This window comes from Enterococcus salsurae, from assembly GCF_054784955.1.
In genome coordinates, this window is the sequence record NZ_BAAHWY010000002.1 from 1 (window position 1) to 56,890 (window position 56,890).

The 56,890-nt window shown below is 41.7% G+C and carries 64 protein-coding genes (1 of these 64 cut by a window edge); 12 read left to right on the forward strand and 52 right to left on the reverse strand.

The features are described 5' to 3' along the window. Positions 1-133: 133 nt before the first annotated feature. Positions 134-439 carry a hypothetical protein gene (locus ACYVRS_RS04250; protein WP_461202657.1) on the reverse strand — a complete coding sequence of 102 codons (306 nt, stop codon included), beginning with the start codon at positions 437-439 and terminating at the stop codon, positions 134-136. A gap of 117 nt (positions 440-556) precedes the next feature. Between ACYVRS_RS04250 and ACYVRS_RS04255 the strand changes: the two genes are divergently transcribed. Beyond that, positions 557-742: a DUF6440 family protein gene (locus ACYVRS_RS04255; RefSeq protein WP_086298148.1), complete on the forward strand. Its 186-nt coding sequence runs from the start codon at positions 557-559 to the stop codon at positions 740-742. A gap of 60 nt (positions 743-802) precedes the next feature. Here the strand turns inward: ACYVRS_RS04255 and ACYVRS_RS04260 are convergent, their stop codons facing one another. The 13 genes from ACYVRS_RS04260 to ACYVRS_RS04320 all read right to left on the reverse strand — a co-directional run bounded on the left by ACYVRS_RS04260 (position 803) and on the right by ACYVRS_RS04320 (position 7,415). After that, entirely contained in the window at positions 803-1,075 is a 273-nt protein-coding gene (locus ACYVRS_RS04260) for a hypothetical protein (protein WP_461202659.1), read from the reverse strand. A gap of 24 nt (positions 1,076-1,099) precedes the next feature. After that, positions 1,100-2,056, reverse strand: coding sequence for a tyrosine-type recombinase/integrase (locus tag ACYVRS_RS04265; protein ID WP_461203122.1), 957 nt, complete (start codon positions 2,054-2,056; stop codon positions 1,100-1,102). 53 nt (positions 2,057-2,109) lie between these two features. Next, complete coding sequence (locus ACYVRS_RS04270; protein WP_461202661.1) at positions 2,110-2,385, reverse strand: hypothetical protein; 276 nt, start codon at positions 2,383-2,385, stop codon at positions 2,110-2,112. Positions 2,386-2,398: 13 nt separating this feature from the next. After that, positions 2,399-2,806, reverse strand: coding sequence for a RusA family crossover junction endodeoxyribonuclease (locus tag ACYVRS_RS04275; RefSeq protein WP_461202663.1), 408 nt, complete (start codon positions 2,804-2,806; stop codon positions 2,399-2,401). Between the two features lie 14 nt (positions 2,807-2,820). Then, positions 2,821-3,726, reverse strand: a complete 906-nt coding sequence (locus ACYVRS_RS04280) for a Lin1244/Lin1753 domain-containing protein (RefSeq protein ID WP_461202665.1) — start codon at positions 3,724-3,726, stop codon at positions 2,821-2,823. 35 nt (positions 3,727-3,761) lie between these two features. Beyond that, entirely contained in the window at positions 3,762-4,664 is a 903-nt protein-coding gene (locus tag ACYVRS_RS04285) for a recombinase RecT (protein ID WP_461202667.1), read from the reverse strand. 1 nt (position 4,665) lies between these two features. Continuing rightward, complete coding sequence (locus ACYVRS_RS04290) at positions 4,666-5,607, reverse strand: YqaJ viral recombinase family nuclease (protein WP_461202669.1); 942 nt, start codon at positions 5,605-5,607, stop codon at positions 4,666-4,668. A gap of 151 nt (positions 5,608-5,758) precedes the next feature. Continuing rightward, positions 5,759-5,917, reverse strand: a complete 159-nt coding sequence (locus ACYVRS_RS04295; protein ID WP_194186080.1) for a hypothetical protein — start codon at positions 5,915-5,917, stop codon at positions 5,759-5,761. After that, positions 5,907-6,089 carry a hypothetical protein gene (locus ACYVRS_RS04300; RefSeq protein WP_311953445.1) on the reverse strand — a complete coding sequence of 61 codons (183 nt, stop codon included), beginning with the start codon at positions 6,087-6,089 and terminating at the stop codon, positions 5,907-5,909. Before ACYVRS_RS04300 ends, ACYVRS_RS04295 begins: the two co-directional genes overlap by 11 nt. A gap of 2 nt (positions 6,090-6,091) precedes the next feature. Then, a complete protein-coding gene (locus tag ACYVRS_RS04305) occupies positions 6,092-6,340 on the reverse strand; it encodes a hypothetical protein (RefSeq protein ID WP_010748225.1) in 249 nt (82 codons plus the stop codon). Between the two features lie 2 nt (positions 6,341-6,342). Beyond that, positions 6,343-6,870, reverse strand: coding sequence for a helix-turn-helix domain-containing protein (locus tag ACYVRS_RS04310; RefSeq protein WP_461202672.1), 528 nt, complete (start codon positions 6,868-6,870; stop codon positions 6,343-6,345). A 63-nt stretch (positions 6,871-6,933) separates the two neighbouring features. Beyond that, positions 6,934-7,188, reverse strand: coding sequence for a hypothetical protein (locus ACYVRS_RS04315; protein ID WP_461202674.1), 255 nt, complete (start codon positions 7,186-7,188; stop codon positions 6,934-6,936). After that, on the reverse strand, positions 7,185-7,415 hold the full coding sequence (locus tag ACYVRS_RS04320) for a helix-turn-helix transcriptional regulator (protein ID WP_461202676.1): 231 nt from the start codon (positions 7,413-7,415) through the stop codon (positions 7,185-7,187). Before ACYVRS_RS04320 ends, ACYVRS_RS04315 begins: the two co-directional genes overlap by 4 nt. Positions 7,416-7,556: 141 nt before the next feature. Between ACYVRS_RS04320 and ACYVRS_RS04325 the strand changes: the two genes are divergently transcribed. From ACYVRS_RS04325 to ACYVRS_RS04345, 5 genes are all read left to right on the forward strand, one after another. After that, complete coding sequence (locus ACYVRS_RS04325) at positions 7,557-7,925, forward strand: helix-turn-helix domain-containing protein (RefSeq protein WP_231436059.1); 369 nt, start codon at positions 7,557-7,559, stop codon at positions 7,923-7,925. 8 nt (positions 7,926-7,933) lie between these two features. Beyond that, entirely contained in the window at positions 7,934-8,407 is a 474-nt protein-coding gene (locus tag ACYVRS_RS04330) for an ImmA/IrrE family metallo-endopeptidase (protein WP_461202679.1), read from the forward strand. Positions 8,408-8,418: 11 nt separating this feature from the next. Further along, complete coding sequence (locus tag ACYVRS_RS04335) at positions 8,419-9,486, forward strand: type I restriction endonuclease (protein ID WP_461202681.1); 1,068 nt, start codon at positions 8,419-8,421, stop codon at positions 9,484-9,486. 144 nt (positions 9,487-9,630) lie between these two features. Next, positions 9,631-9,837: a hypothetical protein gene (locus tag ACYVRS_RS04340; protein WP_461202683.1), complete on the forward strand. Its 207-nt coding sequence runs from the start codon at positions 9,631-9,633 to the stop codon at positions 9,835-9,837. Between the two features lie 96 nt (positions 9,838-9,933). Further along, positions 9,934-11,085 carry a site-specific integrase gene (locus ACYVRS_RS04345; protein ID WP_461202685.1) on the forward strand — a complete coding sequence of 384 codons (1,152 nt, stop codon included), beginning with the start codon at positions 9,934-9,936 and terminating at the stop codon, positions 11,083-11,085. 108 nt (positions 11,086-11,193) lie between these two features. On the opposite strand, the gene lepA is transcribed toward ACYVRS_RS04345, so the two are convergent. Continuing rightward, positions 11,194-13,029, reverse strand: coding sequence for a translation elongation factor 4 (gene lepA / locus ACYVRS_RS04350; RefSeq protein WP_054116213.1), 1,836 nt, complete (start codon positions 13,027-13,029; stop codon positions 11,194-11,196). Between the two features lie 146 nt (positions 13,030-13,175). Between lepA and ACYVRS_RS04355 the strand changes: the two genes are divergently transcribed. The 4 genes from ACYVRS_RS04355 (at position 13,176) to ACYVRS_RS04370 (ending at position 16,030) form a co-directional block, all read left to right on the forward strand. Continuing rightward, on the forward strand, positions 13,176-14,390 hold the full coding sequence (locus ACYVRS_RS04355; protein WP_313540424.1) for a GNAT family N-acetyltransferase: 1,215 nt from the start codon (positions 13,176-13,178) through the stop codon (positions 14,388-14,390). 49 nt (positions 14,391-14,439) lie between these two features. Continuing rightward, positions 14,440-14,925, forward strand: a complete 486-nt coding sequence (locus ACYVRS_RS04360) for a nucleoside 2-deoxyribosyltransferase (RefSeq protein ID WP_313540421.1) — start codon at positions 14,440-14,442, stop codon at positions 14,923-14,925. Beyond that, positions 14,926-15,597 (forward strand): DUF2238 domain-containing protein, encoded by a 672-nt coding sequence (locus ACYVRS_RS04365; RefSeq protein WP_461197547.1) that lies wholly within the window; start codon positions 14,926-14,928, stop codon positions 15,595-15,597. It abuts the gene before it with no gap. 247 nt (positions 15,598-15,844) lie between these two features. After that, positions 15,845-16,030: a hypothetical protein gene (locus ACYVRS_RS04370; RefSeq protein WP_312497343.1), complete on the forward strand. Its 186-nt coding sequence runs from the start codon at positions 15,845-15,847 to the stop codon at positions 16,028-16,030. 58 nt (positions 16,031-16,088) lie between these two features. Here the strand turns inward: ACYVRS_RS04370 and lepB are convergent, their stop codons facing one another. The 4 genes from lepB to clpB all read right to left on the reverse strand — a co-directional run bounded on the left by lepB (position 16,089) and on the right by clpB (position 22,038). Continuing rightward, positions 16,089-16,658, reverse strand: coding sequence for a signal peptidase I (gene lepB / locus ACYVRS_RS04375; protein WP_461202687.1), 570 nt, complete (start codon positions 16,656-16,658; stop codon positions 16,089-16,091). A gap of 157 nt (positions 16,659-16,815) precedes the next feature. Next, complete coding sequence (locus ACYVRS_RS04380; RefSeq protein ID WP_461197549.1) at positions 16,816-17,781, reverse strand: ABC transporter ATP-binding protein; 966 nt, start codon at positions 17,779-17,781, stop codon at positions 16,816-16,818. Further along, entirely contained in the window at positions 17,781-19,319 is a 1,539-nt protein-coding gene (locus ACYVRS_RS04385; protein ID WP_313540415.1) for an ABC transporter permease/substrate-binding protein, read from the reverse strand. The genes ACYVRS_RS04380 and ACYVRS_RS04385 overlap by 1 nt, the downstream gene beginning before the upstream one ends. Positions 19,320-19,434: 115 nt before the next feature. Next, the gene (clpB, locus tag ACYVRS_RS04390; RefSeq protein ID WP_312497346.1) at positions 19,435-22,038 is read right to left on the reverse strand and encodes an ATP-dependent chaperone ClpB; all 2,604 of its coding nucleotides are present in this window, start codon (positions 22,036-22,038) and stop codon (positions 19,435-19,437) included. A gap of 292 nt (positions 22,039-22,330) precedes the next feature. Here clpB and ACYVRS_RS04395 point away from each other — a divergent pair, with 292 nt between their 5' ends. After that, positions 22,331-23,857, forward strand: coding sequence for an ABC-F family ATP-binding cassette domain-containing protein (locus ACYVRS_RS04395; RefSeq protein ID WP_461202689.1), 1,527 nt, complete (start codon positions 22,331-22,333; stop codon positions 23,855-23,857). An 85-nt stretch (positions 23,858-23,942) separates the two neighbouring features. Here ACYVRS_RS04395 and ACYVRS_RS04400 read toward each other — a convergent pair whose 3' ends face one another. From ACYVRS_RS04400 to ACYVRS_RS04455, 12 genes are all read right to left on the reverse strand, one after another. Then, positions 23,943-24,977: a lysylphosphatidylglycerol synthase transmembrane domain-containing protein gene (locus tag ACYVRS_RS04400; protein WP_312540871.1), complete on the reverse strand. Its 1,035-nt coding sequence runs from the start codon at positions 24,975-24,977 to the stop codon at positions 23,943-23,945. A gap of 27 nt (positions 24,978-25,004) precedes the next feature. Further along, a complete protein-coding gene (locus ACYVRS_RS04405; protein WP_054116223.1) occupies positions 25,005-25,277 on the reverse strand; it encodes a DUF1294 domain-containing protein in 273 nt (90 codons plus the stop codon). A 33-nt stretch (positions 25,278-25,310) separates the two neighbouring features. Then, a complete protein-coding gene (locus ACYVRS_RS04410; RefSeq protein WP_461197552.1) occupies positions 25,311-26,219 on the reverse strand; it encodes a diacylglycerol/lipid kinase family protein in 909 nt (302 codons plus the stop codon). A gap of 92 nt (positions 26,220-26,311) precedes the next feature. Beyond that, on the reverse strand, positions 26,312-27,550 hold the full coding sequence (gene pepT, locus ACYVRS_RS04415; protein ID WP_312497350.1) for a peptidase T: 1,239 nt from the start codon (positions 27,548-27,550) through the stop codon (positions 26,312-26,314). Positions 27,551-27,568: 18 nt separating this feature from the next. Then, positions 27,569-28,687 carry a Nif3-like dinuclear metal center hexameric protein gene (locus ACYVRS_RS04420; RefSeq protein WP_461197553.1) on the reverse strand — a complete coding sequence of 373 codons (1,119 nt, stop codon included), beginning with the start codon at positions 28,685-28,687 and terminating at the stop codon, positions 27,569-27,571. Next, positions 28,684-29,379, reverse strand: coding sequence for a tRNA (adenine(22)-N(1))-methyltransferase (locus tag ACYVRS_RS04425; RefSeq protein WP_313537894.1), 696 nt, complete (start codon positions 29,377-29,379; stop codon positions 28,684-28,686). The genes ACYVRS_RS04420 and ACYVRS_RS04425 overlap by 4 nt, the downstream gene beginning before the upstream one ends. A 108-nt stretch (positions 29,380-29,487) precedes the next feature. Continuing rightward, positions 29,488-29,946, reverse strand: coding sequence for a hypothetical protein (locus ACYVRS_RS04430; RefSeq protein WP_312497353.1), 459 nt, complete (start codon positions 29,944-29,946; stop codon positions 29,488-29,490). A gap of 32 nt (positions 29,947-29,978) precedes the next feature. Beyond that, the gene (dnaI, locus tag ACYVRS_RS04435) at positions 29,979-30,905 is read right to left on the reverse strand and encodes a primosomal protein DnaI (protein ID WP_312540864.1); all 927 of its coding nucleotides are present in this window, start codon (positions 30,903-30,905) and stop codon (positions 29,979-29,981) included. Continuing rightward, positions 30,905-32,278, reverse strand: a complete 1,374-nt coding sequence (locus ACYVRS_RS04440; RefSeq protein WP_313537897.1) for a replication initiation and membrane attachment family protein — start codon at positions 32,276-32,278, stop codon at positions 30,905-30,907. The genes dnaI and ACYVRS_RS04440 overlap by 1 nt, the downstream gene beginning before the upstream one ends. 17 nt (positions 32,279-32,295) lie before the next feature. Then, positions 32,296-32,766 (reverse strand): transcriptional regulator NrdR, encoded by a 471-nt coding sequence (gene nrdR / locus ACYVRS_RS04445; RefSeq protein WP_054116231.1) that lies wholly within the window; start codon positions 32,764-32,766, stop codon positions 32,296-32,298. Between the two features lie 204 nt (positions 32,767-32,970). After that, positions 32,971-33,612, reverse strand: a complete 642-nt coding sequence (locus ACYVRS_RS04450) for a FusB/FusC family EF-G-binding protein (protein WP_461202692.1) — start codon at positions 33,610-33,612, stop codon at positions 32,971-32,973. 210 nt (positions 33,613-33,822) lie between these two features. Continuing rightward, on the reverse strand, positions 33,823-34,152 hold the full coding sequence (locus ACYVRS_RS04455; RefSeq protein ID WP_054116233.1) for a CsbD family protein: 330 nt from the start codon (positions 34,150-34,152) through the stop codon (positions 33,823-33,825). Positions 34,153-34,314: 162 nt separating this feature from the next. On the opposite strand from ACYVRS_RS04455, the gene ACYVRS_RS04460 reads away from it, so the two are divergent. Continuing rightward, complete coding sequence (locus ACYVRS_RS04460) at positions 34,315-35,094, forward strand: ABC transporter ATP-binding protein (RefSeq protein WP_461202694.1); 780 nt, start codon at positions 34,315-34,317, stop codon at positions 35,092-35,094. A gap of 59 nt (positions 35,095-35,153) precedes the next feature. On the opposite strand, the gene coaE is transcribed toward ACYVRS_RS04460, so the two are convergent. The 21 genes from coaE to ACYVRS_RS04565 form a co-directional block, all read right to left on the reverse strand. Then, entirely contained in the window at positions 35,154-35,756 is a 603-nt protein-coding gene (gene coaE / locus ACYVRS_RS04465) for a dephospho-CoA kinase (protein ID WP_312497357.1), read from the reverse strand. Next, positions 35,756-36,595 (reverse strand): DNA-formamidopyrimidine glycosylase, encoded by an 840-nt coding sequence (gene mutM / locus ACYVRS_RS04470; RefSeq protein ID WP_312497358.1) that lies wholly within the window; start codon positions 36,593-36,595, stop codon positions 35,756-35,758. Before mutM ends, coaE begins: the two co-directional genes overlap by 1 nt. A gap of 14 nt (positions 36,596-36,609) precedes the next feature. Then, positions 36,610-39,255: a DNA polymerase I gene (polA, locus tag ACYVRS_RS04475; protein ID WP_312497359.1), complete on the reverse strand. Its 2,646-nt coding sequence runs from the start codon at positions 39,253-39,255 to the stop codon at positions 36,610-36,612. A 129-nt stretch (positions 39,256-39,384) separates the two neighbouring features. After that, positions 39,385-40,077 (reverse strand): Bax inhibitor-1/YccA family protein, encoded by a 693-nt coding sequence (locus ACYVRS_RS04480; RefSeq protein ID WP_054116238.1) that lies wholly within the window; start codon positions 40,075-40,077, stop codon positions 39,385-39,387. After that, on the reverse strand, positions 40,061-40,540 hold the full coding sequence (locus tag ACYVRS_RS04485) for a MaoC family dehydratase (RefSeq protein ID WP_312497360.1): 480 nt from the start codon (positions 40,538-40,540) through the stop codon (positions 40,061-40,063). The genes ACYVRS_RS04480 and ACYVRS_RS04485 overlap by 17 nt, the downstream gene beginning before the upstream one ends. 144 nt (positions 40,541-40,684) lie before the next feature. Then, positions 40,685-42,019, reverse strand: coding sequence for a UDP-N-acetylmuramate--L-alanine ligase (gene murC, locus ACYVRS_RS04490; protein ID WP_313537903.1), 1,335 nt, complete (start codon positions 42,017-42,019; stop codon positions 40,685-40,687). Positions 42,020-42,131: 112 nt separating this feature from the next. After that, positions 42,132-42,596, reverse strand: coding sequence for a SprT family protein (locus ACYVRS_RS04495; protein WP_461197556.1), 465 nt, complete (start codon positions 42,594-42,596; stop codon positions 42,132-42,134). Further along, on the reverse strand, positions 42,593-44,776 hold the full coding sequence (locus ACYVRS_RS04500; protein ID WP_313537907.1) for a Tex family protein: 2,184 nt from the start codon (positions 44,774-44,776) through the stop codon (positions 42,593-42,595). The genes ACYVRS_RS04495 and ACYVRS_RS04500 overlap by 4 nt, the downstream gene beginning before the upstream one ends. 141 nt (positions 44,777-44,917) lie before the next feature. Continuing rightward, on the reverse strand, positions 44,918-45,652 hold the full coding sequence (locus ACYVRS_RS04505) for a metallophosphoesterase family protein (RefSeq protein ID WP_461197557.1): 735 nt from the start codon (positions 45,650-45,652) through the stop codon (positions 44,918-44,920). Positions 45,653-45,766: 114 nt separating this feature from the next. After that, positions 45,767-46,138 (reverse strand): VOC family protein, encoded by a 372-nt coding sequence (locus tag ACYVRS_RS04510; protein WP_313537911.1) that lies wholly within the window; start codon positions 46,136-46,138, stop codon positions 45,767-45,769. 13 nt (positions 46,139-46,151) lie between these two features. Beyond that, on the reverse strand, positions 46,152-46,559 hold the full coding sequence (locus ACYVRS_RS04515; protein WP_461197558.1) for a DUF1149 family protein: 408 nt from the start codon (positions 46,557-46,559) through the stop codon (positions 46,152-46,154). A 106-nt stretch (positions 46,560-46,665) separates the two neighbouring features. After that, a complete protein-coding gene (locus ACYVRS_RS04520; RefSeq protein WP_461202696.1) occupies positions 46,666-47,709 on the reverse strand; it encodes a SepM family pheromone-processing serine protease in 1,044 nt (347 codons plus the stop codon). Beyond that, entirely contained in the window at positions 47,699-48,193 is a 495-nt protein-coding gene (gene coaD / locus ACYVRS_RS04525; RefSeq protein ID WP_313537914.1) for a pantetheine-phosphate adenylyltransferase, read from the reverse strand. Before coaD ends, ACYVRS_RS04520 begins: the two co-directional genes overlap by 11 nt. Before the next feature lies 1 nt (position 48,194). Further along, positions 48,195-48,749: a 16S rRNA (guanine(966)-N(2))-methyltransferase RsmD gene (gene rsmD / locus ACYVRS_RS04530; protein ID WP_313537915.1), complete on the reverse strand. Its 555-nt coding sequence runs from the start codon at positions 48,747-48,749 to the stop codon at positions 48,195-48,197. A gap of 188 nt (positions 48,750-48,937) precedes the next feature. Further along, positions 48,938-49,282, reverse strand: a complete 345-nt coding sequence (locus ACYVRS_RS04535; protein ID WP_461197560.1) for a YlbG family protein — start codon at positions 49,280-49,282, stop codon at positions 48,938-48,940. After that, positions 49,275-49,697, reverse strand: coding sequence for a YlbF/YmcA family competence regulator (locus ACYVRS_RS04540; RefSeq protein ID WP_461197561.1), 423 nt, complete (start codon positions 49,695-49,697; stop codon positions 49,275-49,277). Before ACYVRS_RS04540 ends, ACYVRS_RS04535 begins: the two co-directional genes overlap by 8 nt. Beyond that, positions 49,684-50,811 (reverse strand): CAP-associated domain-containing protein, encoded by a 1,128-nt coding sequence (locus tag ACYVRS_RS04545; RefSeq protein WP_461197562.1) that lies wholly within the window; start codon positions 50,809-50,811, stop codon positions 49,684-49,686. Before ACYVRS_RS04545 ends, ACYVRS_RS04540 begins: the two co-directional genes overlap by 14 nt. A 15-nt stretch (positions 50,812-50,826) precedes the next feature. Then, entirely contained in the window at positions 50,827-54,255 is a 3,429-nt protein-coding gene (locus ACYVRS_RS04550) for a pyruvate carboxylase (protein WP_313537921.1), read from the reverse strand. Positions 54,256-54,276: 21 nt separating this feature from the next. Next, complete coding sequence (locus tag ACYVRS_RS04555) at positions 54,277-55,440, reverse strand: FtsW/RodA/SpoVE family cell cycle protein (RefSeq protein ID WP_313537923.1); 1,164 nt, start codon at positions 55,438-55,440, stop codon at positions 54,277-54,279. A 2-nt stretch (positions 55,441-55,442) separates the two neighbouring features. Continuing rightward, positions 55,443-55,742, reverse strand: coding sequence for an Fpa/YlaN family protein (locus ACYVRS_RS04560; protein WP_313537937.1), 300 nt, complete (start codon positions 55,740-55,742; stop codon positions 55,443-55,445). A 364-nt stretch (positions 55,743-56,106) separates the two neighbouring features. Beyond that, positions 56,107-56,890, reverse strand: the 3' portion of a protein-coding gene (locus ACYVRS_RS04565; RefSeq protein WP_313537925.1) for a diacylglycerol kinase. Its footprint extends 251 nt past the window's final position; only the last 784 of its 1,035 coding nucleotides appear in the window; its start codon lies beyond the right edge, outside the window; its stop codon occupies positions 56,107-56,109.

The window sequence follows — 56,890 nt, forward strand, 5'->3', positions numbered from 1 at the left end:
TTTATGCTTTATGGAATCATCAGATTGGCAGTTAAACACGGAATTTCAGATTCCAAAAAAAATAATTTATGATTCTGTTGCTACTCTTTTAGGGTAGTTTTTTTATTTCCACAATTTTGGTGGATAGTGGAACTTAATTGGTTTTACTTTTAGTAATTTGACATGGTTCAATTTCTCTTAAAAGTCGACTAACATCTGTGTCAGGCTCAAATATATATTTCTTTTCGCGCCCGCCCGGGTTTATATTAATCAGCCATGAAGGAATGGTTTGTAATGCCATAAAACCTGTACAGACGCAATTTTCATTAAACTTAGCAAAACACTTAGTTTCTTCTGCTACCTCGTCTGCATTTTCACTTGTGACATACACCGCTCGTACACGTTTGTTCTTAATATTTCTATGCTGTCCTACTACTTCAAATGTTTTCCAATCAACCATAATAGACCTCCTAGTTTTTTATCTCTGTCGTTACTAGATTTTCATATCTACAAACGTTTATAGTATTTATTTATTTTGTTTGTTTATTATGGTATTTTATTTAAAAGGAGTGATTCTATGACGAACAATATTGAATTTGAAGTTGAAAAAGTTTATAAAGGCAGAACCAACGAAATCTTTGTTATTACTGATCCCGAGACACAGGTACAATATATTCAAACAATTGTTATCGGTTCTGACGGAAAAGGCGTCGCAATTACACCAAGATTAGAGCCAGATGGAAGTATTCATTATAAGGATTAATCAGATCAACTTTTGTTGATCTTTTTTCTTTCCTAGTTGGTTATTTCTTCCAATTACTGACTAACTGCCACTAATGTATTTCCTAAGACTATGCAGCCCTTTACCACGTCTTTTAGTTTTCCGATCAATCCATGTACCAGTGGTTCCCCAATAATCAATCATGCCTTTTGGCGTATTAATCGCAAATTGATGGTTATTTGGATAATGCGTGAACTCGAAGCCTAAAGCCGCAACGTTTTTTATTGCTGAATTTCCCATTCGCTCAACGTGTTGGGATCTTCGTTCCTTCAGATACGGTTTCACATCTTTCCAGTATTCAGCCATTTCTCCCATGAAATACTCTCCTTCTTCCGATTATTAACTTACAAATTTCTGATGCGATAGCTTCAGTTCATCCTCATTAATCATTGAGTATTTTAGAGTTGTATCAACACTCTCATGGCCCAAGAAGTTCATGACCAGTTCAATCGGCATTCCATGCCTTCTAGCCAAGGTTGCAGCCGTTCTTCTAAACCTGTGGGGATGGACGTTTGTTACACCTGCACGATCACCTAAACGCTTGACTAGCTTCTGCACGCCAGCAGTTGTCATCTTCAGACCATTCGTTTGTCCAAAGAACAATGGACCCGTAATATGCGGCACATCTCTCAGATAATGAGTCAAAGCCATTTTGGCTTTTGCGTTCAGATATAGCGTCCTCTGCTTGTTGCCCTTTCCGATCACAGTGATCGAATCGTTCTCTTGGTTATAGTCTTTGAAATCAAGTGAGGTTAATTCTGATACCCTACAGCCTGTACTGAGCAGCAACTCTATGATCAACGTTTCTTTGGTATTTGCAGCTGCTGATCGTAGCTTCTCAATGTCCAACTCACTGAACTCTTGCTTCCTACGTTTTGGTACTTTGATGTTCTCTACCCTTGCTCCTGGATCCTTTGCAATATATTCCTCATTGCATAACCACTTGAAAAATCTGACTATGCACCCTCGTTCTCTTGCAAGTGTCCCTTTGCTCACGTTATCGATCATTTCCCTGTTAGCGATAAACAAGCGGATGTCGTTCGTTGTCACATCTTTAAACGGCTTTCTTACCGTCCTCATAAAGAGATTGATCGTCTGCATATAAAGATTCAAAGTTCCAACTGAAAGCCCCTGGATCTTCTTAGAAACGAAAAATTGCTTATAAGCGGCAACATCAGATGTTTCGTCATAGATCACGACCTCGTTTTTCTGCTCGGTGATCATAAATTTCGCACATTCTACAATGAGGATACTTTTTAGCACACTCAACTGTTTGCCGGTAAAATCCGAGTCCATTGCCAGCATGATTCGGTTGATCAATTTTTCTTGCAAATGATCTCACCTCGTTTCTAGCATACTTCGTGAAACTTGTTCAGCTTAACAATACATACGTCGTTCGAATTTCTTTGCGTGATGTCGTCTTGCTCATTCAAGCAGCTTATTATTTTAACTAATGCTGAATTCTTATAAATTCGGTTTACTTGCGCTCTGATCTGGCCAGTAAAAGGTTTCTCAGGCGTACAGATATAAGTTTCTCCGACCTTTACAATCCCTTTTTCTTGAACCCTTGCTGATTCATACTCAGTAAATTCTTTAAACGGCTCTTTAATGTTTTTGTTTCGCATAAGTGGTGCCCTCCTAAAGTGGATTAATTTCGAGTTCTGTTCTTGGATTTAAGCTATAAACTTTGCGGCAGATACTGACAGCGATTTGACCATCGTCTTTATACAAAATGCCGTTGACTGCGTCTGTCACTGCTTTGAAATAGTTATCGATATCTGGCTTCTTATCGCAATACATAGTCTCTTCTTCTAGCGAAGTCCTGTTTTTCTTCACTTTCAAGATATAGGCTGGTGGATATACGAAAAAACAAATATCGATCATCACAGGTCCTTTCTCGATCAGAAGCGGCTTTGTAGCGATAGTGTGATACTTAACCGCATTTTTATATGCTTTCATCGGTGCTTCTTCGTAGGGAGTCTTACGACGCTTGGTAAACCTTGGCCTAGACTGTGGCTTTGGCGTAATTGGTATGACGATCTTCAAGCCATCTGCTCCTCTCAATGCTTCGTTTTGTTTAAATATGCTGCAAGTTTTGCATCAAGCTCTGCTTGACGCTCCGGTGATAACTGGGCTTCTTCCTGTTTATTCACAGCCCAATCAGGTAGTTTTTCTTCACGTATTGGCTTTTGATTATAGCCCTGTTTCTTAGCGCCTCTGGTTCGTTGATAATCTCTAGCTTGATCAATTGTTTTAACGTTAGCGTCTGCCCATTCCTGCAAAGATGCCGTTAAAAAGCTAATAGCTCGATTCTTAGGGACGTCTTTGCTACCAGCAAGTTTAATAGCAGCCTCTACAAGTTCATCGCCATAGATATCCACCAAATTAAGCAAATCATCGACCTGTACAACATTTGGAAAGAGCCATAATTTTTGGAAAGTTTCGAGAGACGCACCTTCGCTCGCGGTAGCATCTTCTTTTATTTCCTTTTCTTTACTTTCCTTTACTTTACTTTGTTGATTATTCCCCTGATTAACCGAGTTATTCCGCCCATTAATCGAGATATTCGACCGATTAACTTCATTTGTCAGCAAATACTTAAATTCTAGGTCAACTTTCTTACGTTCCTTAGTGGCTAGAATGTATCTATTCTGAATACCTTTTGAAGTTAGTACGGAGTATTTATCAAAAATATCTTTATCAAAGAATTTTACTTGTACGGCTTTTTTTACCAGTTCTTCTACTGTGCCCTCCTTCGCACCAACTTCGTCAGCCACTAAGAACGCAAGATCCTCATCCCACAAAACATAATATCCCTCATCACGATAAACATTAGCCAGCAGGGCGAGTAGTATATGAACGGCTTCTTTACCGCATGCTTTTATAATTCTTCGAACCTTTAAATCTGATAAAAAATCGACATCTAGAGGAAAATAATCAAGACCTTTCTTCGTTGGTCTTGCCACGCTTATTCCTCCTAATCAGAGGGAGAAGAACTCCCTCATTGTTTTTCTAACGGCGGATTAGATGTATCGAACAAAGTATCAATGTTTTCTGTATTATCAACTCGTTCTGCTTCTTTTCGTTCTTGCGGTAATGGTTCCATATCTGATAAATCAGTTTCCTCAATCAGATCACTGTTTTCATCAACTCGGAAAACTTTTTCATCAGAAGTGATTGCTGTTTGCATTTCGACTGAAAGTAAGCCCCATTTTGATAAAAGGTTACGCAGTACAGTCTTAATGGCCATTGAATCGTAATTATCAACCCATGCCCCACTTAATTTTTCTTTGTCGTAGCCTTTAGCGTTCTTAATGCGGTGGCTTTCAATTTCTTGTTTAGTCCAATAAACTGTCTTTTTAAAACCATTTAGTAGTTCAAAGAACCCTACATATCCAATAACTTCATCAGACACCTTAGCTTTATAATCAAAACTAAATTCTTCTGTCAAAGGGTTCCAATCAATCAGTTGACCATCATATATTGCTAAAGCATTCAATGCTTTGTATTGACCACTCCGTTGTGCTAACTGGATGTAACCTTTGTATCCAAGAATGAACTGGGCCTCATTGTGTTTGACCCATTTGTTACCGACCTTTTCTGATCGATTAAAAGGAACTACGTATGCATAACCGAGGTTCTTATCAATCGGCAGGTCCATAGTTGCTGCCTTTAGCGCTGATGCAATAATTGTCATTGGTTCCGCTTGAGAGAGATAATTATCACCACCAACAAGTGTCATGAGTGATCCCATGAATGGATCTGATTTTTCGTGAAGGATATCTGTGAACTTCTTCTTCATTTGCGGCGTGTTCATCAGTGCCTTGAATCCTAATTTCGAAGGATCGACTACCTGGGTACTTTTCTCTGCTAACTGATTCTTTAAAGTGTCATTAGTTGCCATATTATTTGATCTCCTTTTCTGTAAGCCGTCGCGACTCAGTGACATTGTAAATATCATCATCTTGGGCTACTTCAGGGTATTTCTCAGCAAGTTTTTTACTGTTCATACGTCGTGTAGATACCAATTTCCAAGATATAATATTTTTCTGTGCGATACCGATACTAGCTTTCCGCTTGCCCAACTCGCTTATAATCTCGTTATCAAGCTGTCTAATTGAAGTTTCGATATCTTTCTTTGCTTTTTTTAATTCGCGTTTTTGATCAACAAGATCATCAAACGTAGGTGGTAAGGTCGTTTCTGCTTCCTCTAACTCTGAATAACGATCTTTTAAAAATTCTTGAGTGGCTTCGCTACCATCAATCATGGGTTCGATACCTTTGATGACATTGTTTTCCCAAAAATCTACTAATAATTCGGTAATGGTATCGATCAGTTCCTGGTCACGATCAATTCGTTTCCAAATGAACTTCTGTCCACCGACTAGAACCGCAATATAGCAGTATTCCTTATTTAAAACATTCATGTAATGCTGCACCTGACAGAGGTAACTAAGGGGCACTTCATCGCCTTCCCACTCTTTACCTAAGAACGCATTTGCAGTCTTACATTCTAACAAGGCATTTTCTCCTACAACATCACGATCTATGTTTGCTCGCAGGAACGGATGTAGTGGATGCTCAAATACTTGATTTCTGCGGCGCACTTTTTTACCTGTCCGTTCTTGAAATTCTCTAGCTACAACTTCTTCTAAGACGTTCCCCCAATATGCAGGTTCGCTCTCTGTATGTTCTAAATCAATTTGGCCAGTCTTTTCTAGCCACAATTGATACGGTGACTTCCATTTGTTTAGACCAAGGATAGTAGCAACATCTGATCCACCTATGCCCCTCATACGATCTTGTAGCCATTCTTCGTGAGTCATTTCAAGAGTTGATTTACTCATCATCTGTCATCTCCTCATCTGAAACTGGTTGACCCCATCCGGATGTAGTCAAATACTCATCCAATGCTTGTTCGAAAGAATTCATTGTCATTTCCCCTTTTCTGTTTTAAAATGGAGACAAAGATATTTATCTAAATATTTGATGGACTTGCTATTGCTTTGGTCGGCTAGCAGGTCTTTTTTCTTTGTCTTTAATTACTGATAGTCCTTTCAAAATCCCTTTAGTCGCATATTCACGTTGCATATTATCGAATAACAACCAATGTTCTATTTCAGCGAGTATGATCTCCGCTTTGTCTTTATCGTTCAATGCGCTTCACTTCTTTCTTCTGGAAGTCTTTGGCAGCAACATCATAGACAACATTTGCAAAGGCCCATAAGAAAACTAATGCCAAACCTGCTGCAATGTGAATAGCTGAGAATGCTACTACAAATAGTAATAAAGTTGTTACGGTGAATGTGTCTTTGATCGATCGTTTCATGTTTATGCCTCCTTGAAATTGAATACATTACTAATTTTTTCCAAGTTTTTTCTTTTCTTGGCTTCCTTAATAACTTGATCAAACTGCTTTCCAGCACTTTCCCTTAAAAATCTTTCAGCTTCATATATGCTGACCACTTTATTTGTACTAAACTGAATACTTTGAATTGCACCGAGATTTACCAAAGCGTATATATTATCTTTGCTAGTCTTAAACTCAGCGGCTAGTTCTGGCAATGTGTAAACCAACATTTTTAATCATTCCTTTCTCTTGTTTCTGACTGCCTAGTCATTTCTCTCATATCCCAACCAAACCGATTGCACATTGAGGATAAAACTGATAATTCCAACCTGACTTCATCGCTAAGCTCAAACCAATATAGTTTCAGGTGATCGATCTCAATATCTGATAGTTCACCAGGTTCGATAGTAAGCAGGTCCCAAATTTCATATATCTTTTCAATTTCAATTCTTTCCATTTCTTCTTTGTCTTGGCCTACCATTTTTGATAATGGATGATTATCACGCCTTTTGCGATTTAGTGGTATAGGTGTATGGAACAACGTTGCAGCAACTTCAAAGTCAACATTTGGATCTTGTAAGTATTCAGCAATATCAACAACCTTTTCAATCCCCATGGATCTTCGTCCATTCAAAACATGGCTCAGTAATTGTGGAGAAATGTTTATATCCTGAGCCATCATCCGCTGATTTAGAGCTTGCTTGTCTACCTCCTTTCGATAGATAGCCGCAATGTTCTGTTCAATGGCGTTTACGCTCATATCTTCATCTCCTTTGTATTTAGTTGTTTATTTTCATAGCAGTTGAACTGCCATAAAATGTATTTAAGCAACAAGTTCCGGTATTGAGGCGAACTGCCACTTTCTATCAATATATTTATAAATGTCCTGCGCTAATTCATCAGTAGCTAAGAAGCGAATAATGATTTCTTCAACACCGCCAGGGTTTATGAACAGTTCGCCTTCAATACCGATAGAAATATTAAATTTGCGCTTAATCGCTGGAACGATCATTTCAACATATCGTTTTAGAAAGCCAGAATCGATATTTGCTTTAATCATTTGTGGTTTGTCTTTCATTTAGATACCTCTTTCTCTTTGTCGTTTTTGTACGACAAGTCAAGTAAAAAAATAGACTCTACAGTAGTATTTAGTGCTTTCGCAATCGCAAGAGCAATTTGAGCACTAGGATTGTTCTCGCCTTTCTCTATACCTGCCAGGTAGGGCCTTGAGATGTTTGCTTTATCTGCAAGTTCTGTTTGTGTAAGGCCTTTTGACATACGCATAATTCGAATCGAGTTTATCATGGTTTACAGCTCCTTTCTAGTTCGCTATATCTTACAAAAACTATTGTAGTACATGAACGACACTTTGTCAAACATGAAATACAAATTATTTATATATTTTTTGTAAGATATGAATTACAATAATTGCAGGAGGTGGAAGCCATGTCGAACAAATTAGGTGAATACTTAAGAGAGTTACGAGGATCTGAATCTTTAAGAAGTGTTTCTCAAAGAGTCGATGGTCGATTAAGTCACTCTTATATTTCCGATCTTGAAAAAGGTTTCAGTCGTCGCGGGACTCCTATCAACCCCACCCCTGAAGCGTTGAAAATTCTTTCAGAAGCATATGATGTTAATTATGATTATTTAATGCAATTAGCGGGCTATCTTGACAAACCATCTGCAAACAAAGAAAAAACGGATAAAGTGGATACCATAGCAGCGCATATTGATGATAATGTTACCGATCAGCAAATGGATGAAATTTTAAACTTCATTGAATTTGTTAAAAATCGGGACCATAAGAAGTAGGTGATCGATTGCAATTATCCGAAGAACTTATGACGATGTTTCCTGAACTTACATATAAGATAGAATCAAAAATGCCCGATTCTCAAAAAGGGTTGTTGATCAACGATGTGATCTATCTGAATCCCAACCAGGAACGATATGAAATGAATAGCACACTAGCTGAGGAACTAGGTCACTACCTCACCTCTTATGGGAATATTATCCTACAAGATACAAATGAGAAGCGGAAACAAGAACGCCGAGCCAGAGATATTGGGGCTACTCTGGTTGTGACACCCTATGACATTATTAATTGCTTTGAGGAAGGCTGCCGAACCGTTTTGGATTGTGCGGTTCATCTCGAAGTCAGCGAAGAGACTTTTAAAGACGCTGTTAAATACTATGCTCGGAGATTCACAGGCGTTAAAACAGAAAACAACTACACTCTCCTATTCCAACCGGATGGGACTGTAGCAGTTTTGAAATCTATAGATAATTTTTAGGAGGGGTTTCGTTGGAATTAGAAAAGTTTAAAGATGATTTGAAAAATTTGGGTAAAAGAGTAACAAATCTAAAGGATAATATTGCTACTGAAGAAGCCACAAAAACATCTCTAATTATGCCTTTCTTTGCGAGTTTAGGATATGACATATTTAATCCTACAGAATTTGTACCTGAGTTTACAGCTGATGTAGGTATTAAAAAAGGTGAAAAAGTTGATTACGCAGTAGTATTAGATGGAAAACCTATGATACTTGTCGAAGCAAAATCTATTAATGAAGTATTAACAAAACATGATTCTCAGCTGTTCCGCTATTTTGGTACAACAGAATCAAAATTTGGAATTCTAACAAACGGAAAAGAATATAAATTTTTTACGGATCTAGACGAACCAAATAAAATGGATCTAACCCCTTTTCTTTCCATTGACATAACGAAAATTAAAGATTCTCAAATACCTGAATTAGTGAAATTCCATAAAGATAACTTCGACATAGATAAAATTATAAATAGTGCATCAGAGCTTAAATACTTAAGCAATCTAAAGACTTATCTTGATGAAGAATGGGAAAACCCTAGTGATGACTTCGTTAAATATTTATTAGGTGAAATATACGATGGAATGAAAACAAAACAAACCGTGGATAGATTTCAACCTATTATCAAGAAAGGTTTAAATCAATATATCCAAGAGAAAGTTAACGACAAGCTTAATGCTGCGTTAAAAACTTCTACAACACCAGATGAAGTTATTATCGAAGACAATGATGAAGAAATCATAATTAAAGATGGTGGAGAAATTGTTACCACACAAGAAGAATTGGAATCATATACTATAGTTAAAATCGTTCTAAAAGATTTGATTTCTCTAGACCGTCTGTTTTATAGAGATAATAAAAGTTACTTTAACATTTTGCTAGATGACAACATTAGAAAATGGATATTACGTGTGAGGATTGGGAGTACAACTAGTAAAATTGAACTCAACAATGAAGAAAAAACAGTATTTGAAATTGACTCACCAATAGATATTTACAGCTATTCAAATGATATTATCAATGTAGCGAAAAAATTCTTGTAGGAGGATAATATGGGACTCTTTAGTAAAAAAAATAAAAACGCTCCTACTGCAATGCAAAAAGCTACGCAATCTGTAATGCTAAGCATTCAATCTGATAGTAGAGGTAAGGTTAAACTGACTCAAAGCTAGAAAAGGCTTATACAAATGAATCCTGGAGAAGTTCAATTCATTGAAGAAAAAGGCAAGATTTATACTTTGAATAAGGTTGATCTAGACATCATTCCTAATTCGAAACATTCAAGCGGATTGCTTTACCTAACTGATAAAGATAATGGTCAAAAAATCGTTATTGGGTTTCAAGTCTCAAAGGACGCAGGAATGTTCTTGAAAACATTCATACCCGCTTTTTGATTAGCCTTCGGGCTTTTCTTTTTCAATACAAAAGAACATACGTTTGTATATTTCTAGCGTGTTTATATACAAAACAGGTTTTAAGGAGGTTACACCATGAATGGACATGTACGGAAAATCGGTGGTAAATGGCACTATGTAATAGAAATGGCAAAAGTCGGCGGCAAACGTCAACGTATACAAAAAGGTGGTTGGAATACAAAATCAGAAGCCCAAGAGAATTTAAGAGAGGCTTTAAACCTATATAAAGATGGCGGAAAAGTTGATATTAAGGAAATGAGTGTTTCTGATTACTTTGACTACTGGATGGAAAACTACGTAGAAAAGAATTTAAAATACAATACTCAGAAAAATTATCAGAATGTGGTTAACAAATACATAAAACCAGAAATTGGTAAGTATTATCTCAGTTCTATTGGGCCCGCAAGATTACAAGAATTGGTAAATAAATTACCAAATGGGTTTAGTACCCCACTTGCTAAACATTCAGTTGAAATTATCTTTACTGTTTTGAAAGGTGCGTTTAAGAGAGCCGTTTATCCTTGGCAAGCAATCAACAGCAATCCCATGATCTATGTTGAAATGCCAGCTTTTGAAAACAAACCTAAGCAGAATCGTGACGACATGAAAATAATCACCATGGAACAGTATCAGGCTATTTTGGACATCACTCCCCCTTCTAATCCTTTCCATATACCATTAATGATTGGATTCCATACTGGTTTACGCCGTGGTGAAGTTTGCGGTCTCCAATGGTCTGATATTTCATTTGAAGATCAAACGATAACGGTAGAACGTATCATGTTGCAAGATAAACATGGTATTCAGTTGGGAACCCCGAAAACACAGTCGAGCTTTCGGACAATAGCAATCGACGATATCTTGTTGCAAGAACTAAAACTTGCTCGAAAGCACCAATCTGAAAATAGACTCAGACATGGAAAATATTATTATGACAGTTCATTTGTCTGCACTAAAGAAAACGGTGAGCCGGTTACACCTAATTCTATTAAATGGCATTGTTCAAGAGTTAAAAAAGAATTGGGATTTGATTTCAACTTCCATTCCCTTAGACATACACACGCCACTATGCTTTTAGAAGATGGTGTTAAGCCCAAAATCGTTCAAGAAAGACTTGGCCATTCCAGAATTTCAACTACAATGGATAAGTATGTCCATGTAACGAAAAAAATGCGAACAGAAGCTGTTGATATATTCGCCCAAAGATTAAAAAGATCAGCAAATTAGAATTTTTTTAGATGAAAAATGTCGCCCTAAAATAAATTAGGGCGACAAATGGGCGAATAAATTATGAAAATTGGTTTTTACTATCAAATATTTCCAAACAAACCCTTGCTACTTCTTCGGTTCATCCTCATCCATTTTCAGAACAGCCATGAACGCCTCTTGAGGTACTTCAACAGAACCAATTTGTTTCATCCGTTTCTTACCTTCTTTTTGTTTCTCTAACAACTTGCGTTTACGAGAAACATCGCCGCCGTAACATTTTGCCAAGACGTTTTTGCGCAAGGCTTTGATGTCAGATCGAGCCACGATTTTTTGGCCGATTGCTGCTTGGATCGGCACTTCAAATTGTTGCCGTGGAATGATTTTTTTCAGTTTTTCAACGATGGCTTTGCCGCGTTCATAGGCAAAATCGCGATGGACGATGAAGCTTAGCGCATCGACTTTCTCTGCATTTAACATAATATCCATCTTAACCAATTTGCTGACGCGATAACCATTCATTTCATAGTCAAGTGACGCATAGCCCTTGGTGCTGGATTTCAATTTATCAAAGAAATCAAACACGATTTCTGACAACGGAATATTGTAGACCACGTTCACGCGATAATCATCTAGATAATCCATCGTGACAAAGTCGCCCCGCTTGCGTTGTGACAGCTCCATGACTGCGCCAACATACTCGTTGGGCACCATGATCTGTGCTTTGACGAATGGTTCTTCGACGTTGTCCACTGTGCCTGCTTCAGGAAAATCTGCTGGATTATCCACTGTCACAACAGAACCATCGGTTTTGTTGACATGATAGATTACAGACGGTGCTGTTGTGATCAATTCGAGATTGAATTCCCGTTCCAATCGTTCTTGCACGACATCCATGTGTAAGAGACCGAGGAAGCCGCATCGGAAACCAAAGCCTAATGCTTGCGAGGTTTCTGGTTCGAATTGTAGCGCAGCATCATTCAATTGCAATTTTTCCAATGCTTCTCGTAAATCATTGTACCGAGAAGTATCGATTGGGTAAAGACCGCAATACACCATCGGATTCATTTGACGATAGCCTTCTAATGCTTCTTCTGCCGGATTGTTGGCCAAAGTGACTGTGTCCCCAACTTGCGTATCTTTGACCGTTTTGATTGCTGCAGTGATATAACCTACATCGCCAACCATCAAGGCCTCTCGTTGAATCGCTTTTGGTGAGAAGACTCCTACTTCTGTCACATCGAAGGTTTTGCCGTTGCTCATCATTTGGATCTTGTCACCAGGTTTGACCATGCCTTCCATGATACGGACGTTCAAGACCACACCGCGATAAGAGTCATAGATGGAATCAAAGATCAAGGCTTTCAGTGGCGCATCGATAGCGCCAACAGGTGCAGGAACATACTCGACGATCTGCTCCAAAATCTCCTCGATCCCGATTCCCGCTTTGGCGCTGGCCAATACGGCTTCGCTGGCATCGATGCCGATCACATCTTCGATCTCTGAACGAACACGTTCAGGATCAGCTGCTGGCAAATCGATTTTGTTAATAACTGGCAAGATCTCTAAATCATTGTCTAATGCCAAGTAGACATTCGCCAATGTTTGTGCTTCGATCCCTTGTGCCGCATCGACGACAAGCACTGCCCCTTCACATGCCGCCAAACTGCGGGATACTTCATAGGTAAAATCGACGTGTCCCGGTGTGTCGATCAAATGGAAGATATAGGTTTCGCCATCTTTGGCTGTATAGTTCAATTCAACTGCATTTAACTTGATCGTGATGCCGCGTTCTCTTTCAAGATCCATAGAATCAAGCAATTGATGTTGCATTTCACGTGAACTGACAGTATGGGTTTGTTCTAAGATACGGTCGGCTAATGTCGATTTCCCATGGTCGATATGGGCGATGATGGAGAAATTACGTATTTTCTCCTGTCGTTTTTTCATTTCTTCTATGTTCATGGATACGTTCCTCATTTCTTTTAGTCAGCTTTTCTATTATACCAACGAAATGATAATAGTGAAAGTCTTTTTCTTGACCGTTAATCAAACATATTTCCTCAGCTTTTGCTATACTAGAGCTAGTAAAAATAAATGGAGTTGACACAATGGATAATACCTTTCATGAAAAATTTCATATTCGTCCGGTCGAAGAGCAAGATGTCGATCAATTTAACGAATTACTTAGCTATGTTTTTCAAATCACAGAATCTGATATTGAAGAAAGCGGCTATGAAAACAAAAGAGAAATGATCAAATCAAAACGCCCAATCTTAGAACTGTCCAAAGTATTCGGCTGGTTCAATGAAGATCAGTTGATTTCACAGATTGCGGTGTACCCTTGTGAAGTGAATATTCATGGCACATTGATGAAAATGGGCGGCGTGACCGGTGTCGGCACCTATCCTGAATATGCCGGCCATGGCTTGATGAAGGATCTCATCAAGCTGGCATTGGAGACGATGCGTGCGGACAAGCAATGGATCTCTTATTTATACCCTTACAATGTTCCTTACTATCGTCGTAAAGGCTGGGAGATCATGTCTGATAAATTGTCCTTTAAGATTCGCGATACCCAATTGCCCAAAACCAAAGAGGTTCCTGGCATCGTAGAGCGGAAAGATGTGGATGATCCTGATGTTTATACGGTTTACAATCAGTTCTCACGGGCCAATCATGGAGCGTTGCAGCGGACTGATTTTCACTGGGAAGAATACTGGCGCTACGAAAACGAAGAACAGCGGACTGCCGCGATTTATTATAACGAAAGCGGCCATCCGACTGGTGTCCTCTTTTATTGGGTGGCAGAAGAAGTCTTTCACGTCAGAGAAATGTTTTATCTGAATCAAGAAGCCCGTAATGGTTTATGGAATTTCATCACCGCCCACTTTTCGATGGTTTATTGGGTCAAAGGTGAGATTTATACCAATCAACCGTTATCTTTTTATTTAGAAGACAGCCAGATCAAAGAAACGATCGAGCCTTATTATATGGCAAGGATCGTTGATGTAACGGAATTTTTGAAACATTTCCCTTTCAAAGCCTTTAACGGTGCCTTTCACTTTGTCGTTTCTGATCCAGTTGCAAAATGGAACAATGGGATCTTTGGGATCAATTCTCAACAAGGTGAGATTACTGTATCTAATGAAGCCCTCGGCAAAGCCGTCCAATTGGATATCCAAACATTGACTTGTTTGCTGATGAATTATCGACGTCCTGCTTATTTGGAACGTGTTGAACGTTTACGGACGGATAAAGAGACATTGACTTTACTAGAATCAATCATCCCTGATATGGAAGCCTATTTCAGCGACTATTTTTGAGGAGCATTGACAAATCACACACTAACGAAAACGATGAGGAGTTTTTTACATGAACATTTATTTTGCAGCCCCTTTGTTTGCGGCAAGTGACTTGCAGTACAACGCGGCATTGGTAAAAAAGATTCGTCAGCAATATCCAGATATCACCCTTTATTTGCCGCAAGAAAATGCGACGATCAATGACAAAAGCGCCTATGCTGATAGCACCATGATCGCACTAGCTGATACTGAAAAAGTTTTGACTAGTGATTTGATGATTGCGTGCTTAGATGGACTGACCATTGATGCTGGTGTGGCCTCCGAAATTGGTGTGGCCTATGCCAAAGGCATCCCTGTGATCGGGCTATATACGGATAGCCGTCAACAAGGCGCGGACAATCAGCAAAAACTGACGGCTTTGCAAACTGTTGCCGAAAATCAGTTCCACTATGTCAATTTGTATACAGTTGGACTGATCAAATTAAATGGCGAGATTTTTTCTTCGGAAGCGGCTTTACTCGAGGGATTAGCAGCCTTCTTACAGGAGGATAACTAAATGAGTGGACATTATCACCGCATCCAGCGGTTGTTTACGGTCTTTGGCTTCTTGGTGGTGGCTTTTTCAATTTGGGAGTTTTTCCAGGGCGTCTATCCGCAAAGTCAAGGGCTGATGTTTATCGCACAAGCGATCCTGGGTATTCTCTTGATCTTTGTTCCAGAATACAGCAAGAAATTGCTCAAGGTACAGTTGCCAAATGCCACAGTCTACTTCTATTGGTTTTTCTTACTGATTTCCGTTTTTATGGGCACGATCCTTCATTTGATCGAGATCGTGTCTTTCTGGGACAAAATACTCCATGCCGTTAGTCCAATGGTCTTGACAGCAGTGGGCTATGGACTGATTTGTATGCTCCTTAAAAACACCCCCGTCAAACAAGTATCACCATGGCTCTTCTTACTGATGGGCTTTGCCTTTGCTGGCTTGTGTGGTATTTTTTGGGAATTCTGGGAATTCATCTGTGATTCGATTGGCGGCATGAACTTGCAACGGTATGCGACATTAGAAGGTACACCTTTTATCGGTCGCGACGCACTGATGGATACAATGGGTGATTTGTTCACCAATACGATTGGGGCTGCTTTGATGGGTGTGATCGCCTATGTACAAGGTCGCGGCAACCCCGATTATTTTGAAAGTTATCGTATTCAAAAAATCAACCATAAATAGAGATACACATGCTCTATTCTCTTTGGGAGAATGAAGCATGTGTATTTTGTTATCTGGAGATTGTTAGATAAATCTTAAAGAATTGACGGCTGCATGCGTCAAATTTGTTGAATGAAATCGTTTTGACATCAATTGATCGCCTAGATTTGCGTATTTTCAGTTTTTTAAAAGTTTTTTGTTTCACGAATTGGAATCACTCTGTTATACTAATTATATGAAGTAAAAATTTGTTTGTAAGGAGAAGCCTATGGTTTTGACCGTATTTTTTATTCTGTGCTGTTTGATATTCTCTTCCATTACCTTTGCTTTTTCTCAAGATGCCAACAAATTTGTCCAGCCGATGTCGATCAAAATTATTTTTATTGCTTCAGCAATTATTGCGGTATGGACAATGTTGTTTTCTGTCGTGGCATTGGTGGCTTGGATCATTTAAAAAAGCATTCTTGCATGTTTCGAGGTGGACTCGATCCTGGTGCAAGAATGCTTTTTTATTAAAATAATGTAATTTCAGTCAAAGGCCAATAACGCACTAAGACTTTGCCTTCCATTTGATTATCGGTCACAACACCAAAGCTGCGGCTGTCACGAGAGATCAACCGATTGTCCCCCATGACAAAATAACTGCCGTCAGGAACGGTGATGGAAAAGTCTTCCGTAAACTGCGTCGCGCTTGCGGCGATTTCTTGAAACATTTCCCGATAACTATACTCTTCTTGCAACTGATCATCCGCAAACATTTCTTTGAAATCATCCAAATAAGGCTCTTCGTAAACATCGCCATTGATGGTCAATACATCATCATTCATTTCAACAGTGTCTCCTGGCAAACCGATCAGACGTTTCACAGCAATTTTATCTGTATCATCCGGTTCGACACAAATGACGATATCTTGACGATCGTAACTGGTCAATTTAGTTGCGATCAAACGCTGCTTATCTGCTAAAGTCGGATCCATTGAATGGCCACTAACTTTGACTGGTGTTAAAACAAACAAGCGTAGAAGAACAACAGCGATGATAAAGAAAATAATGAACCAATTTTCCTTTAAAATTCTTCTCATAGTGAATGTAAACTCCTCTTTCTTCAATGGCGAAGTACAGCAATGGCCAATCTTCCACCAATGATTTATTCTTTTATCTTACGGAACTTTCCCCGCTAGAGCAAGAGAAAACATCAAATTTAAACAATTTGATGTTTTCTCAGACAAATATCTTCACTTATGCTTCATTCACTTGGGTTTCTCGGCTCAAAAAGGCAAAGACATCTTGATGATTCAAAGTCCCTACGGCTTGTCCATTCTCAACGATCGTCAAGGCCGCATGTTGCGCAAACAAGGCATAGGTATCGCTTAATATCATATTGCCATTGATTTTCTCAAGACGTTCATCGATTTCTTTTCTATAATAGCCCATGGCCACCAGATCCGCTACTTTGACTAGTTTGGCTTCATCTTCGCCTGTTTCTTCAAAGAAGGTTTTGACAAACGCCGTTTTTGGTTGTGCAATGATCACTTCTGGGGTGTCACATTGAACGATCTTGCCTTTGTTCATTACAGCAATTCGTGACCCTAACTTGATGGCTTCTTTCATATTGTGGGTCACAAAGATAATCGTTGTACCTAATTCTTTGTGCAGATCCAACACCAATTCTTGCAAAGCATTGCGTGAAATGGGGTCTAAAGCGCTAAAGGGTTCATCCATAAGGATCACTTCTGGATTGGCTGCCAATGCACGCAAGATGCCGATTCTTTGCTGTTCACCGCCAGATAAGGCTTTGGGCAGGCGATGACGGTATTGTTCAGGATCTAACTGCACTTGTTTCAATAGACGGTCTACCGCTTCACTGCGGTCTTTTTTTGACCAACCCAGCATTTCTGGAATAACTTCGATATTCTGCTTGACATCCATCGTAGGAAATAAAGCAATCTGCTGCAACACATAGCCCATTTGCCAACGCATTTTTTGGATGTTGTAATCTTTGATCCGTTTTTCTTTAAAATAGATGTCACCGTCGGTTGGTTCCGATAAGGCATTGATCATTTTTAATGTGGTGGTCTTCCCACTGCCTGATGGCCCGACAAGGACAAAAATTTCGCCTTTTTGGATGGTCAGATCAAGATGATCGATCACGATTTTATCATCAAATGCTTTACTGACTTGTTTAAATTCAATGATTGGGGTCATTATTCGCCCTCCTTCAGTAACCCTTGGTCAAGTAAGAACGCTTTCGCCACTTCTGCAGGCTGTTTGCCTTCGACATTTACTTGATAGTTCATTTCACTCATTTGTTCCTCAGTGATTTGTCCTGCTAATTTTTCCAACGCAGTCACAACTTCAGGATGTTCATCCGCAAAGGCGGTTTTCATCAATGGTGCCCCTTGATAAGGTGGAAACAGTTCTTGGTCGTCTTCAAGGATCACCAATCCATATTGCTGCAATTCACTATCTGTTGAGTAGGCATCCAACAAATTGATGTCTCCGTTATTGATGGCTTGATAGCGCAGTGCAGGTTCCATACTCTGTACACTTGGGAAATCTAAGCCATATTTGTCTTGAATGCCCGCATAGCCATCCGTACGATCGATAAATTCTAATGTAAAGCCTGCTTTGACTTGACTTTCAATTTTTTTCAAATCAGAGATGGTTGTCAGATCGTTTTCTTCGGCGAATTCTTTTTTGACTGCCAAGGCATAGGTATTTTGATACGCCATTGGTTTCAATAAAGTCATATCGAATTGATCATTCAACAAAGTGACCGCTTCTTGATAAGTTTGATCTGAATCAAGACTTTGACTATCGACATCTTCTGGAACATCAACCAAACTTTCCAAGACCGTTCCGGTAAACTCAGGATAAATATCGACTTGATCATTGTCCAAAGCACTAAAGAGAAAACTCGTCTTTCCAAAATTCGGCTCTAGCTCGACCTGAAGATCTGGATCCTCTTGTTCGATCATTTCTTTGTACATATTGATCAAAATATCCGGTTCAGATCCCAATTTACCCGCGATTCGAATCGTATTAGGTGCGAATATACCACTTTGGGAAAAAGAAATACCGCCGATCACAAAAATCAACGCTGCCAAGGTTATAATCGTATAGCGCGGTTTCAGGTGTTGCAAGTAGCGAATCAATGTACTAAATATAATCGCCAGCAATGCAGAGCCGATCGCACCGATCAACGTTAATGCTGGGGCATTTCGATCGATCCCCAATAAGATAAACGAGCCCAATCCACCTGCACCGATCAAGGCTGCTAAAGTGGCGGTCCCAATGATCAGGACCAAAGCGGTACGAATACCCGAGATAATAACAGGCAATGCGATCGGTAATTCTACTTTGATCAGACGACGCATCCGGGACATCCCGAAAGCAACTGCTGCTTCTTCGATCGAAGGATCGATTTCCGATAAACCAATATACGTATTTTGGAATATTGGCAGCAAGGCATAGATAACCAATGCAATCAACGCTGGTGGCGTACCGATACCGACAAAGGGGATCAGCAATCCTAGCAACGCCAATGACGGGATCGTTTGCAGCACGCTCGTGATCTGCAGTCCGACTTCGGCGGCCCGCTTATGGTTCACAAGCCAGATGGCCAACGGCACAGCGATCACGATGGCAATCAACAATGCCATGATCGATAACGTCAAATGCTCAAAGACGGCTGTCACCAATTCTCCCTTTCGTTCATTTAAAGTATCAAAAAAAGTATTCATCATTTCATCCTCTCTTGTGCCATAGGTTAAGTATAAACGAAGGAAGGCATTCCCGCCAAAACCAAGACTCAAAAAAAGAGTTGCCTATGATAGACAACTCTCAAAGATGTTTGCTTTAATCCACGATGGGTTGATTCGCAAAAACCAACTGATCATGCAGCAATTCGATGGTCACTTCTGTTTTTGGCAATACTCTGCCAGAAACGATTTCTTTTGCAAGGGGTGTTTCAACTTCTTTGGTGATAAAACGTCGCAATGGACGTGCACCATAAGCTGGTTCATAAGAACTTTCAGCAATCCATCGTTTTGCTTCTTCGGTAATCGTCAAGCGAATATCTTGGGCTTCTAAACGATGAGACAATTGCGCAATGATCTTGTCAACGATGCCAGTCACATTGGCTAAACTTAAAGGTGTAAATAAGATCGTATCATCGATCCGATTCAAAAATTCTGGTTTGAAATGGCCACGCAGCAATCCGCCCACACCTTCAGCAATCTCTTCTGGAATCGTTCCTTCACTGGTTACCCCTTCTAGCAACAGTTGAGAACCGATATTGCTCGTCATGATCAGCACTGTATTTTTAAAGTCAACAACGCGTCCCTTAGAATCTGTCAAACGTCCATCATCTAAGACTTGTAATAAAATATTGAAGACATCGGGATGTGCTTTTTCAATTTCATCCAGCAAAACGATCGTGTATGGATTTCGTCGAACAGCTTCTGTCAATTGTCCGCCTTCTTCATAGCCAACATAACCTGGAGGTGCACCCACCAGACGTGAAACGGCATGTTTTTCCATATACTCACTCATATCGATCCGAACCATATGTTCTTCTGAATCAAATAGATTCACAGCTAATGCTTTAGCCAATTCGGTTTTACCAACACCCGTTGGACCCAAAAAGAGGAAAGACCCCAGTGGCCGATTTGGATCTTGCAGTCCCGCACGAGAACGCAATACGGCATCGCTGACGGCATCGACGGCTTCGTCTTGGCCAATGACCCGTTGATGCAACGTTTCATTCAATTTCAATAATTTTTCCCGTTCGCCTTCAACAAGTTTGGTCACTGGAATGCCTGTCAGACGACCAACCACCATAGCGATTTCATTCTCAGTCACAGATTCCTGGACCATGCGAATGCCTTCTGCTTCATTCTTGTCCTCTAAAGACAGCAATTCTTTTTCTAATTGCGGAATGGTGCCATGGCGCAAAACAGCTGCCCGTTCAAGATCATAATTGTTTTCGGCATCTTCTAATTCATGCTTGGCTTTATCGATCTCTGCCCGTTTATTGGATACGGCATTGACTTCTTCTTTTTCCGTTTCCCATTGCATTTTCATTGTATTGACTTCTTCCCGCAATTCGGCCAACTCCGCTTGCAAGATCGTCAAACGTTTTTTAGATGCATCATCAGACTCTTTCTTCAAGGCCGCTTCTTCGATCTCTAATTGCATCAATCGCCGTGTGACTTGGTCTAATTCTGTTGGCATTGAATTCATTTCAACACGAATCGTTGCACTGGCTTCATCCACCAAGTCAATTGCTTTGTCCGGTAGAAAACGATCGGTGATATAACGATCAGACAGGGTCGCAGCCGCTACTAAGGCATTGTCATGGATATTGACCCCATGATGGATCTCAAACCGTTCTTTTAATCCCCGCAAGATTGAGATTGTATCTTCAACAGTCGGTTCTTTGACCAATACTTTTTGGAAACGGCGTTCTAATGCCTTGTCTTTTTCCATGTATTGCCGATATTCATCTAACGTAGTTGCACCAATCGTATGCAATTCACCACGTGCCAACATCGGTTTCAACAAATTGCCGGCATCCATACTGCCTTCGGTCTTTCCCGCACCAACAATGTTATGGATCTCATCGATAAAGAGTATGATCCGGCCATCGGCTTTTTTGACTTCTTGCAAAACAGCTTTCAAGCGTTCTTCAAATTCGCCGCGGAATTTCGCCCCTGCAATCAATGCCCCCATATCTAATGAGAAAATTGTTTTGTCCTTCAAGTTTTCCGGTACATCTTTACGGACGATCCGTTGCGCCAATCCTTCAACGATCGCTGTTTTACCGACACCAGGTTCACCGATCAATACAGGATTGTTTTTGGTTTTCCTTGAAAGGATGCGAATCACATCTCTGATTTCTTCATCTCTGCCAATGATTGGGTCCATTTTTCCACTACGGACCTGCTGTACCAGATCGACGCCATATTTTTCCAAGGCTTTGTATTGTTCTTCTTGATTTTGTGAGGTCACATGATCCCCTCCTCTTAATTGTTCAATCGTTTGTTTGAGTGACTTTTCTGAAATACCTTGCTTTTTCAGATAGACAGTCAATGGATGGTGTTGCAATTTCATCAAAGCCAACAAAACGATTTCCGTTGACAAATATTCATCTTGAAACTGATTTTTTAGTTGATCTGCTTCAGAAAGCAAGGTAAATAGGTTCTGACTCATGGACTGACCATAGCGCACGTTACTGCCCTCTACTGCTGAGATGCCGTCCAAAAGACGATCGACTTCTGATTCAAGGGCATCTGCGTCGATCCCAGCATCTGTATAAAAATTACGGCCAAATTGATTGGCTTGCAAGAAAATTTTCCATAAATGTGCAATATCGATTTCTTGATGATGCCGCGTCATCGCCACTTGTTGTGCTTCAGCGATGGCACTTTGCAACGTAGTTGTCATTTTTTCTGGGTTCATTAAAATTCCTCCCATGCTATATTTGGATAAAGAATACGCATATAGACATCTTTGTCTACTTTATTAGTATACAACTATGGTCAGAAATGGTCAAAAAAAACCTCTTGAATTTAAGTATTTTTTTAACTATTTTTTTCATGAAAATTGACAGAAAGCGACAGTCAATGGTATGCTGAGGGCTGATTGATTTTTTAATCGTCAAGAAAAAAGCGTATTTGGCTGAACTATGGCCGATCGCAATGTTCAAGCTGTTAACAAATGATGTTTACGGCTTTTTTATATGGAGGAAATCATGTTAACTTTAACGAATATTACCCAGCAATTTGGAGATAAATTGCTTTATGAAAATGTATCTGTACAAATCAATCGTGGCGAGAAGGTCGGGCTGATTGGCCGCAACGGTGCTGGCAAGAGTACCTTGATCAAAATCATCACTGGAGAGATCTTGCCAGATGATGGCTTTGTCAATTTTCCTAAGAATCTCAAGATGGGCTATCTGGACCAATATGTCAATGTGGATGAAGCGCAAACGATTCGCGACTTCCTGCGCTCGGCATTTGCTGCTGACTTTGAAAAAGAACAACAAATTGCCGATTTATATGTAACATATAGCGAATCATATGATGATAAAGTTTTAGAAAAAGCCGGTGAATTACAAAACCAGCTAGACCAGGGTGATTTTTATCAAATGGATACCTTGATCGATGATTTGGCAGAAGGATTGGGTATTGCCATTTTAGGGATGGACACGCCGTTGGCTTCTTTAAGTGGTGGACAACGCTCAAAATTGATTTTAGCCAAAATGCTGTTGGAAAAACCTGATATGTTGATTTTGGATGAGCCTACCAATCACTTAGATGATGAACATATCAAGTGGCTGGTTGACTTCTTGCAAAATTTTAATGGGACGTATTTGGTTGTTTCCCATGATCGCCATTTCTTAAATCAGATCACGACCCACATCATCGATATCGAGTTTGGCAAATTGTCTAAATATACCGGCAATCTCGACAAAGCTTTAAAACTAAAAACGTTGCAAAATGAAAGTTATATGAAACAATATGAAGCCCAACAAGAACATATCAAAAAGACCGAAAGCTATATCCGTAAATACAAAGCTGGTTCTCGTTCAACGATGGCCAAAAGTCGTGAGAAGCAACTCGCCAAAGTCGAACGGTTGACCCCACCGCAAGACGTGCCGAAACCTCATTTAGGTTTTGATATGGCACCGATCGTCACGACATTGGCCCTTGAAACCACCAATTTAGTGATTGGCTATGACCAAAAGCCTTTATTGACACCAATCAACTTAACCATTCGCTATGGAGAAAAAATTGCCATTCGCGGCTTTAACGGCATCGGTAAATCAACCTTGATCAAAACGATTTTAGGCTTGATCCCGACGATTGAAGGCACAGTGTCTTATCCGCAACATACCAAGTTCAATTATTTCTCCCAAGATCTTGAATGGGCCTATCCATTGCAAACCCCTTTACAGTATTTGGAAGACTTGTTTCCCAAAGCGACCAATAAAGAATTGCGTCGCCAATTGTCACGGGCTGGATTGCCAAGCCAATTGGCTCAAGAAGCCTTGAAACTACTTAGTGGTGGTGAACAAACCAAGGTCAAATTAGCAGAAATGATGTTGATCAAAAGCAATTTCTTGATTTTGGATGAACCCACCAACCACATCGATCAAGATACCAAGAACAATCTTCAAGAAACGTTGGCCGCATATCCCGGCACAGTCTTAGTAGTTTCCCATGAAGCTGAGTTTTATGAAACCTTTGTCGATCGAATCGTTGATTTGAAAGATTGATCTGCCATGATCCTGCTTTTTGCCAATCGTACGTATCGAAGAGCCTAAAAATGCCATTCCTAGATGATCTGGGAATGGCATTTTTTTATTCAACTTTGATTTTTTCATTTTTCAATTCAGTCAATTCGGCTTGGATGTCTTTGCGTTTTTGCACCATGACATAACCAAAACCAATCACAAAAGGCCAGATAAATGTAGCCAATCGATACAACAGCATGGATGAAGCCGCATCGACGGTACCCACAAGTGGACCAAATAAGAACATATAAACGAATTCAAAGGAGCCGATGCCGGCCGGCGTTGGGATCACACCAGACAAGACCACGGCAAAACTAATAAATGAAAATGTTAATAAGAAATCGATATCTGGATGATTGTTGACCAAAATGACGTAAGGAATCACATACCACGGTACCATTTTCAAGAGGTTCCATAGGTAGATCCGCACAAAGGCCGTTCGATCTTGCAAGATTGAATTGACAGTTTCTCGCAAGGAATAGATTTGGTTATTACATTTATCAATAATGCCTCTAAAGGCTGGACGTTTAAATAGTTTATGGCTGATCGTCACAAATAAAACTTGCACGTTAAGACTGACAGACAATGCCAGCAAAACCGCAATGAGCAGAAACACAAGCACGATCCCAGCCAAAATGACCCAGATCAAATTCGGTGCATGATCATAAAACAGTGAGAATTGAATGATCAGACCAGCGATCGCATAGGTAAGAATGGCAAATTTGTACATGACCATATGGAGTGTCGTGACCCCTACCCCTTGTGACAAGTGCAGACCGCTTTTGCGATAAAAATTGACTTCGGAAATCAATGTACCTGCGCCAAACGTAATGATCCGATAAAAACCACTATAACAGACGGTGAAAAAGCCATCTTTCGTAGAAAAGTCAGGTTGAAAATTGCTTGCGATCTCTTTGACTGTCCGTCCTTCGATCCACAAATATAACGTGCCCAAAAGCATGACCATCAGAACGACCACCCAGCTGGTATTTCTGATTTCTGCTAAAATGTCCATCATTGAACTACGGACGAAGAAATACATGACCCCCAAAATGATGACCAGTAACAACAAGTTTAATCCAAATTTTATTTTTGCTTTCATGATAGCTCCTTGATTTTTTGCAGCAGATTAGGCAAAGAAATAGATCAACAACAACGCCACCAATGTACCCAAGATAAAGACGACCGTAAACTTCTTCTTCTTGGTTTTATGGTGAAATACCCGTTGCGCGATCAAGCCGCCAAAGCCGCCGCCAATCAATCCCATGAAGAGCAGATTCAGTTCCGGTACCCGCCAACGTTTCTTTACTGCTTGATATTTATCATAACCCATAAGGCAGAAAAGATAAAGGTTTGCCGCTAGCAAATAAAACCATAGCGGATTGTAAAGCCATGCCTCCATTTATTCCCCTCCCTATCCAGCATCATTGCTTTGTTATTTGCTATCTGTCTTATCTGCAGGGACCCGCATAGTGAGTCCGTGTTTGATAACTTTCATCTCGATCGGCAGATCATCTGTTGGGTCACCGTCTGTTCTTGTTTGCACTTTTCTTTCTTTGGCACGAATTGTTATGTCTGATGCTGTAAAATACTCAACACTCGGTACTTTTGTGATCCGTCCGCGGATAATACGCGGCAAGAAGACAATAAAGGACAATAGGTTCAACTTCGGCAATAAGATGATATGAAATAGACCATCATCTGGTCGTGCCGATTCGTCAAAGTTGGTAAAGCCGCCGGCTGAATTGGACATGATCACTGTCAACAATTGGGCTTTTCCTTGCCATTTGCGTTTTTCAGAGACCAATTCCAGTTTGTACTGTTTCTTTTTAAATAGATAATGAAAGAATCGTTTCATAAAAGCGAGTGGACCATATTGCTGTTTTTCTTCTTGAGAAGTCTCAGCTGCAGTATCTGCCAAGATACCGATGGTCATCGTTGAGATCATGACTTGATCATTGACCATGCCATAATCGATGCCTCGATCTGTGCCATTCAAGATCGTGTCAAAAGCTTCTTCTGGCTTCACTGAGATACCCAGCATTTTAGCAAAATTATTGACTGTTCCACCAGGAATAATACCGATTTTCAAATCTGGCAGTTGTTCCTTGAAGGTTTGGATGCCATGATGGATCGTCCCGTCGCCACCGATGATCACCACGGTATCTACCTGATTTTCTTTTGCTGTTTGGCGAACCTCCTCTGGATCTGTATCTGGGTTGGAAGGTTGAAGAACGACTGTCGCTTCAGGCTGCTGTTCTTTGCTATAACGCTCAAAATCTTGCGCGGTTTTTTTGGCCTCGCTTTTGCCAGCAGTATCATTATACAAAACGATGATGTTCATGTGTACCACTTCCTAAAAATGGCTAGGCCCTGCGCATCAAGCGGCAAGATTGCCCAGCCATAAAATTTGGTTTCTGTGTAAACTAAAAAAATTTATTTTTCACTTTCTGCGTTTAATTGCACGATCTTCACGATGACATCCGTTGCCTTGATCATGGATTGCAATGAAACAAACTCATAACGGCCATGCATGTTCTCTCCACCAGCAAAAATATTCGGTGTTGGGATACCCATATAGGAAATTTTAGAGCCATCGGTTCCGCCGCGGACAGGTTCAATCACAGGTTGAATGTTTAAGGTCTCCATGGCTGTTTTTGCCAATTCAATGATGCGCATATCTTTTTCAATGATCTCTTTCATGTTGTAATACTGATCATATAAATGAATGGAAATACGCTCTTCATCAAATTGCGCATTCAGTTTGCTTTGGATCGCCAGCAATTCTTCTTTCCGGGATTCAAAGCGGTCGCGGTCATGATCACGAATGATATAGGCCATTTTGGCTTCTTCAACAGAGCCGCTTAGCTGCATCAAATGGAAAAAGCCCTCTGACCCGTCGGTCTTTTCTGGCACTTCGTCTGCAGGCAGCAAGTTTTGGAAATCAATGGCAATTTGTAAGGCATTGATCATCGTGTCTTTCGCGGTACCTGGATGGACATTTTTCCCTTGGATCGTGATCTCTGCTTGGGCAGCATTGAAGGTTTCATACTGTAATTCACCCACTGGTCCCCCATCCATCGTATACGCAAAATCAACGGGAAAATCAGCGACATCAAATTTGTCCGCACCAACACCGATTTCTTCATCTGGTCCGAAAGCAACGTTGATTTGACCGTGCTTGATCTCAGGATTTTTGATCAAAATCTCCATTGCCGTCATGATCTCAGCAATCCCTGATTTGTCATCAGCGCCTAACAGTGTAGAACCATCCGTTGTGATCAAGGTTTCCCCTTTGTAATGCTTCAAATTCGGGAAATCTTTGCTATTTAAGGTATATTTACCTTCTTTATCCAAATTGATCGTGGATTCGCCGTCGTACTTTTCAATGATCTGCGGGTCTACATTGACGGCATTGAAATCAGCTGTATCCATATGCGCAATAAAACCGATCGCTGGCACTTCATGGCTGACATTACTTGGCAATGTGCCAAGTACAAAGCCGTTGGTTTCATTATAACGTACTTCTTCAAGGCCTAATTCTTCCAATTCTTTTTTTAAGACTTGAGCAAAAGCAACTTGCGTTTGCGTGGAAGGTGTTGTGTTGCTGGTGGCATCAGAACGGGTTTCAGTTTTGACATAGCGTAAAAAACGCGGCAATAAATTTTCGTACATAATCAGTGCTCCTATCTATTATTTATATTGAAATGGGTTTGTGGATGTCGTTGCTGGTATAAAGGTCACGGACCAGTTTTCTTCAGCTTTCCACTGATTGAATTTCTCAATGAAGCGTGGGATACATAACGCTTCGATATGATGTCCGGGATCAATCCCAATCAACCCGTTGGCTTGCATATCATGGGCAATGTGATAGGTCACATCCCCTGTGATATAAACATCTGCTTTGGCTTTTAATGCATCCGTGTAAAAGGATTGACCACTTCCGCCGCAAATGGCGATGCGCTGGATCTGTTCTTTGGGTTGATTGGGCAGGATGATACGTAACGCATCCAACTCAAATACTTGTTTGATCCGGGCAACAAATACCTGCACCGGCATTGGCGCTGGCAATTGCCCGACACGACCAATACCATAGTAAGCTGTCAAGTTGTCCAATGTATATAGATCATAGGCTGGTTCCTCATAGGGATGCGCTTGGATCATGGCCGCCACGACTTTTTCTGTAATGGTTTCAGGGAAAATCACTTCGATTTTCGCTTCTTGTACTTGTGTTTCTTTGCCAGCTGCACCAATGGCAGGATGGGCATGATCTTGCGGTACAAATCGGCCTGTACCGATCAATGAGTAACTGGTATTTTTATAGGCACCTTGCTGTCCGGCGCCGGCTTCAGCCAGCACACGACGAATCTGGCTTGCTTGATCAACAGGTACGAAAACGGCTAATTTTTTCATCTTGATTTGATGCGTTTGGTGCAAAAATGTATCTGCTTCAATGCCCAACGCTTCGCAAAACCAATCATTTAACCCATCATCGATGATATCCATGTTGGTATGGGCAGCATACACGGCAATATCATGTTTGATCAGATCCATCAACATTTTTTCCTGGGGATCGTCTGCCGACAGTCTGGCAACAGGTCGAAAAATTGGCGGATGTTTGACCACGATCAAATCGATGGCTTTTTCGATCGCTTCAGTGACCACTTCGGGCCGAACATCTAACGCCATCATCACCCGTTCAATCGGTTTGTTGAGCGTACCAACATGTAAGCCCACAGGATCGCCTGTTTCAGCCAACCATTGAGGACAATAGGCTTCAAATCGATCAATAAACGTTTGGCCCTTGATCATGCCAACACCTCCTCGATCCACCTGATTTGTTCTTTCAACGCAGTGATTTTTTCGACTTGTGGTTTGTTTGCCTTTTGCAAAGAATCGATCACGCGATATTTCTGTTGCAATTCATGGTGCCATTTCTTTTGGAAGACGGCATTCTTTTCCTGGATCAAGCGTGGGCCAAAAAATAGTTCCTGCTTCGAATAGTTGCGTTGTCCCGGTTCAGCGACGATGATCTCATATTGTTTGTCGTTCTCAGAAAGAATCGTTTCTTCGATAATTTGGTAACCATTGTCTTGCAGCCACACACGTAAAGGCCATTCACCCACATTGGGTTGCAAAATCAATCGTTTGACACTAGTTAATTGCTGCTTCGCTTGTCCTTCTTCTAGGATCGTTCGAATCAACGGACCGCCCATGCCGGCGATCACCACGGTATCGATTTGATCTTCAGGTAAGATCGCAGCTAATCCATTCGCTAACCGAACAGTGATGCTATCACCCAGCCGATTTTTTTGAACTTGTTTACTGGCTGATCGATAAGGACCTTCAACCACTTCTCCTGCAACTGCATAGGAAATTTTATTTTGCAGCATCAATGCCACAGGCAAGTAGGCATGGTCAGAGCCGATATCGGCTAATCTTGCTTGATCGGGTACGTAGGCACCTACACAGGCCAAACGGTCCGATAACGCATGTTCATTCATGAGGGCACTCCTTTGTTTGATTGTAGTATAGCACTTATGATAAGAAAACAACAAAATGTGCGTCTTGACGGTGGCGCAAATGCCAAGACGCACGTATAGCATTCGATTTTATTCGCTGACGATCGTTACCTGTTTGATCGAGTTGCCAGGAATCTGGGGTGGGATCGACATGGTCATGATCGGCAGACCTTGCAATGTCGCTTCAACGACCGTTCCCTTAGACAGATCAGTGACATCACCATCAAAGGCTGCGATCGGTACATGCAGAATCACACCATCGTTCTCAAAATTTTTGACGACATCTTCGCTGTCTTCAACTGCTTCGACATCTTTCAAGAATACTTGGATCGTATCATCACTGCCTGTTGTGGCTTCTTCTTGGATCGTTCCTCTAAAAATCATCGTTTCAGACGCCTCCTCTTGTGCAGTACTGCTCGTGGTCGATTGGGTGGTGCTTTGTGCTTCGGACAGCTCCGTACTTGTTGCTGCTGTCCCAGACCCTTGTCCGCATGCTGTTAAAATTACGGCAGCAACGAAGGCTACACCTATTGTTGTCATTTTTTTCATCGGCGTCTTCCTTTCTTCTAGTATTTTTTTGCTTATTGATTCCGGCGATTTTGGCCAGTCATCTGGATTTCTTGTGTTAAGTAGCGAATCCGTTCCATGATTCGTTTGGCTTTCAGTGGTTCAGATTCTCCCCTTTGGGTAACAGACAGATGGGATTCCAATTCTTGCATGGTAAAATTGGAAGAAAAGAAGGTCGGCAATTGTTCTTGCATGCGGTACTGCAAGATCACACCAAAAACTTCATCCCTGATCCAACTACTCATGGCATCGGCGCCAATATCATCCATCATCAAAATAGGGGCTTTTTTGACCGCATTCAATTTTTCACCAACCTTATCCTTCCCAATGGCTTGTTTCATTTCTACAGCAAAAGTTGGAAAGTGGACCAAGGTGGTTGTGTAGCCTGCTTCAGCAAGATCTCGCGCGATCGCCCCTAATAAAAAGGTTTTCCCAATCCCAAAACTGCCAACTAAGTAAAGGCCTTTATGAAAATCTCGTGGTTGCGTCGTCAAAGCATTGATAAAATCCACTGCAGCTGCGATAGCTTCCATTCTGCCAGGTGTTTGCTGATAATCGGCAAAACTGGCTTCTTGTATATCTTTAGGCATATCCATCGCCTTGATACGTCCGCGGATCTCTTCTTGTTTTTGATGGGCCAATAGTTCTTTGGTCGGTACATAAGTCACATCGATAAAATGGAAATTCAATGCCAAACGAGGTTCGTATCCTGGTGCGATCATGCCTGGATCATTGATCCGGAATTTGCGCTTTTCTTGTACGAACTCATATAATTTGGCATAGCTTTTCTGAATATCCGCTTCTGTTAATGCCTCTTGGTTTTCTTGGATGAATGCTTTGACATCTGGATCTTCTAATACTTCTGACATCATGGCCGAAAATTGACTGCGGTAATTTCGCTTATCCAACATATGATTCAGGTTTTTCCCCACATCTTCCATTATTTATCACCAGCTTTCTTATGCAGATAATTTTGTAATTTCCGATCTAACTCCGCTTGACGCTCCGGCGTCAATGTCGCTTCTTCTACTGGCGATTCCGCCCAAGCCGGCAGCTTTTCTTGGCGAATGATCCGATTGCCATTGGTTTGGGGTCTCGTACGTTTCTCTTTCGCCGTCTTGACCAAGTTGCGGACATGCTTGATTGCATCTTCTGCCGTGCCAATCTTCAATTCCGACCATTGGGCAGCAATGTTGTTGATATAACTCCCGTTTAGTGCAGCATTATTTTGAACGACCAAGGCATAATGGACCAAGACATTGATGACACTATTTGGCAAAGGGGAACGTTCCACCAAGCTTTTGATCAGCCATTGTTCTGAATCCGTCATAAAACTATTTTTTTCAACCTTGATTGCTTTCAAAAATGGAATGGGTGCAGTATGTTCGCTTTCTTGGATCAAGAGAATGTCATTGTCAGAAAAACCATTTTGTTTCAAGGTATTGAAACGCCGCAATTGGGATTCTGTTTTAGGATCTTCGCTGCGGGTCGTTTTGCTAAAGGTTTGGCGAGACTTTCTGATCACTGCCTGTTCCAACCGCTTTTGATCCACTTCTCCCGTTGTCAAGGAAACATGATCTGCCATAAGATCCAATAATTCTAACACGTCATAGCCGTATAAAGCATGGTACATCAATAATTTTTGCTTGAAGGCCGGCGTGAAGTTTTCTGATCGGATATAGCGTCTTTGCGCTTCATAAAATAAGAAATCCCAATCGATCGCAGCTTCTTCTAGTGCCAAGGGCTGCTGGTCTTCTTGAAAGGCTTGCTGCACGGATTGCAGCTTGGATTCACTTGCAGCAAAACGTTTCGGATCTAAACCGTACGCTTGGGTAAAGGAAGTCGTCGTTTCTTGAAACGATGTCAAGGATGCTCTTTGCGGTTGGAATAGCGAGACCAATTGTTCGAACTTGCGTTCACCTACACGATTCAGCAAAAGATAGCTATAAAGCTCATCTTGAAAAAAATCCAAAGGATGCACAGGTTCTTGCAGAAGATAGAGGTAACTTGTCCCTTGCTGCGGGTCCGTTTTTTCGAAGGAACGCAATAACCCAATCCCCTCCAACTTTTCCTTGGCTTGCATGAACCGTTGCATGCCGACATTCATCGCATTCAGCAAATCTAAAATCACATGTTCAGCCGTGTCGGCTGCAATTGTACCTGACTGGTGATCGGCCGCTAGAGAAAGGTACAGGGCTAAGCCATCACTTTCAATGATTGGTTGATACAAGAAAATAAGGGCATCTTTGCCTTCCGTACTTAATGGCCGGCTTTTAAAGACTTGATAGCTTTGATTCGGCAGTTGATTGCCCACGTGATTTCCCCCTTCATTTATTCTTGTGGTTCTTTGGCTTTTTCGACGATATCTTGCAACTCTTTTAAGAAGACAGACATATCTTTGAACTGGCGATAGACGCTGGCAAAACGAATATAAGCAATCTCATCTAAATCGACCAATTCTTCCATCACGAATTCTCCTATCATTGTTGTGGAAACTTCGTTTTCGCCTAACGAGCGAACTCTTGATTCAACATGGTCGACGATCGTTTCCATTTGATCCATCGTTACAGGACGTTTTTCAGCAGAGCGGATCAAGCCCCGTAAGATTTTTTCACGATTAAATTCTTCCCGAGCGCCATTCTTTTTGATGACAAGCAATGGTGCTTCTTCGATTCGTTCGAACGTGGTAAAGCGGTAGCCGCAGTTCTCACATTCGCGGCGTCGGCGGATCACACGGCCGTCATCGGCTTGTCGACTGTCAACGACCCGTGAATTGTTATGGTGACATTTTGGACATTGCATGTTTTCACCCCATTTTTTTCTCAGACGCGTGTGCGTTCTTGATTAAAGCGATTAAATTATATAGATAATTATAACATGAAATGTATTGGTACAATAGCTAAAACCGCTTATTTGGTTGATTTAATAGAAAATTTAAATAATAGAATCCTTGTTTTTTTGAAACAAAATGAAAAAACGACAGAAAATTTCCTGTCGCTTTTTTCGTTATTTTTCTTTCATCTTGACCAATGAAAGGAATGCCGTGATCAAGGCTTTATCTGTCAGTTGCTGATTGCAGCGCTGACTATCGCGACAAATATAGTTGCCGCGTTTGGTATAGGTGCCATCACCACTTGATTTCGTCAGAGATAGGAACATGGATACATTGCCTTCATGCTGACAGATAGGGCAAATGCCCTTTTTGACTTCAGTGGACATATGTCCATGGACCGCCGTATATCCATCATCGCCAGCGGCAATCATAAATTTGCTTTGACTGCCAATATCATCCCATGCCAAATAGGTCGTTTCTTTTAAATCGAATTGTTCAAAATCCGGAATTTTTAATTTTTTGACTTTGCGAAACAGTTTCTCTGTTTGTTTGACTGAGGGTGCTTTGAAGGGTTCAACAAAGTTTTTTAAATCAGACAAGTGTGCCTCCGCTTTTTTGATGCTCAAGCCGCGTTGGAACATCTCATTGACGATCAACAATGCTTGGCTATCCTCGGAATCGAATTGACTGTTGACCACATCTTTGGTCATTTCTTCGATTGTTCGAACTGTTTGCGGGTCATTGACGGTTTGGTATGTGCGTACCAATTGAAATATTTGTTCTTTGATCACATTGAATTGATTCGGTTGGATCATCTGATTGGCCTCTTTTCTTTATGATTCGGTTATACGAACACTTTTCCCCTAAGACACAATGCGAAAATTTGCATTTGATGACCACCACCTAATTGAACATTTCTGAATAAATTGCACTAGGATTATAAACGTTCTACTATCTTTTGTCAAATCAACGCAAAGAAAGCACAAAAAGAAACCCGCAACGATACGCGTCGCTGCGGGTCTGATTTATAATTTGTCTTCGATACCGGTAAAATGTTTTAATTGATCAGCATCCCGGCGTTCTGTTGAAGTGATTTTATTTTGGTCGGGATGATCTTCACTTAGCAATTCTTCTTGGCCTAAGTTTTCTGGTGTTGTACGATCATGGCGGGCATCTCGCTCGTCGTTTTGGCGATCTAATTCATCTACGCGCTTTTCTCGTTGTTCTTGACCAATTCGCCCTTCAAGTGCCTGTTCTTTACCAGATTTTTCCAATTCTTCGTTATTGGTCCATTCACCAATCTTTTCTTTAGCGGACCCAACGATCACGTCTTTTTCATCTTTGAACGTTCCCATGATTATCCCTCCTATTAGATATCTCTATCATATCAAGGAATGTGGGATAAAACAAAAGATACGAATGCGGATACATCCCTTAGTTTCCCGCAAGAGATATGCTATACTACGGATGAGAAAATAATCGTCAGAATATTCTGTTCATGATAAAGGAGCGCTATTATGCTAAAAATCGATTTTAAAGATGTCAGTTTTATCCGAAATGGACATCCTTTATTAGACAACATCTCATGGCAAGTACATGAAGGGCAACATTGGGGGATCTTAGGACTGAATGGCGCTGGCAAAAGTTTACTTTTGCAAATGATCACTGGTGCATTATGGCCATCTGCAGGGTCTCGCAATGTTCTGGGAGAAACATTAGGAAAAACGTCAGTCCCCGATTTGCAGCGTCGGATTGGTTGGGTCAGTTTTGCGATCCAAAGCAGATTTTATGCCGAGGACCCCATCGAGGAAATCGTCGTTTCAGGAAAATTTGCCAGCATTGGACTGTATCAGCCTATTGATGACACCCTTCGGAAACAAGCGACACAACAATTGGCGGCTTTAGGCATTGGCCATTTGATCACCACCCCTTTCAAGCAACTTTCGCAAGGAGAAAAACAACTGGTCATGATCGCTCGTGCCCTGATGGCAAATCCGGAAATATTGATTCTTGATGAACCATGTACGGGATTGGATCTTTTCGCGCGAGAAGAGTTTTTGCATCGCATCGCCGCATTGCAGCAGATGGCGGCTCCCCCGACCTTGATCTATGTCACACATCATACGGAGGATTTGCTGCCGTTTTTTGATCATCTGCTCTTACTGAAGGCAGGTCAGGTCCACGCCTGCGGTCCTAGAGCACAAGTCTTTACTGAACGAACATTAACAGATTTTTATCAAAAGCCGATCAGGATCTACCCCTTTGCCAATCAGCGGCAAATCGTACTGCCTAAGTGAACCAAACAAAAAAAATATCCTGATGCTCGAGCCGTTACGCGCATGCCTCAGGATGTTGTTTATGATTGTTCTGTCTCTTGAAAGTGTTGGACCCAAGCATCGATCTGCCGTGTCAGGTCTGTGATCGTCCCTTGGTTATCAAAAATAATATCCCCACGGACTTTTTTCTTTTCGATCGATAGTTGACTAGCGATCCTTGCTGCTGCTTCTGTTTCACTTAACTGATTGCGCAGCATCAGACGTTGTTTCTGAATGATTTCTGGCACATAAACGACTGCCACTTGATCCATATATTGTTCATAGCCTGCTTCATACAGCAAAGGAATATCAACGACCACCAACGGTTGATCCGCAGCAGCAGCGATCTGTCGCAGAATTTCTTGGCGGATAAAAGGGGAAAGCAGTTGATTCAACTGCTTTCTTTTCTCTTCGTCGGCAAAAATGATTTTCCCCAGTGCCTCTCGATCGAGGGCACCTTGCTCATTTAATAGGGATGGGCCAAATGTGTCGATGACTGCTTTTAAACCTGGTGTCTTCGGTCTTACGACTGCCCGGGCAACCAAATCGGCATCGACGATCGGAAACCCCAACTGACGAAAATGTGCCACCGCAGTACTTTTACCTGTAGCAATCCCACCAGTGATCCCCAAAATAAAACTCATCAGACATCCCTCGCCTGCAGCTGTTGGCAATGAGGGCAAAAATGCGTGCCGCGTTGCGCAACTTTGATTTTGACGATTGGGGTGCCGCAACGTTGGCAAGGTTTCCCTGTTTGTCCATAGACATGCAAAGATTGCTGGAATTTCCCGGCTTCCCCCAGTGCATTGAGATAGGTACGAATCGTCGTGCCTCCTGCTTTGACAGCGCGGTCCAGAACATCGATGATTGCTTCATGCAAGGTACCGATCTCATCTGTAGTCAACGTATTGGCCGGTTGTTCCGGATGGATCTTGGCTTCCCATAAGGCTTCATCAACGTAGATATTCCCCAGTCCAGTGACCAGTTTTTGATCTAACAACAATGGTTTGACCGCTTTTTTGGCTTTCTTTAAACCGATCTCAAAAGCTGGCAATAAGAAGACTTCCGGTCTAGGTTCCGGTCCTAATTGCTGAATCCCCTTGTATAGACCGCTTTGATTCTTATCAACCAATGTCATTCGACCAAATTTACGGACATCATGATACTGCAATTGACTGCCGTCGGTAAAATGAAAAAGGACATGTGTGTGTTTATCTAGGATGGGCTCTTTGTCAAAAAATTCATATTTCCCTTCCATGCGTAAATGAGAAATCAAATCATAATCGGTCAGTTTGAAAATTAGAAATTTTCCTCTGCGATCAAAGGTCAAAATCTGCTGTCCTTGTAAAAGTGCCGAAAAAATCGGTACTTCGGGACTTTCTATGATCCGTGGCCATAATACCTCAACGGAGGCAATGGTTTTGTTTTTGACTAATGCGGATAATCCTTTACGGACAGTTTCAACTTCTGGTAATTCTGGCACAACTTTCACCTCGTTTATTTTGCTTCATACCATGTTTTGCCCCAATTGCTGTCGGTCAGTAATGGCACATGTAAGGATACTGCTTGTTCCATTACTTCTTTGACAAGGGCATCCAACCGTTCAAGTTCTTCAGCTGGCACTTCAAAAACCAACTCATCGTGTACTTGCAAGAGCATAGTGGCTGCCATGTTTTCTTCTTTTAAGCGTTTGGCTAAATCGATCATTGCAATCTTCAAAATGTCTGCTGCACTGCCTTGGATCGGTGTATTGATCGCGGTGCGTTCCGCAAAGTTGCGAATATTGAAATTCCGAGAATTGATATCGGGCAAATAGCGGCGGCGATTGTAAAGCGTTTCTACATACCCTTTATCTTTGGCTTCGCGCACCACATCTTCCATATAAGTTTTGACTCCTGGATATTTATCAAAGTAGGTATCAATGTATTGCTGCGCTTCTTTTCTCGTGATCCCTAAGTTTTGTGATAAGCCATAATCAGAGATGCCATAGACAATACCAAAGTTGACTGCTTTTGCTTGACGACGCATATTGGCTGTGACTTCCTCCGGTGTCGAAATGCCAAAGACCCGCATGGCAGTACTGGAATGAATGTCTTGGCCTTCAATAAAGGCTTCTTTCAGGTGGGTATCATCAGAGATATGCGCCAAAACCCGCAGCTCAATTTGAGAGTAATCGGATGAATAAATCATCCAATCTGGTTTCCTTGGCACAAAGGCTTCACGAATTTTGCGTCCTTCTTCTAATCGAATCGGGATATTTTGCAAATTCGGATCAACAGAACTCAATCGTCCGGTTTGTGTCAATGTCTGTACATAGCGGGTATGCACTTTGCCATCGCTTTGAATGACTTTCAACAGTCCTTCTACGTATGTCGATTGGATTTTGGCAATTTGACGATACGTCAAGATATCTTCTACGATCGGTGCTTGTTCTTTTAATTGTTCTAGAACATCCACCGCGGTGGAATAACCGGTCTTGGTTTTCTTGATGATAGGCAAGCCCATTTTTTCAAACAAAATGACACCTAATTGTTTAGGTGAATTTAAGTTGAAGGTTTCCCCTGCTTCTTGATAGATCTTGGTTTCGATTTCTTGTAATCGTTGGGCAAATTCGCCTTTCATGGTATGCAAACGTGCGGCATCGACATGAATGCCTGTAATTTCCATCTCTGCCAAAATAATCGACAAAGGCAACTCCATCTCTTGGAATAAGGCAGTCTGATTCTTTTCAGCGAGTTCATGTTGCAGTTTCGGCGTCAAGTCAACAATCGCTGCGGCTTTCCTCGCTAAGTGAGCAAAGAAAGCTTCTTCATCCTCCGGCAAGCCTTTTTTGGCGCCTTTGCCATATACGGCCTCATCAGACTGGATATCTGTATAGCCGTAATGCGCCGCAACACCTGCGATATCATTATTGTTGTCGTTGGTGTCTAATAGATAGGCCGCCAACAGCACATCAAACGTAATGCCTGAAGGGGCTTTGGCGTAACGGTTCAAGGCAACATAGGTGCGCTTCGCATCATAGACATTGATCGTGCGCTGCGGATCTTGCAACCAATCGATAAAGGCTGGATATTCAAACAATTGATCTTGGTTGGTTACATATATTTTATCTTTGTTGCCCCATGCGACGCCGACTATGTCTTCTAAATGATAATTATCCCCTAACATTTCAACATACAGTGCCATGTCATTTTGGAACATGTCTGGGGTAAACGACTCCACTACATCAAACAAAATATCTGCCATCTCCACTGGTTCAGCAAGTATATTCAATTTTTCAAGAAACCCATTGAAATTCATTTCTTGATAGAAAGGAACCAATTTATCGAGGTCTTTTCCTTGATACAACAAATCATCGATCTTGATTTCTACAGGAGCATTGACATCAATCGTGGCTAATTGTTTCGATAAAAGCGCAATTTCCTGTTCATTGATCAGATTCTCTTTCATTTTGCTTTTCTTTAATTCATCGATATGTTCATAGATTCCTTCCACAGAACCATACTCTTTTAAGAGTTTGATCGCTGTTTTTTCACCGATTTTCGTGACACCAGGAATATTGTCTGATGCATCGCCGGCTAACCCTTTCATATCAATGATCTGCAACGGGGTCAATCCATCATACTTCTCAGCGACATGGGCTGGGGTGTAACTTTCGATCTCACTGACACCTTTGACCGTGATGTCAACTTTGACATGTTCTGTGGCTAATTGAGTCAAATCGCGGTCTCCAGATAACACCACCACATCAAATTGATCTTTATCCACCTGGTGGGCCAATGTCCCAATGATATCATCCGCTTCATAGTTGGCCAATTCATAGTGTTGGACACCTAGCGCTTTGATCAATTCTCGAATATAAGGCATTTGTTCTCTGAACTCACCGGGTGTCTTGGCGCGGCCTCCCTTATACGCTTCATACATGGCTGTACGAAAGGTGGTTTTTCCAGCATCAAAAGCCACCAGCACATGGGTGGGTTGTTCTTTGGCCATCACATTTTCAAACATGTTGTTGAAGGCATAGATGGCATTCGTATGCAGACCGTTATTATTTTTGAAACGTTCTAGTGAATTATGCAATGCAAAAAACGCCCGAAAAGCGACGCTATTGCCATCCACAAGTAATAATTTATTTTTCGACATGTTTATATCCCCTTCTTGAAAAAAGTTCTTCTTTATTTTAACAAAGAAATAGTCCAAAAGCGATGAATTGCTATAGTGAATCTGTCTTTTTGAGTGCAAAAAAAAAAGGCGAGTTTCCTCGCGCTTTCTTTAATTGTTTTTACCGAAGATACGCAACAATGCTAAGAACAAGTTGATAAAGTCTAAATAGAGTTGCAAAGCCATAAAGACAGCCACGCCTGTATTGGCGCCACCGTTCGTTGCCATGTAGACAGTACGAATTCGTTGGTTGTCATACGCTGTGATCCCCATAAAGACGAACACTGTGACAATCGACAAGAAGAAATCGACTGGTTGGCTGTTTAAGATAAAGACATTCAACAATGTTGAAATAATGATCCCGATCAATAAGCCATAGCCGATTCGTCCAACGACACTTAAATCACGTTTGGTCATGATCCCAAAAGCAGACATCACACCGAATGTCACAGCTGCCGAAATGAATGCACCGGCAATGGATCCAAAATCATAGACCATCAATGTAACAGATAACGTCAAGCCGTTCATCAGAGAATACACGAGGTACCCAGCAAGGGTCAGCGAAGGGTTTTTCTGTGCTTTGGCACCTAGGACCAAAACTAACACGATTTGCACGAGCCACAATCCTGTAAATCCTAAAGGAAAGTTTTGAATAAATTGCAGTGTTTGCTCTGCGAAGACTTCGCCAAAAAAGTAAGCGGATATCGCACTGATGCCCAGGCCAATGCCAAAGAACAAATAGACTTTCGAATAAAAGCGATTCAATCCTTGCGCTTGGACAGTTTCATTATTGAGTTGATTCATCTTGTATTTCCTCCTGTTCTGCTATTTCTTTTGGTGGCTGCACCATCACAACAGCATCTAAGATCCGATCGCCTTCACCATTGATTGCTTCCACTGAAATCGTCACGACATCTTTCATTTTATCGACTTTGATGACTTCAAAATCAAAGGTCAATGTTTCATAATGATAGACTGGTTCAATAAAGTTCACCGAAAAATTCACTACATGAGATCCTGGGCCTGGCAAATGTTTCGACACGGCACTGGTGATGATCCCCATCAGCATGACGGAAGGTACGATAGGACGTTGATAGTCCGTTTTTTGCGTGTAGTCATGTTGGATGTAGAGTGGATTTGCATCATTTGTCAATCCTAAATAAAGCAATAACTGATTATCTTCGATCGACTCTGTTAAAGATAACGAATCGCCTTCCTCGATATCTTCGATACTTTTGCCGATCTTTCGCGGTTTACCTATGTTCAAGTGTGTTTCCTCCAAAAAAAATAATTTTTACCTGCTTTCATTTTATCAGAAGCAGACAAAAGTGCAAGTTCGCAGGATTTAATTCACAAAATCTTCAATGATAAAAAAAACTCCTGCAATCTTAAAAGACTGCAAGAGTATTGATCATAAAACGTTTCTCGTAGTATTGCTCAGTAGTTTTTCGTACGCTGCCTCAAATTTTTGGACATCGCCTGCCCCCATAAAAATAATCACAGCATCTTTATGATCCAATAACGGTGACATGTTGTCTTCTTTCAAGACGGTGCCGCCTTTGTTGATTTTATTGCCTAAGTCTTCAATCTTGACATCTCCACGGTCTTCCCGCGCTGAACCAAAGATATCACACAAATAGACATTATCTGCCAAATCAAGTGCTTCAGCAAAGTCATCCATCAACGCGATCGTACGGGTAAAGGTATGTGGTTGAAAGACAGCAATAATTTCTTTGTCAGGGTATTTTTGACGGGCACCATCGATGGTTGCTTTGATTTCAGCAGGGTGATGGGCATAATCATCGACGATCGTCATATCAGCGACGATTTTTTCGCTAAAGCGTCGTTTCACACCTGGGAACGACAGCATTTCTTCTGCCACTTCTTGCATATCTAAGCCTTCTTTATACGCTACGGCAATGACACCCAATGCATTGTTGATATTATGCTGGCCGTAAGCAGGCAACACAAAATGGCCAATGTTTTCATCATGGATGTAGACATCAAAAGCGGATCCTTGCGTGGTTCGTTCAATATTTTTTGCTTGAACATCGTCATCATCATTGATGCCATAATAGTAGATCGGCACATCAGCTTCTAATTTGCGCAAGAACGCATCATCCCCATATGCAAAGATCCCTTTTTTGACTTGATGGGCCATCGATTGAAACGCTGAAAAGACATCTTCAATCGAATGGTAGTAATCTGGGTGATCGAAATCAATATTCGTCATAATGGCATAATCGGGTGAATAGGCCAAAAAGTGGCGACGGTATTCGCAGGCTTCAAAAGAAAAGAATTCTGCATTTGGATCCCCATGGCCCGTTCCATCCCCAATCAAAAAACTGGTTGGACGTACACCGCTTAAGACATGAGAAAGCAATCCTGTGGTACTTGTTTTCCCATGAGAACCTGTCACAGCAATACTCGTATATGGTTGGATAAATTGGCCGATAAAATCATGATAACGAGTCACTTCCAACCCTAATTGATGGGCACGAACGATTTCTGGATGTGTATCAGGGAAGGCATTCCCTTGAATGATCACCATTTCCGGTTGAATATTTTCTTTATCAAAAGGCAATAATGCAATGCCCGCTTTTTCTAAGTCACGCTGGGTAAAAAAGTATTCTTCCACATCTGAGCCTTGGACACGATAGCCTTTTTCATGCAGCACTAAAGCCAATGAACTCATTCCAGAACCTTTGATACCAACAAAATGATATATTTTGTTTTGATTTTCCATTCTATAATCCTCTTTTCTCAATTCCACGTTGCAATAAACGTGTATTTTGACAAATATCAGGTTGTCGCACGTCCTACATTATCATACAAAATGAAAAAAATAGCAATGAAATTTATTTTTGCGCTTGACTTTTCTCATCAATTCCTATATTTACCAAAGGCCCTCGACATTTTCCGCACACATACTTCTGGGTATTGATGCGTTTTTGTCGATGGAACATCGTGCCGCAATCTTGGCATTGATATTGCAGCTTAGCCTGCTTTTCAGCAGCGGGTGCATAGCGCAGACCCCCGGTTTTTGCCAGCAATGCTTTAAACGCAGGATCGCGGTGACGATGGCCTTGTCCTGTCAAATGCAGATGGTAATGGCACAGTTCATGCTTAACGATCCCCAAAAATACAGCTTCTCCATGCTGCGTCAGCATATCAGGATTAAAATCAAGATGGTGATCCTTTAAGTGATACCGACCTCCCGTGGTTTTTAACCGGAGATTGAATAGCGCTGTATGCAAAAAGGGTCGGCCGAAATAGCGGAGCGATACCTTTTCTACATAACGCTGCAGTTCTTGTTCGGTCATTTCTGAATGACAGGATCAACCATTGTGAGGCTGATACGGCCTTTTTTACTATCCACTTGTTCGATCCAGACAGTAACCACGTCTCCGACAGCAACCACGTCCTTTGGATGTTTGACAAAAGAACGGCTCATTTTCGATAAATGGACCAAGCCATCTTGTTTGACGCCAATATCAACAAAAGCCCCAAAATCGATCACATTGCGAACGGTTCCTTGCAATTCCATGCCTGGCAGCAAGTCATCCATACTCAATACATCTTTTCTTAATAAAGGTGCTGGCATTTCATCCCGCATATCTCGTCCTGGCTGCATCAACGCTTTCAAAATATCAATGATCGTTTCTTTCCCAACTTGAAGCGTGTCGGCTAATGAGGCAGGATCCAGACTAGCTAACGCCGCTTTATTTTCCTCCTGATTGCCTGATGCTAGCTCATTCAAGGAAATAGCCGCGATACGCAAAATTTCTTTCGCCGTATCATAACTTTCCGGATGGATCCCGGTTTGATCAAGAATGACTTTTCCACCAGGAATGCGCATAAACCCAATTGCTTGTTCATAGGCTTTTGGCCCTAAACGTGGCACTTTCTTCAATTGTGTGCGTTGGCTAAAGGCACCATTTTCTTCGCGATAGTTGACGATGTTCTGAGCGGTGGTTTTGTTTAACCCTGCAACATGCTGCAGCAATTGACCACTCGCTGTGTTCACATCCACCCCAACTTGGTTGACGGCTGTTTCGACCACGAAATCCAATTGCTCAGCCAGTCTTTTTTGTGAAACATCATGTTGGTATTGGCCAACACCTACGGATTGCGGATCAATTTTGACCAATTCGGCCAATGGATCTTGTAAGCGACGGCCGATACTGATGGCACTGCGCTCTTCCACTTGAAGTTCTGGAAATTCTTGCCGTGCCAAAGGACTGGCCGAGTAAACAGAAGCCCCTGCTTCATTCACGATCACGTAATACACGTCTTGATCGACTTGTTTGATTTGTTCTGCCACAAATAGTTCTGATTCGCGGCTAGCCGTTCCATTACCGATGGCTACCATATCGACATGATAGGTTTCCAATAGACGGCGAAAAGCTGGTCCAGCAGCTTGGCGCTTGTTATTTGGTGCTGGCTTATGAGGATAAATGACCTCGATCGCCAATACTTTTCCAGTCTGATCGATCACAGCCAATTTGCAGCCTGTCCGATAGGCCGGGTCAAAACCTAAAACGATCTTGCCTTTCAACGGCGATTGCAATAATAGATTGCGCAGGTTATCGCCAAAAATCGTGATGGCTTGTTCGTCCGCTTGCTCTTTTAATTCATTGCGGATTTCTCGTTCGATGGCTGGTGCGATAAAGCGTTTATAGGCGTCAGCGATTGCCTCTTTGACAACATCAGCAGCCGGCGAGGCGGTATTTTTGATTTCTTTGCGGGCTAGATACTCTAAGATTTTGGCGTCATCCGCTTGCAGTGTGACTTTCAAGATGCCCTCTTGCTCCCCGCGATTGGTTGCTAAGATTCGGTGTGAGACCATTTTGCTGATGGGATGCTGAAAGTCATAGTACAGCTCATATACACCTTTCTCATCTTTCTCCGCATCTTTGACTGTGCTTTTGTAGAGTCCTTTGTTTTGGAAATAGCTTCTGACCCATGTGCGATACGCAGCGGTATCGCCAATCATTTCTGCAATGATCTCATGCGCCCCTTGCATCACATCAGCAATCGTCGGCACCGCTTCATTCAGATAAGCCGCGGCATGATCAGCCGGAGATTGTTTTGGAAAAGTCAATAACCATTCAGCGAAGCTGCCTAAGCCATTTTCTTTAGCGATCGTCGCTTTCGTCCGTCTTTTTTGTTTATATGGACGATAGAGATCTTCAACTGTCTGCATTTTGGCAGCTGCCAAGATGGCTTGCTGCAACTCAGGCGTCAGCTTGTCTTGTTCTTCGATCAGACGCAAGACCTCTGCTTTTCGCTTCTCTAAGTTTTCAACATATGTATATCGTTCTTCGATATCTCTGATTTGGACTTCATCTAATCCGTTTGTCATTTCTTTCCGATAACGAGCAATGAAAGGAACGGTATTGCCATCTTGCAGGAGTTGCAAGACAGTCGTAATTTGTTTTTTTGTAAATGTCGTCATCTCTGCGGTCACTAATTGTAGTACATCTTGATTCATTTCAGCCATTGATTCTTCACCTTTCTTGATTCATTTCTTTATGATACCACAAAAAAAACAGCGGATGCCCCTGTGCCCTATGCGAGCGGCAAGCAGTCTGCTGTTTTTTTCTTCACATCATGTACCTCTTGTCTACATAGCACAAGTCTTTTAAAAGTCTGGTTGCCATGGACCAGTTAAGTTTTGATACTCGATGTCTTGGACAATGCCCTGCTGATCAAACATGACCCCATGAACTGAGCCACCAAAGACCGCACCGCCATCAATGCCGATTTTATGATCGCTGATCCACAGATCGGTGGTTTGCATATCACCGTGCAGCATCGGTGTGATGGTATGACCAAAGACGATCGTCTTTCCGGTTCGGTTTTTTGCTTGATGAAATGGCTCCCGAATCCAGATAAAGTCATGATCAGAAGTATCTTGCCAATGCTTCTTGGACAAATCAACGCCAGCATGGACAAAAAGATAGTTGCCCCATTCATAATAAAGCGGACGCGCAATCAAAAATTCAATCAGTTCTTGGTAACGACTGCGGATCATCATAGCGATCTCTGTTGGGGAATACTCTTCAGTTGCGCCTGTATGCAAAAGACTTTCTATCGTCTCTTTGCCACCATTACGTACATAAGAATTGAACCAATCTTCTGGCGCCTGCAAGAATTGAAGGAAATATTCTTCATGGTTTCCACGTAAGTAGATGGCTTGTTGCTCTTCTACGAGTTGTTTGCCCAATAAAAAACATTCTTTGGTTTTTGGCCCACGATCGTTGAGGTCGCCGATCAATAACAATTGATGTCGATCAGGATCAAAGTCTTGCAAAAGCTTTTTAAAAAGATCAGCCATTCCATGGATATCACTGATCACATACATCAAGTCTTTCATGAACGCAGGTCCTCCAATCTTTTTTCCGGGGATGGCTAGAACCGATCATCCTCACCTGAATCTAGCGAAACAATCTTTTAAAAGTTAAAAGTAATGGTGTTTCTTAAACAGGTTTCATTTACCAGAAACAGCAAAGTAGTTGCCATCTGGATCAGCAAAATTAAAGACCATCTGTTCCTCCATTTGAATCAAATCGCCTACCTCAACATTTGCCTCAAGCATTTGTTTATATAGGGAGGTAATGTCATCTGAAAAGAACATGATTGATGGTGAATTCAACGCAACTTCCGGTGAATGTGCTTCGATAAAGGTACGATCATAAATCACAAAATGGGTGTCTGCTTGTGCGCTTGAGGCAATCTCCACCACTGATGTGCCATCAACAGATTGCTGATCAATGATCACAAACCCAAATGATTGCCAAAAAGTGATTGCTGCTGGCACATCTGCGACGTACAGCATCACTTGCATGTTATTTGAGAACATTTTTTTCCTCCAGTTAGTCTTCTTTGTTGTCTGTTTCTTGGTTATTATTGGTATTGAAGTTCAATTGTAAACCAGGTTTGTCTGTAATGATCTCCGTCACTTCATAGGTCAACCGTTTGATGATATCAAATAATGGCTCAACTAAACGATCTGTTTCCGCTTTTGACAGGTCGTCTCCTGATTCGATTTTACGATTCAAGATATGATTGACTTGTCCTACGCGACCTGATAACACATACTCTGGGAAAACCAATTGAAATTCTAAACGCGCACCAATGATGCTGTTCTTTTCCATATATGCTTCGTCTTTCACCTTCAATGGGGCAAATCCGACATTTAGTTTTGTTTCCATTTCTTTGTCTTTTGGTTTCATATCGAAGTGATAGGCTTCGACGATTGGTTGCTGTCTTTTGATTTCCACAATTTTCACGCTCCTTAAATAAAAGTATAGCACAAGAGATTCTATGCGCCTACTCGAATTCTTGATATCACAAAAAAACGACCCTACAGGTCGTTTTTTTGTCATGTTAGTTTGATAATCCTGCCAGGTAATCTAAAGCATCCTGGACATTTGACACAGGAACGATCTTCATATAAGTACCCAATTTCTTAGCAGCAGCAACTGCTTCTTGATAATTGGTTTTGATATCAGGATCGGCTGCCCGTTCTTCATCTGTGATCTCATCTTCTGGAGCGAAGAAAATCTCAGCCCCGCTTTCACTGGCACTGGCTACTTTTTTGTCGATACCGCCAATTCGGCCAACGGTGCCATCACTGGAGATGGTTCCTGTACCCGCGATTTGATGTCCTTTGCGGATATCGCCCGTCAATTGTTGGTAGATTTCTAATGTAAACATCAACCCAGCTGAAGGGCCGCCAATATTGCCAGCATCGATCACAATGTCTTGATCTGATGAGATCTCTGTATGATCGACGAGTGAAATCCCGATACCCGCTTTTTGGTTGGTAGAAAGTTCGATCAATGCGCCGGTCGCTTCTTTTTCTTCTCCGTCTTGTGTATAAGTCACTGTCACTTCATCGCCAATCGATTGGCTTTGCACATAATCGATGAAGTCTTGGCTGCTGGTGAATGATTGGCCATTGACTGCTGTCACCGTATCACCTACAGAAATCTTATCCGCAAAACTTGAATTAGGATCAACGCCCATCACATATACGCCTTTATACGCCATTTCATATGGCAAATCCGCCAGCTTCAAGGCTTGTTCAATGGCGCTATTTTGTGAAGACTCCATATAATACTGCTGAATACGATTGTATTCTTCATCTGTGGCACCGCCAAAGAGATCCTCTTCACTGACTAATTCTTGAAATCCGTTGAATTTTGTGCCAATGGCACTGAAGATTGTTGCCTGTCGTATGCCAACACTTGTCAAAGAAAAGGAACCATCCGAGGTGTCTTCTTTTTGATTGACCGTGATCAGCTCTTTTAGATCGATCGTCGCACCAGGCTGCTCAATATAATATGGGATCGGCAACAAGGCGCCCGCGGCAATCAGCAAGGCAAGTATAAATAATAAGACATATTTGATCGTAGATTTAAGATTCATTGGCTTCACGCTTCTTTACTATGGCTTCATAAATATTTCGCGGCAGATAATCCGCCACATTTCCTTCGAAAGTCAAAATCTCTTTCAATAAACTAGAGCTAATAAAACTATGTTTGGCATCCGCTAATAAAAAGACCGTTTCTAACGTGGGGGCCAGATGGTGATTCATTTCCATGATATCTCGTTCGTATTCGTAATCCTTGACACTGCGGATACCCCGCAAAAGAAATTGTGCGCCGAGCTTTTTTGCAGCGACAACTGTCAATTCTGTTTCCTGGGCAATCACGCGTACGTTAGGGATATGGATCAGTGCCTCTTGGATCAGTTGGACCTTTTCTTCACTGGAAAAAAAACTTTTCTTATTGGTATTTACAAAAACACCAACGATGATTTCATCAAATAATTTAGCCCCACGTTCGATCAAATCAACATGGCCCGTAGTGAGCGGATCAAAGCTACCTGGAAATAAGGCAATTTTATTCATGCTACCCCTCATTTCTATAAATTGTGACTTGCGAAATGCCATAAGTTTGCTGTTTGATCATTTCCAAAGAATCGATATTTTCAGGCAGGAGAATCGCTTTATCGGTTTCACAGATCACCTTTGCGCCGCTGGACAACAAATCTGTCGACAGCATCTCAGTCAATTGCTCCACGATCTGCTGTTTGGCATATGGCGGATCTAAAAAGAGATAGTCAAACTGCCGCCCCTCTTCAGCAAAGCTGGCAATGGCTTGTTTGGCATCCATTTTCAACACTGTAAATTTTTCCGGATGTTTGGTGACCTCGATATTCTCACGAATAATCTTGATTGCAGGGAAACTGCGATCCACACAGACAGCATGATTCGCCCCTCGCGATACAGCTTCGATGGCCAATCCGCCACTGCCGCTGAACAAATCAAGAACTTCCCCACCGTCTAAATATTGACCTAGCATATTGAAGATCGCACCCTTGACTTTATCCGTCGTAGGCCGTGTATTTTCGCCTGCCAGGCTTTTTAACCTTCGTCCACCAAATTCTCCTGCAACTATCCGCATCGTCTTCTCCTCCAACTAAACGCATCTCTAAGGTAAAATAAATATAGCACTGTTCCTTAAAATAGCAAGTATGTCTCAACTTTTTTTACAGTTTTTCACACGACTAGCTATGGCATGTAACTTATGACCTGCCACAAATGTCAAATTCTGAGCAAAAAAATAGCGGCGCTGTGACACGCCACCATTATTTACACATGCTCAGCTAAGCGAATCATTGTATTTGTCTCTTCAACGTCAAAGCCATCCTCTTTGCTTGGATACGCTTCATCGGTGCCGATTTTATCCGCAAAGTCCATCGCTACATCAGGGCGATAAGACGGTTCAACCTGACGGACAAAATGAAATTGTTCGATTTTGTTTTTTTTCGCTTCATATTCTTCTTCATTCAAATACATCACCACATATTTCATTTTACGTGACACATAGTGAACAAAGCCAAAACGACGCAAGTTTTTCAATTGGCGCAAACTATAGACCCATACGATCAGCCCACGTCGCTTTTGGATTTGAAATGGTTCTTTTTCTTCATGCATGACAATTTCCTCCACAACTTGTTTTTGAATGAAAAAACGGACTACCGGCATCGACTTTGACTGAAGCTGAAAAACAGGTTGCGATCGATACAGTGATTTCATCAAGTAAGCGTTGCAGATTGGTTTCAGCTAAGCGATAGTCGCTCACACGGTCATTCATGTCCAGATTGCGTTTGGCTTGACGCATACCGCGTCTGGCTTCTTTGAAACCTGGTGCGAATTCACCGTAAGATTCAATATTCTCAAATGCACGTTTTTCAGTCACAAAAGACTCGATCAGTGTGCGTACGACTTCATCTTGGTACATCAGTTGTCTATTTGTTGCATACGCCGTAAACGTTGTACTGTCCTTGATCGTCTTTGTCACCCGTTCAATTTGATCAACGATCTCAAAAAATTCTTTATTGTATATCATCCGTTGTACTAGCCTCGGTTTCTTCTTGTTCTTGCACTAAGACTACCATATTTTCTTGCGAAAAAGCAATTCCTATCTTTTCAGCGGCGTCGTGTGATAAACGATCTGCAGCAGCTGGGTCGCTGAACCAAGAAAGAATACTAAAAGTCGGATCATAGACAGGTGCCTCAAAGATCGTAGCTGTGGCTGTTATGTCTTGATCTTGCAGCAATTCTTGCCATTCTTCCGTCGTTAGATTGAAATTACTCGTTTTTTCACTAGACAAGGCTTTCTGATACGAATGGATCCTTTGGGATGTCAGATGATCTGCGCTATTTTCAGTCACTTCCTGTAACAGTGTCGAAGCTTCTTTCTGGGTATCTAGATTTGCCGAATAGGTATCCAACTGCTGGATGCCGCGCATTTTTTCAATAATCACGAAAGCGAGTGTTCCTTTATCTAAAGTGGCTTGCTCTGCTGAGATTGTCTGAGATGTTTGAAAAAGCGGTCTTTCTCCCTCTGTTAGCGGATAAGGGGCCAATTTCAATAATGTGGACTGATCAAGATAGCTGATTGCTTGCAATTTGGCGGTGATATGGTCAAAGAACAAGACAGCAAAAGTCCCATTGTCAAAAGCCACCAATGGACGATAATTCATATCTGATTCCATGAGTTCGAAACTGACGGTCCGATCATTTTGCTTCAGACTGAAATTGGGATAAATCATGGTTAAGTCTGTCAATTCCGCCAACGTCATTCCCATTGTAAATGGCGTCAATGAAGACCCGCCTTCACCAATCACTTTGATTGCTTGGACACTTTCACCATCCGTATTGATCTCAATATATTGCTGATCGTCCAACTGATTATAGACCCTCACTTCAAAATCATAGCCGGTGCGATACGTTCGCACCGGCAGGCCATAATCTTCTTCAAAGTCTGAAACAGGTTCGCCAATTGCATTGGCAAGACCGTCCGCTTTGATTGTTTCATAATTCATTGTTGTAGGTGCTTTGACTGGATTCTCAGAAACAAAAGGGGTATCAGAAGCATGCTGGTAAAAAACCGGCTGTAAATAGACCACCGCTAAAGCAAGGATAAATAGACACCCGAACAACATGCTTCTATGTTTCATTTTTGCGTCAGCTCCCTACTTTTCTTTGATTTCGATCAAAAGATCACCTGATTGGATCGGTTCACCAGCAGTGACATAGACGTGTTCGACTACGCCTGCAAAACGCGCTTCAACTGATGTTTCCATCTTCATGGCTTCTGTCACCATCAAGGTTTGGCCTTTAGCCACACGGTCGCCTTTATGCACGAGAATCTCTAATACTGATCCACTCATTGACGCGCCGATTTGTTCTTTGTTCGTTGGTTCAGCTTTCCGTTTGGTTTGAACCGAGCTAATGATTGAATTGTCTTTGACGACAATTTCTCGTCGTTGCCCATTCAGATTGAAGAACAGCGTCCGGTTCCCTTCGATGTCTGCTTCACCAATCTCATCCAGGCGAATAATCAAAATCTTGCCTTTTTCTAGTTCAACATTGATGGTTTCACCTAAACGCATGCCGTTGAAGAACGTTGGCGTATCCAACACTTTGACATCAGCAAACTGCTCATAGGCTTTGCGATAATCTAAAAAGACTTGTGGATACATCAAGTAACTTAACACTTCTTCATGTTTTGGCTGATAGCCGATTTTTTCAGCGAGTTCTTGTTTGACAGCCTCAAAATCAACTGGTTTGGCGAAAGCGCCAGGACGTTCTGTGTAGGCTGGGCGTCCTTTCAAGATGATTTTCTGCAATTTCTCTGGGAAGCCGCCAACCGGTTGTCCCAACTCTCCTTGGAAGAAGGTCACAACTGATTCTGGGAAACTAAGATTGTCTCCTTGTTCATAAATATCTTGTTCGCTCAATCCGTTTTGAACCATGAATAATGCCATGTCTCCAACAACTTTCGAGGAAGGTGTTACTTTGACGATATCGCCAAACATCATGTTGACATCATGATAAACTTCCTTGATCTCGTCCCATTTCTCGCCTAAACCAACCGCTTTGGCTTGCTGTTGCAAGTTGGAATACTGGCCGCCAGGCATTTCATGTTTATAGACTTCGGTTTGCGGTGCATTCAAGCCGTTTTCAAATGAATGGTAATACATGCGGACATCTTCCCAGTAATGATTCAATTGTTGAATATTATCGACATTGATCTCTGGACAGCGCGCACCGTTCACTAATGCATAGTAAAGACTGCTCATACTAGGCTGGCTGGTGGCACCACTGACAGCAGACATAGCCACATCCACAATATCGACGCCAGCTTTAGTCGCAGCTGAATAAGTGATGATCCCATTGCCGCTCGTATCATGGGTGTGCAAATGGATCGGCACATCAATACTGTCTTTCAATTCGCTGATCAAACGGTAGGCCGCTTGCGGTTTCAATAATCCAGCCATGTCTTTGATCGCAATGATATGGGCACCTAGATTTTGTAATTCTTTGGCCATATCTTTGTAATACTGAACAGAGTATTTTTGACGTGTTGGATCATTGATATCTCCGGTATAACAAATCGTCGCTTCAGCAATCTTTCCGGTATCTCTCACTGCTTGGATACTTTTCTCCATTTGCGGGATCCAGTTCAAACTATCAAAGATACGGAAAACATCAATGCCCTGATCTGCAGCTTCTTTGATAAATTCGACTAAGACATTGTCAGGATAGTTGGAATAGCCCACAGCATTAGACCCTCTAAAGAGCATTTGCAGCAATGTATTCGGCATGCGTTTGCGGAACATCCGCAATCTTTCCCATGGATCCTCAGTCAAGAAACGATAGGCAACGTCAAATGTCGCACCGCCCCACATCTCACTTGAGAACAATTGCGGGATCGCTTCTTCTGTCATAGCAGCAATTTTCTTAAAGTCTTGGGTTCTGACACGGGTCGCCAACAAGCTTTGATGGGCGTCACGGAAAGTTGTATCTGTCAACAGCACATTTTTCTGATTGCCGATCCATGATACGACCGCATCAGCCCCGTCCTGATCCAATACTTGTTTTGCACTTGTGTAATCCGCCAATGTTTCGATCTTTTGCGGCAAGCGTGGTTCATTGTAAAAAGGTTTAGGTTGTTGTTCAATACCTGGGAAACCGTTGATCGTGATTTCACCGATGTACTTCATCGTTTTGTTGCCACGATCACGAATCCGCGGAAAATCAAATAATTCTGGTGTATTATCAATAAATGTGGTTTTGGCCTCTCCAGAACGAAACGCTGGATGAGAAACGACATTTCTCATGAACAGGATATTGGTTTTGACGCCTCTGACCCGAAATTCTTTCAAACAGCGCATCATTTTTTGAATGGCTTGATCAAAAGTCGCTGCATGGGTACAGACTTTTACCAGCAATGAATCAAAGTAAGGGGTCACGACTGCACCTGCGTAGGCATTTCCGACATCTAAACGCACACCGAAGCCGCCTGGCGAACGGTAGGTATCGATTTTACCAGTATCCGGCATAAACTGATTTGCAGGATCTTCTGTGGTCACCCGACATTGGATCGCCACGCCTTCGAATCGAATATCCTTTTGTTGCGGAATACCGATCTCTTTGTGGAGGTCTTTGCCTTGGGCAATCAAAATCTGTGTGGTCACAATATCAAGGTTAGTGATCATTTCAGTGATGGTATGTTCGACTTGGACGCGAGGATTGACTTCGATAAAGTAGAATTTGTCCCCTTCAACCAAAAACTCAACGGTTCCAGCATTGATATAGCCAACATGCTTCATCAATTGAACTGCAGCTTGACAGATTTTTTCTCGTTGGGCCTCATCCATCGATACGCATGGCGCAACTTCCACCACTTTTTGATGTCGACGTTGAACAGAACAATCCCGCTCGAACAAATGGACGACATTGCCATGTTTGTCCCCTAAGATCTGCACTTCAATATGTTTCGGATTGCTGATATATTTCTCAACATAGACTTCGTCACTGCCAAATGCTGCTTTGGCTTCACTCTTTGCTCGTTCATAGCCGTCTCGTGCTTCTTTCTCATCGTGGGCGACACGCATGCCACGGCCACCGCCGCCTAACGCAGCTTTGATCATGATGGGGTACTCATGGGTTTTCGCAAAGTCCAGCACTTCTTCAACTGTATCGACGGGACCATCTGATCCAGGAATCGATTGAATCCCTGCTTCAACAGCTGCTGCTTTGGCTTTGATCTTGTCGCCAAAAATATCTAAATGGTGGGTCGAGGGACCAATGAAAATCAATCCTTCTTCTTCACAACGTTGTGCAAAACCTAGGTTTTCTGATAAAAAGCCGTACCCAGGATGGATACCCTGTGCTCCTGCTTTTTTTGCGGTACGGATGATATCTTCAATATCTAAATATGCGTCGATTGGGCGTTTGCCTTTACCGACCAAATAAGCTTCATCTGCTTTGAAGCGATGCACTGAATATTCATCTTCAGCTGCATAAATCCCGACTGTTTTGATACCTAATTCCGCACATGCGCGAAAAACACGAATCGCGATCTCTCCGCGATTGGCAACAAGAATTTTTTTCATCTAACCACTCCATTCAATTGATCAATCGTTTAAACTATATTCTTTCCTCTTTTCTTCTGCGCTGATGTTCAACACAAATCCAATACATATCGATAACATCAACAAGCTGGATCCACCTTGACTAAGGAACGGGAAAGTGATCCCGGTCAAAGGAATGATACCTGTGATTCCGCCTAAGTTGATGAATATCTGGGACAGAAACAACATGCCGATCCCCGTACACATCATTGAATTGAAAGGATCTCTTGAACGTATACCAATCAAAAAGATCCGGCCAACCATATAAAACAAAATCCCTAAAATAATGATAGAGGGAATCAACCCTAATTCTTCCATGACGATCGAAAAGATATAATCAGTATGGGCTTCATTCAGAAAACCGCGCTTCTGGATACTATTGCCTAAACCACGGCCAAACAGCCCGCCATTGAACATGGCATAGTACCCATTGACCATTTGATGACCGGTGTTGTATTCATCAGCGAATGGATTCAAATAGGAAGCAAACCGGCTATAAATATAGGCTGGCAAAAACTTTCCGCCCGTGAGTCGTACAGCGAAAATGATCAAGCCGCTGGCAATGATGCCAGCACCGCCTAAAATCAGTGTATACAAATAATTCAAGCCGCTGGATAATAAAACAGTGAATGCCAGCAGCACAACGATCACGGCATTCCCGAAGTCAGGATAAAAGCCTAAAATCGCAGTATAGACCAAAACGATCCCAATAGGCCGCCAAACGGTTTTAAGAAAATCCTGTTGGATGCCTTTTTGCCGATACGATAACGTCATTGCCAAAAACCAGACAACGATAAATTTCAGGTATTCCGCCGGTTGCACAGAAAAACCAGCAATCGACAGCCAGCCGTATGCCCCATTTCTCTTTTCAAAGAAAAAGGCAGCGATCAGCAATACCAAAATCACGATCATGGCGATCTGGACAAATTTTTTGTGACGAAAGACATCGGTTTTCATCTTGTACATAATCGTGATCAAGATCAAACTCAATACCCAAAAGAGCGCCTGATTGATGACATAGGACGCTGAAGTCGTAGGTGGTGTCGCCGTCATTGCCACATAGGACGTTGAACTATAAACCATCATCAATCCTGTAATACATAAAAAGATATAAGGGAGCAAAATACTGTAATCTAATAAATGTCTTTTTTTAACTTTTTCCGGCAAGATTATGCCTCCTTGCCTATTTCATTCGTTCGTTGATCTTCATACACATCACTATATAACTGGTTCAAATCTTTCTCTAAGTCTGCCATTAATTGTTGCCCTTCTTGATTATCAACGATCCCTAAACGAATCGCGAAAGCAACTTGTCGTGATAACCCATACATTTGGGTATCGACGACTTCTTCAAAGGCTTTGCATTGGGCAATACATAAACTATTTTCTTGATTTTGAATCAACTTTTTGATTCGTTCTGCATCATCTTTCAGCAGATCAAGCGCTTTTGCGGCATCGATTTGCGCCATTTCAGTCCCCCCATTTCTTCGTTTCATTATTATAGCATATTCTAATATTGAATGACATCCAAAGCAAGCAGATAATCGTTTGAAAAAGCGAACTTTTCACCAGATTAATCAATTTAATTCGTCTTTTGGTCTATTTAATAATTAAACAGAATCAATCATTCGGAAATTCCACCTGTGAAAGCCGTGTTTTCGTGAAACATAACGTCTTTATGAAACAACGCAAACCTTTAGGTGTAGGTTGTTTTTTACGAAACCTTATTGCAGCAACATTTCACTCAAAAGAGCAAAGATATTTGTCCACAATTTACAAAAAGAACAGGAAGCGAAGGCCCCTGTTCTTTAGCTTTGCCATCCATTCATTTGGCTAGCGATTCTCATCACCGATTTTTCCATCACCATTGATATCTTCATCAGATAGTCGTTCGACTTCCTTGATGAAGCCTTTGCTGATTTCTTGGTAGCTTTGTTCACCCACCACTGCTTGATCAGGAATTTGATCAACATTGGCAAAAAATTCGATATGATTGTGCAGATTCTCAAAGCGCATCGGTGCATCGCCACCATACTCACCATCCAGATTGATCATCAAACGGTTGGTTTGCTCAGGGGCGTCTACCTCAAGAAAAGAAGTCTTGGTATAGATCAACCGACGGTCATTGATATGTTTGCCGCCATTCATCATCAGTGCCAACAAATGAACGATTTCAAATATATTGGCAGTTTTGACGATGATCAACGAAAACTTGCCGTCATCTAGTTTCGCATCCGGTGCGATTTGTTCGAATCCGCCAACAGAATTGGTCAGTCCTAAGAAAAACATCGACGCACCGCCGATATACTCCCCATCTTCGTACTTTAAATGCATTTTGATGGGCTTGACCCGCGGCAGCAACTCGGCCCCCTTAGCTAAATAAGCCAAATAGCCAAAGACACTTTTCAGTTCAGAGGGGACATCATAGGTCAACTCTGTCAAATGGCCGCCGGCAGCAATATTGATAAAATAGGTGTTCGGTGTTTTACCGATATCCATCTTGACTGTTTGCTGTTTCAATATCACTTCTGCCGCTGCTTTGATATCATTTCTAGGTATCTTTAACGCACGGGCGTAGTCATTAGTGGTGCCGCCAGGAATGATGGCCATCTTCGGA

What these genes read in the sequence shown, in the direction of transcription:
- ACYVRS_RS04250 (WP_461202657.1), bottom strand. Translation starts at nt 439, where the DNA reads ATGGTTGATTGGAAAACATTTGAAGTAGTAGGACAGCATAGAAATATT.
- ACYVRS_RS04255 (WP_086298148.1), top strand. Translation starts at nt 557, where the DNA reads ATGACGAACAATATTGAATTTGAAGTTGAAAAAGTTTATAAAGGCAGA.
- ACYVRS_RS04260 (WP_461202659.1), bottom strand. Translation starts at nt 1,075, where the DNA reads ATGGGAGAAATGGCTGAATACTGGAAAGATGTGAAACCGTATCTGAAG.
- ACYVRS_RS04265 (WP_461203122.1), bottom strand. Translation starts at nt 2,056, where the DNA reads ATGGACTCGGATTTTACCGGCAAACAGTTGAGTGTGCTAAAAAGTATC.
- ACYVRS_RS04270 (WP_461202661.1), bottom strand. Translation starts at nt 2,385, where the DNA reads ATGCGAAACAAAAACATTAAAGAGCCGTTTAAAGAATTTACTGAGTAT.
- ACYVRS_RS04285 (WP_461202667.1), bottom strand. Translation starts at nt 4,664, where the DNA reads ATGGCAACTAATGACACTTTAAAGAATCAGTTAGCAGAGAAAAGTACC.
- ACYVRS_RS04290 (WP_461202669.1), bottom strand. Translation starts at nt 5,607, where the DNA reads ATGAGTAAATCAACTCTTGAAATGACTCACGAAGAATGGCTACAAGAT.
- ACYVRS_RS04300 (WP_311953445.1), bottom strand. Translation starts at nt 6,089, where the DNA reads ATGAAACGATCGATCAAAGACACATTCACCGTAACAACTTTATTACTA.
- ACYVRS_RS04305 (WP_010748225.1), bottom strand. Translation starts at nt 6,340, where the DNA reads ATGTTGGTTTACACATTGCCAGAACTAGCCGCTGAGTTTAAGACTAGC.
- ACYVRS_RS04310 (WP_461202672.1), bottom strand. Translation starts at nt 6,870, where the DNA reads ATGAGCGTAAACGCCATTGAACAGAACATTGCGGCTATCTATCGAAAG.
- ACYVRS_RS04315 (WP_461202674.1), bottom strand. Translation starts at nt 7,188, where the DNA reads ATGAAAGACAAACCACAAATGATTAAAGCAAATATCGATTCTGGCTTT.
- ACYVRS_RS04320 (WP_461202676.1), bottom strand. Translation starts at nt 7,415, where the DNA reads ATGATAAACTCGATTCGAATTATGCGTATGTCAAAAGGCCTTACACAA.
- ACYVRS_RS04325 (WP_231436059.1), top strand. Translation starts at nt 7,557, where the DNA reads ATGTCGAACAAATTAGGTGAATACTTAAGAGAGTTACGAGGATCTGAA.
- ACYVRS_RS04340 (WP_461202683.1), top strand. Translation starts at nt 9,631, where the DNA reads ATGAATCCTGGAGAAGTTCAATTCATTGAAGAAAAAGGCAAGATTTAT.
- ACYVRS_RS04345 (WP_461202685.1), top strand. Translation starts at nt 9,934, where the DNA reads ATGAATGGACATGTACGGAAAATCGGTGGTAAATGGCACTATGTAATA.
- lepA (WP_054116213.1), bottom strand. Translation starts at nt 13,029, where the DNA reads ATGAACATAGAAGAAATGAAAAAACGACAGGAGAAAATACGTAATTTC.
- ACYVRS_RS04355 (WP_313540424.1), top strand. Translation starts at nt 13,176, where the DNA reads ATGGATAATACCTTTCATGAAAAATTTCATATTCGTCCGGTCGAAGAG.
- ACYVRS_RS04360 (WP_313540421.1), top strand. Translation starts at nt 14,440, where the DNA reads ATGAACATTTATTTTGCAGCCCCTTTGTTTGCGGCAAGTGACTTGCAG.
- ACYVRS_RS04365 (WP_461197547.1), top strand. Translation starts at nt 14,926, where the DNA reads ATGAGTGGACATTATCACCGCATCCAGCGGTTGTTTACGGTCTTTGGC.
- ACYVRS_RS04370 (WP_312497343.1), top strand. Translation starts at nt 15,845, where the DNA reads ATGGTTTTGACCGTATTTTTTATTCTGTGCTGTTTGATATTCTCTTCC.
- lepB (WP_461202687.1), bottom strand. Translation starts at nt 16,658, where the DNA reads ATGAGAAGAATTTTAAAGGAAAATTGGTTCATTATTTTCTTTATCATC.
- ACYVRS_RS04380 (WP_461197549.1), bottom strand. Translation starts at nt 17,781, where the DNA reads ATGACCCCAATCATTGAATTTAAACAAGTCAGTAAAGCATTTGATGAT.
- ACYVRS_RS04385 (WP_313540415.1), bottom strand. Translation starts at nt 19,319, where the DNA reads ATGAATACTTTTTTTGATACTTTAAATGAACGAAAGGGAGAATTGGTG.
- clpB (WP_312497346.1), bottom strand. Translation starts at nt 22,038, where the DNA reads ATGAACCCAGAAAAAATGACAACTACGTTGCAAAGTGCCATCGCTGAA.
- ACYVRS_RS04395 (WP_461202689.1), top strand. Translation starts at nt 22,331, where the DNA reads ATGTTAACTTTAACGAATATTACCCAGCAATTTGGAGATAAATTGCTT.
- ACYVRS_RS04400 (WP_312540871.1), bottom strand. Translation starts at nt 24,977, where the DNA reads ATGAAAGCAAAAATAAAATTTGGATTAAACTTGTTGTTACTGGTCATC.
- ACYVRS_RS04405 (WP_054116223.1), bottom strand. Translation starts at nt 25,277, where the DNA reads ATGGAGGCATGGCTTTACAATCCGCTATGGTTTTATTTGCTAGCGGCA.
- ACYVRS_RS04410 (WP_461197552.1), bottom strand. Translation starts at nt 26,219, where the DNA reads ATGAACATCATCGTTTTGTATAATGATACTGCTGGCAAAAGCGAGGCC.
- pepT (WP_312497350.1), bottom strand. Translation starts at nt 27,550, where the DNA reads ATGTACGAAAATTTATTGCCGCGTTTTTTACGCTATGTCAAAACTGAA.
- ACYVRS_RS04420 (WP_461197553.1), bottom strand. Translation starts at nt 28,687, where the DNA reads ATGATCAAGGGCCAAACGTTTATTGATCGATTTGAAGCCTATTGTCCT.
- ACYVRS_RS04425 (WP_313537894.1), bottom strand. Translation starts at nt 29,379, where the DNA reads ATGAATGAACATGCGTTATCGGACCGTTTGGCCTGTGTAGGTGCCTAC.
- ACYVRS_RS04430 (WP_312497353.1), bottom strand. Translation starts at nt 29,946, where the DNA reads ATGAAAAAAATGACAACAATAGGTGTAGCCTTCGTTGCTGCCGTAATT.
- dnaI (WP_312540864.1), bottom strand. Translation starts at nt 30,905, where the DNA reads ATGGAAGATGTGGGGAAAAACCTGAATCATATGTTGGATAAGCGAAAT.
- nrdR (WP_054116231.1), bottom strand. Translation starts at nt 32,766, where the DNA reads ATGCAATGTCCAAAATGTCACCATAACAATTCACGGGTCGTTGACAGT.
- ACYVRS_RS04450 (WP_461202692.1), bottom strand. Translation starts at nt 33,612, where the DNA reads ATGATCCAACCGAATCAATTCAATGTGATCAAAGAACAAATATTTCAA.
- ACYVRS_RS04455 (WP_054116233.1), bottom strand. Translation starts at nt 34,152, where the DNA reads ATGGGAACGTTCAAAGATGAAAAAGACGTGATCGTTGGGTCCGCTAAA.
- ACYVRS_RS04460 (WP_461202694.1), top strand. Translation starts at nt 34,315, where the DNA reads ATGCTAAAAATCGATTTTAAAGATGTCAGTTTTATCCGAAATGGACAT.
- coaE (WP_312497357.1), bottom strand. Translation starts at nt 35,756, where the DNA reads ATGAGTTTTATTTTGGGGATCACTGGTGGGATTGCTACAGGTAAAAGT.
- polA (WP_312497359.1), bottom strand. Translation starts at nt 39,255, where the DNA reads ATGTCGAAAAATAAATTATTACTTGTGGATGGCAATAGCGTCGCTTTT.
- ACYVRS_RS04480 (WP_054116238.1), bottom strand. Translation starts at nt 40,077, where the DNA reads ATGAATCAACTCAATAATGAAACTGTCCAAGCGCAAGGATTGAATCGC.
- murC (WP_313537903.1), bottom strand. Translation starts at nt 42,019, where the DNA reads ATGGAAAATCAAAACAAAATATATCATTTTGTTGGTATCAAAGGTTCT.
- ACYVRS_RS04495 (WP_461197556.1), bottom strand. Translation starts at nt 42,596, where the DNA reads ATGACCGAACAAGAACTGCAGCGTTATGTAGAAAAGGTATCGCTCCGC.
- ACYVRS_RS04500 (WP_313537907.1), bottom strand. Translation starts at nt 44,776, where the DNA reads ATGGCTGAAATGAATCAAGATGTACTACAATTAGTGACCGCAGAGATG.
- ACYVRS_RS04505 (WP_461197557.1), bottom strand. Translation starts at nt 45,652, where the DNA reads ATGAAAGACTTGATGTATGTGATCAGTGATATCCATGGAATGGCTGAT.
- ACYVRS_RS04510 (WP_313537911.1), bottom strand. Translation starts at nt 46,138, where the DNA reads ATGTTCTCAAATAACATGCAAGTGATGCTGTACGTCGCAGATGTGCCA.
- ACYVRS_RS04520 (WP_461202696.1), bottom strand. Translation starts at nt 47,709, where the DNA reads ATGAATCTTAAATCTACGATCAAATATGTCTTATTATTTATACTTGCC.
- coaD (WP_313537914.1), bottom strand. Translation starts at nt 48,193, where the DNA reads ATGAATAAAATTGCCTTATTTCCAGGTAGCTTTGATCCGCTCACTACG.
- rsmD (WP_313537915.1), bottom strand. Translation starts at nt 48,749, where the DNA reads ATGCGGATAGTTGCAGGAGAATTTGGTGGACGAAGGTTAAAAAGCCTG.
- ACYVRS_RS04535 (WP_461197560.1), bottom strand. Translation starts at nt 49,282, where the DNA reads ATGCATGAAGAAAAAGAACCATTTCAAATCCAAAAGCGACGTGGGCTG.
- ACYVRS_RS04540 (WP_461197561.1), bottom strand. Translation starts at nt 49,697, where the DNA reads ATGATATACAATAAAGAATTTTTTGAGATCGTTGATCAAATTGAACGG.
- ACYVRS_RS04545 (WP_461197562.1), bottom strand. Translation starts at nt 50,811, where the DNA reads ATGAAACATAGAAGCATGTTGTTCGGGTGTCTATTTATCCTTGCTTTA.
- ACYVRS_RS04550 (WP_313537921.1), bottom strand. Translation starts at nt 54,255, where the DNA reads ATGAAAAAAATTCTTGTTGCCAATCGCGGAGAGATCGCGATTCGTGTT.
- ACYVRS_RS04560 (WP_313537937.1), bottom strand. Translation starts at nt 55,742, where the DNA reads ATGGCGCAAATCGATGCCGCAAAAGCGCTTGATCTGCTGAAAGATGAT.